At 70.5% G+C, this 54539-nt stretch carries 61 protein-coding genes and 2 pseudogenes; 21 read left to right on the top strand and 42 right to left on the bottom strand.

Annotated elements, in window-relative coordinates:
• Positions 1-294: 294 nt before the first annotated feature.
• Positions 295-789, top strand: a complete 495-nt coding sequence (locus tag AOM45_RS21610; RefSeq protein WP_030465209.1) for an FAD-dependent oxidoreductase — start codon at positions 295-297, stop codon at positions 787-789.
• Between the two features lie 41 nt (positions 790-830).
• Here AOM45_RS21610 and AOM45_RS21605 read toward each other — a convergent pair.
• Positions 831-1400: pseudogene (locus AOM45_RS21605) on the bottom strand (amino acid transporter); the annotation flags it as partial.
• A 302-nt stretch (positions 1401-1702) separates the two neighbouring features.
• Between AOM45_RS21605 and AOM45_RS21600 the strand changes: the two are divergent.
• A complete protein-coding gene (locus tag AOM45_RS21600; RefSeq protein WP_081901821.1) occupies positions 1703-3364 on the top strand; it encodes a PucR family transcriptional regulator in 1662 nt (553 codons plus the stop codon).
• On the opposite strand, the pseudogene AOM45_RS49695 reads toward AOM45_RS21600, so the two are convergent.
• A pseudogene (locus AOM45_RS49695) lies at positions 3345-4124 on the bottom strand (LysR family transcriptional regulator); the annotation flags it as partial. The gene AOM45_RS21600 and the pseudogene AOM45_RS49695 overlap by 20 nt on opposite strands.
• Positions 4125-4193: 69 nt before the next feature.
• On the opposite strand from AOM45_RS49695, the gene AOM45_RS21590 reads away from it, so the two are divergent.
• Positions 4194-4784 (top strand): short chain dehydrogenase, encoded by a 591-nt coding sequence (locus AOM45_RS21590; RefSeq protein ID WP_030465205.1) that lies wholly within the window; start codon positions 4194-4196, stop codon positions 4782-4784.
• Here the strand turns inward: AOM45_RS21590 and AOM45_RS21585 are convergent.
• The gene (locus tag AOM45_RS21585) at positions 4772-5347 is read right to left on the bottom strand and encodes a TetR/AcrR family transcriptional regulator (protein WP_030465204.1); all 576 of its coding nucleotides are present in this window, start codon (positions 5345-5347) and stop codon (positions 4772-4774) included. The genes AOM45_RS21590 and AOM45_RS21585 overlap by 13 nt on opposite strands.
• Before the next feature lie 72 nt (positions 5348-5419).
• On the opposite strand from AOM45_RS21585, the gene AOM45_RS21580 reads away from it, so the two are divergent.
• The gene (locus tag AOM45_RS21580; RefSeq protein ID WP_051782800.1) at positions 5420-6943 is read left to right on the top strand and encodes an MDR family MFS transporter; all 1524 of its coding nucleotides are present in this window, start codon (positions 5420-5422) and stop codon (positions 6941-6943) included.
• Between the two features lie 14 nt (positions 6944-6957).
• Positions 6958-7428: a universal stress protein gene (locus tag AOM45_RS21575; RefSeq protein WP_030465202.1), complete on the top strand. Its 471-nt coding sequence runs from the start codon at positions 6958-6960 to the stop codon at positions 7426-7428.
• Between the two features lie 63 nt (positions 7429-7491).
• On the opposite strand, the gene AOM45_RS21570 is transcribed toward AOM45_RS21575, so the two are convergent.
• Positions 7492-7851 carry a beta/gamma crystallin domain-containing protein gene (locus AOM45_RS21570; RefSeq protein ID WP_156093562.1) on the bottom strand — a complete coding sequence of 120 codons (360 nt, stop codon included), beginning with the start codon at positions 7849-7851 and terminating at the stop codon, positions 7492-7494.
• Positions 7852-8144: 293 nt separating this feature from the next.
• On the opposite strand from AOM45_RS21570, the gene AOM45_RS53515 reads away from it, so the two are divergent.
• Entirely contained in the window at positions 8145-8270 is a 126-nt protein-coding gene (locus AOM45_RS53515) for a hypothetical protein (RefSeq protein WP_269083654.1), read from the top strand.
• 94 nt (positions 8271-8364) lie between these two features.
• On the opposite strand, the gene AOM45_RS21565 is transcribed toward AOM45_RS53515, so the two are convergent.
• A complete protein-coding gene (locus AOM45_RS21565) occupies positions 8365-8859 on the bottom strand; it encodes a DUF2231 domain-containing protein (protein WP_030465200.1) in 495 nt (164 codons plus the stop codon).
• Between the two features lie 70 nt (positions 8860-8929).
• On the opposite strand from AOM45_RS21565, the gene AOM45_RS21560 reads away from it, so the two are divergent.
• Both AOM45_RS21560 and AOM45_RS51830 read left to right on the top strand, forming a co-directional pair.
• Positions 8930-9247: a hypothetical protein gene (locus AOM45_RS21560; RefSeq protein ID WP_030465199.1), complete on the top strand. Its 318-nt coding sequence runs from the start codon at positions 8930-8932 to the stop codon at positions 9245-9247.
• Positions 9244-9420 carry a hypothetical protein gene (locus tag AOM45_RS51830; protein ID WP_169774239.1) on the top strand — a complete coding sequence of 59 codons (177 nt, stop codon included), beginning with the start codon at positions 9244-9246 and terminating at the stop codon, positions 9418-9420. The genes AOM45_RS21560 and AOM45_RS51830 overlap by 4 nt, the downstream gene beginning before the upstream one ends.
• A 50-nt stretch (positions 9421-9470) precedes the next feature.
• On the opposite strand, the gene AOM45_RS21550 is transcribed toward AOM45_RS51830, so the two are convergent.
• The 5 genes from AOM45_RS21550 to AOM45_RS21530 form a co-directional block, all read right to left on the bottom strand.
• On the bottom strand, positions 9471-9746 hold the full coding sequence (locus tag AOM45_RS21550; protein WP_030465198.1) for a hypothetical protein: 276 nt from the start codon (positions 9744-9746) through the stop codon (positions 9471-9473).
• A 104-nt stretch (positions 9747-9850) separates the two neighbouring features.
• The gene (locus tag AOM45_RS21545; RefSeq protein ID WP_030465197.1) at positions 9851-10102 is read right to left on the bottom strand and encodes a hypothetical protein; all 252 of its coding nucleotides are present in this window, start codon (positions 10100-10102) and stop codon (positions 9851-9853) included.
• 186 nt (positions 10103-10288) lie between these two features.
• On the bottom strand, positions 10289-10921 hold the full coding sequence (locus AOM45_RS21540; protein ID WP_030465196.1) for a DUF3618 domain-containing protein: 633 nt from the start codon (positions 10919-10921) through the stop codon (positions 10289-10291).
• The gene (locus AOM45_RS21535) at positions 10897-11316 is read right to left on the bottom strand and encodes a phage holin family protein (RefSeq protein WP_030465195.1); all 420 of its coding nucleotides are present in this window, start codon (positions 11314-11316) and stop codon (positions 10897-10899) included. The genes AOM45_RS21540 and AOM45_RS21535 overlap by 25 nt, the downstream gene beginning before the upstream one ends.
• Positions 11303-12079: a hypothetical protein gene (locus AOM45_RS21530; protein WP_051782758.1), complete on the bottom strand. Its 777-nt coding sequence runs from the start codon at positions 12077-12079 to the stop codon at positions 11303-11305. The genes AOM45_RS21535 and AOM45_RS21530 overlap by 14 nt, the downstream gene beginning before the upstream one ends.
• 187 nt (positions 12080-12266) lie before the next feature.
• Here AOM45_RS21530 and AOM45_RS21525 point away from each other — a divergent pair, with 187 nt between their 5' ends.
• Positions 12267-13034: an esterase/lipase family protein gene (locus AOM45_RS21525; protein WP_030465193.1), complete on the top strand. Its 768-nt coding sequence runs from the start codon at positions 12267-12269 to the stop codon at positions 13032-13034.
• Between the two features lie 109 nt (positions 13035-13143).
• Here AOM45_RS21525 and AOM45_RS21520 read toward each other — a convergent pair whose 3' ends face one another.
• The 4 genes from AOM45_RS21520 to AOM45_RS21505 form a co-directional block, all read right to left on the bottom strand.
• Positions 13144-13566 (bottom strand): DUF6292 family protein, encoded by a 423-nt coding sequence (locus AOM45_RS21520; RefSeq protein WP_051782757.1) that lies wholly within the window; start codon positions 13564-13566, stop codon positions 13144-13146.
• A gap of 151 nt (positions 13567-13717) precedes the next feature.
• A complete protein-coding gene (locus AOM45_RS21515; RefSeq protein ID WP_030465191.1) occupies positions 13718-15085 on the bottom strand; it encodes a M14 family zinc carboxypeptidase in 1368 nt (455 codons plus the stop codon).
• A gap of 79 nt (positions 15086-15164) precedes the next feature.
• Positions 15165-15368, bottom strand: a complete 204-nt coding sequence (locus tag AOM45_RS21510; protein WP_201780037.1) for a hypothetical protein — start codon at positions 15366-15368, stop codon at positions 15165-15167.
• 34 nt (positions 15369-15402) lie between these two features.
• The gene (locus AOM45_RS21505) at positions 15403-16440 is read right to left on the bottom strand and encodes a TDT family transporter (RefSeq protein ID WP_030465189.1); all 1038 of its coding nucleotides are present in this window, start codon (positions 16438-16440) and stop codon (positions 15403-15405) included.
• Between the two features lie 70 nt (positions 16441-16510).
• On the opposite strand from AOM45_RS21505, the gene AOM45_RS21500 reads away from it, so the two are divergent.
• Both AOM45_RS21500 and AOM45_RS21495 read left to right on the top strand, forming a co-directional pair.
• Positions 16511-17440 carry a LysR family transcriptional regulator gene (locus AOM45_RS21500; protein WP_030465188.1) on the top strand — a complete coding sequence of 310 codons (930 nt, stop codon included), beginning with the start codon at positions 16511-16513 and terminating at the stop codon, positions 17438-17440.
• The gene (locus tag AOM45_RS21495) at positions 17424-17777 is read left to right on the top strand and encodes an HNH endonuclease (RefSeq protein ID WP_030465187.1); all 354 of its coding nucleotides are present in this window, start codon (positions 17424-17426) and stop codon (positions 17775-17777) included. Before AOM45_RS21500 ends, AOM45_RS21495 begins: the two co-directional genes overlap by 17 nt.
• On the opposite strand, the gene AOM45_RS21490 is transcribed toward AOM45_RS21495, so the two are convergent.
• The 3 genes from AOM45_RS21490 to AOM45_RS21480 are packed head-to-tail and all read right to left on the bottom strand — an operon-like array spanning position 17778 to position 19791.
• Positions 17778-18080, bottom strand: coding sequence for a hypothetical protein (locus AOM45_RS21490; RefSeq protein ID WP_156093561.1), 303 nt, complete (start codon positions 18078-18080; stop codon positions 17778-17780).
• 45 nt (positions 18081-18125) lie between these two features.
• The gene (locus tag AOM45_RS21485; protein ID WP_035908982.1) at positions 18126-19355 is read right to left on the bottom strand and encodes an MATE family efflux transporter; all 1230 of its coding nucleotides are present in this window, start codon (positions 19353-19355) and stop codon (positions 18126-18128) included.
• Positions 19345-19791 carry a hypothetical protein gene (locus AOM45_RS21480; RefSeq protein WP_030465184.1) on the bottom strand — a complete coding sequence of 149 codons (447 nt, stop codon included), beginning with the start codon at positions 19789-19791 and terminating at the stop codon, positions 19345-19347. The genes AOM45_RS21485 and AOM45_RS21480 overlap by 11 nt, the downstream gene beginning before the upstream one ends.
• A gap of 110 nt (positions 19792-19901) precedes the next feature.
• On the opposite strand from AOM45_RS21480, the gene AOM45_RS21475 reads away from it, so the two are divergent.
• Entirely contained in the window at positions 19902-21299 is a 1398-nt protein-coding gene (locus AOM45_RS21475) for a protein adenylyltransferase SelO (RefSeq protein ID WP_236703790.1), read from the top strand.
• On the top strand, positions 21299-21694 hold the full coding sequence (gene tsaA / locus AOM45_RS21470; RefSeq protein ID WP_030465182.1) for a tRNA (N6-threonylcarbamoyladenosine(37)-N6)-methyltransferase TrmO: 396 nt from the start codon (positions 21299-21301) through the stop codon (positions 21692-21694). Before AOM45_RS21475 ends, tsaA begins: the two co-directional genes overlap by 1 nt.
• Positions 21695-21952: 258 nt before the next feature.
• Here tsaA and AOM45_RS21465 read toward each other — a convergent pair whose 3' ends face one another.
• The 5 genes from AOM45_RS21465 to AOM45_RS21445 all read right to left on the bottom strand — a co-directional run bounded on the left by AOM45_RS21465 (position 21953) and on the right by AOM45_RS21445 (position 27737).
• Positions 21953-23782, bottom strand: coding sequence for a transketolase (locus AOM45_RS21465; protein ID WP_030465181.1), 1830 nt, complete (start codon positions 23780-23782; stop codon positions 21953-21955).
• 5 nt (positions 23783-23787) lie between these two features.
• Positions 23788-24864: a transaldolase gene (gene tal, locus AOM45_RS21460; RefSeq protein ID WP_030465180.1), complete on the bottom strand. Its 1077-nt coding sequence runs from the start codon at positions 24862-24864 to the stop codon at positions 23788-23790.
• 80 nt (positions 24865-24944) lie between these two features.
• Positions 24945-25712 (bottom strand): ABC transporter ATP-binding protein, encoded by a 768-nt coding sequence (locus AOM45_RS21455; RefSeq protein WP_035908979.1) that lies wholly within the window; start codon positions 25710-25712, stop codon positions 24945-24947.
• Complete coding sequence (locus tag AOM45_RS21450; RefSeq protein WP_051782755.1) at positions 25709-26767, bottom strand: FecCD family ABC transporter permease; 1059 nt, start codon at positions 26765-26767, stop codon at positions 25709-25711. The genes AOM45_RS21455 and AOM45_RS21450 overlap by 4 nt, the downstream gene beginning before the upstream one ends.
• Positions 26760-27737, bottom strand: a complete 978-nt coding sequence (locus AOM45_RS21445; protein ID WP_030465177.1) for an ABC transporter substrate-binding protein — start codon at positions 27735-27737, stop codon at positions 26760-26762. Before AOM45_RS21445 ends, AOM45_RS21450 begins: the two co-directional genes overlap by 8 nt.
• A gap of 87 nt (positions 27738-27824) precedes the next feature.
• Here AOM45_RS21445 and AOM45_RS21440 point away from each other — a divergent pair, with 87 nt between their 5' ends.
• The gene (locus tag AOM45_RS21440) at positions 27825-29030 is read left to right on the top strand and encodes an MFS transporter (RefSeq protein ID WP_236703789.1); all 1206 of its coding nucleotides are present in this window, start codon (positions 27825-27827) and stop codon (positions 29028-29030) included.
• A 28-nt stretch (positions 29031-29058) separates the two neighbouring features.
• Here AOM45_RS21440 and AOM45_RS21435 read toward each other — a convergent pair whose 3' ends face one another.
• Genes AOM45_RS21435 through AOM45_RS21425 form a run of 3 tightly spaced genes read right to left on the bottom strand, consistent with a single transcriptional unit; the run spans position 29059 to position 30608 of the window.
• Positions 29059-29613 carry a hemerythrin domain-containing protein gene (locus AOM45_RS21435; RefSeq protein WP_156093560.1) on the bottom strand — a complete coding sequence of 185 codons (555 nt, stop codon included), beginning with the start codon at positions 29611-29613 and terminating at the stop codon, positions 29059-29061.
• Positions 29614-29623: 10 nt separating this feature from the next.
• Entirely contained in the window at positions 29624-30280 is a 657-nt protein-coding gene (locus AOM45_RS21430; RefSeq protein ID WP_051782753.1) for a hypothetical protein, read from the bottom strand.
• A 1-nt stretch (position 30281) separates the two neighbouring features.
• A complete protein-coding gene (locus AOM45_RS21425; protein ID WP_030465173.1) occupies positions 30282-30608 on the bottom strand; it encodes a hypothetical protein in 327 nt (108 codons plus the stop codon).
• Between the two features lie 82 nt (positions 30609-30690).
• Between AOM45_RS21425 and AOM45_RS21420 the strand changes: the two genes are divergently transcribed.
• Genes AOM45_RS21420 through AOM45_RS21410 form a run of 3 tightly spaced genes read left to right on the top strand, consistent with a single transcriptional unit; the run spans position 30691 to position 33256 of the window.
• A complete protein-coding gene (locus AOM45_RS21420) occupies positions 30691-31875 on the top strand; it encodes a cytochrome P450 (RefSeq protein WP_030465172.1) in 1185 nt (394 codons plus the stop codon).
• On the top strand, positions 31872-32660 hold the full coding sequence (locus tag AOM45_RS21415; protein WP_030465171.1) for an SDR family oxidoreductase: 789 nt from the start codon (positions 31872-31874) through the stop codon (positions 32658-32660). The genes AOM45_RS21420 and AOM45_RS21415 overlap by 4 nt, the downstream gene beginning before the upstream one ends.
• Positions 32645-33256 carry a flavodoxin family protein gene (locus tag AOM45_RS21410; RefSeq protein WP_236703788.1) on the top strand — a complete coding sequence of 204 codons (612 nt, stop codon included), beginning with the start codon at positions 32645-32647 and terminating at the stop codon, positions 33254-33256. Before AOM45_RS21415 ends, AOM45_RS21410 begins: the two co-directional genes overlap by 16 nt.
• Here AOM45_RS21410 and AOM45_RS21405 read toward each other — a convergent pair.
• The 10 genes from AOM45_RS21405 to AOM45_RS21360 are packed head-to-tail and all read right to left on the bottom strand — an operon-like array spanning position 33166 to position 41301.
• Complete coding sequence (locus AOM45_RS21405) at positions 33166-33753, bottom strand: phosphatase PAP2 family protein (protein WP_063756958.1); 588 nt, start codon at positions 33751-33753, stop codon at positions 33166-33168. The two genes, AOM45_RS21410 and AOM45_RS21405, sit on opposite strands and share 91 nt — an antisense overlap.
• Positions 33754-33789: 36 nt before the next feature.
• The gene (locus AOM45_RS21400) at positions 33790-34461 is read right to left on the bottom strand and encodes an SDR family oxidoreductase (RefSeq protein WP_030465168.1); all 672 of its coding nucleotides are present in this window, start codon (positions 34459-34461) and stop codon (positions 33790-33792) included.
• A complete protein-coding gene (gene rfaE2 / locus AOM45_RS21395; protein ID WP_030465167.1) occupies positions 34461-35738 on the bottom strand; it encodes a D-glycero-beta-D-manno-heptose 1-phosphate adenylyltransferase in 1278 nt (425 codons plus the stop codon). Before rfaE2 ends, AOM45_RS21400 begins: the two co-directional genes overlap by 1 nt.
• Positions 35735-36310, bottom strand: coding sequence for a D-sedoheptulose-7-phosphate isomerase (locus tag AOM45_RS21390; RefSeq protein ID WP_030465166.1), 576 nt, complete (start codon positions 36308-36310; stop codon positions 35735-35737). The genes rfaE2 and AOM45_RS21390 overlap by 4 nt, the downstream gene beginning before the upstream one ends.
• Complete coding sequence (locus AOM45_RS21385; protein ID WP_030465165.1) at positions 36307-37506, bottom strand: glycosyltransferase; 1200 nt, start codon at positions 37504-37506, stop codon at positions 36307-36309. The genes AOM45_RS21390 and AOM45_RS21385 overlap by 4 nt, the downstream gene beginning before the upstream one ends.
• The gene (locus AOM45_RS21380) at positions 37503-38372 is read right to left on the bottom strand and encodes a glycosyltransferase (RefSeq protein WP_030465164.1); all 870 of its coding nucleotides are present in this window, start codon (positions 38370-38372) and stop codon (positions 37503-37505) included. Before AOM45_RS21380 ends, AOM45_RS21385 begins: the two co-directional genes overlap by 4 nt.
• Entirely contained in the window at positions 38369-39352 is a 984-nt protein-coding gene (locus AOM45_RS21375; RefSeq protein ID WP_030465163.1) for a glycosyltransferase family 9 protein, read from the bottom strand. Before AOM45_RS21375 ends, AOM45_RS21380 begins: the two co-directional genes overlap by 4 nt.
• On the bottom strand, positions 39349-39864 hold the full coding sequence (locus AOM45_RS21370) for a D-glycero-alpha-D-manno-heptose-1,7-bisphosphate 7-phosphatase (RefSeq protein WP_030465162.1): 516 nt from the start codon (positions 39862-39864) through the stop codon (positions 39349-39351). The genes AOM45_RS21375 and AOM45_RS21370 overlap by 4 nt, the downstream gene beginning before the upstream one ends.
• Before the next feature lie 52 nt (positions 39865-39916).
• On the bottom strand, positions 39917-40909 hold the full coding sequence (locus tag AOM45_RS21365; protein WP_030465161.1) for an NAD-dependent epimerase/dehydratase family protein: 993 nt from the start codon (positions 40907-40909) through the stop codon (positions 39917-39919).
• Positions 40906-41301 (bottom strand): ChaB family protein, encoded by a 396-nt coding sequence (locus AOM45_RS21360; RefSeq protein WP_030465160.1) that lies wholly within the window; start codon positions 41299-41301, stop codon positions 40906-40908. The genes AOM45_RS21365 and AOM45_RS21360 overlap by 4 nt, the downstream gene beginning before the upstream one ends.
• A gap of 45 nt (positions 41302-41346) precedes the next feature.
• Between AOM45_RS21360 and AOM45_RS21355 the strand changes: the two genes are divergently transcribed.
• Complete coding sequence (locus AOM45_RS21355) at positions 41347-42699, top strand: aldehyde dehydrogenase family protein (protein ID WP_030465159.1); 1353 nt, start codon at positions 41347-41349, stop codon at positions 42697-42699.
• On the opposite strand, the gene AOM45_RS21350 is transcribed toward AOM45_RS21355, so the two are convergent.
• From AOM45_RS21350 to AOM45_RS21325, 6 genes are read right to left on the bottom strand one after another with little or no spacing between them, the layout of a single operon-like run.
• Complete coding sequence (locus AOM45_RS21350; protein WP_030465158.1) at positions 42683-43906, bottom strand: UDP-glucose dehydrogenase family protein; 1224 nt, start codon at positions 43904-43906, stop codon at positions 42683-42685. The genes AOM45_RS21355 and AOM45_RS21350 overlap by 17 nt on opposite strands.
• On the bottom strand, positions 43858-44772 hold the full coding sequence (locus AOM45_RS51020) for a glycosyltransferase family 9 protein (RefSeq protein WP_201780036.1): 915 nt from the start codon (positions 44770-44772) through the stop codon (positions 43858-43860). The genes AOM45_RS21350 and AOM45_RS51020 overlap by 49 nt, the downstream gene beginning before the upstream one ends.
• A complete protein-coding gene (locus tag AOM45_RS21340) occupies positions 44769-45668 on the bottom strand; it encodes a glycosyltransferase family 2 protein (protein WP_030465156.1) in 900 nt (299 codons plus the stop codon). Before AOM45_RS21340 ends, AOM45_RS51020 begins: the two co-directional genes overlap by 4 nt.
• Positions 45665-47260 carry a carbamoyltransferase family protein gene (locus AOM45_RS21335; RefSeq protein WP_030465155.1) on the bottom strand — a complete coding sequence of 532 codons (1596 nt, stop codon included), beginning with the start codon at positions 47258-47260 and terminating at the stop codon, positions 45665-45667. The genes AOM45_RS21340 and AOM45_RS21335 overlap by 4 nt, the downstream gene beginning before the upstream one ends.
• Before the next feature lie 9 nt (positions 47261-47269).
• On the bottom strand, positions 47270-48187 hold the full coding sequence (locus AOM45_RS21330; protein ID WP_030465154.1) for an NAD-dependent epimerase/dehydratase family protein: 918 nt from the start codon (positions 48185-48187) through the stop codon (positions 47270-47272).
• Positions 48177-49310 carry a zinc-dependent alcohol dehydrogenase gene (locus AOM45_RS21325; RefSeq protein WP_030465153.1) on the bottom strand — a complete coding sequence of 378 codons (1134 nt, stop codon included), beginning with the start codon at positions 49308-49310 and terminating at the stop codon, positions 48177-48179. Before AOM45_RS21325 ends, AOM45_RS21330 begins: the two co-directional genes overlap by 11 nt.
• A 134-nt stretch (positions 49311-49444) precedes the next feature.
• Between AOM45_RS21325 and AOM45_RS21320 the strand changes: the two genes are divergently transcribed.
• From AOM45_RS21320 to AOM45_RS21310, 3 genes are read left to right on the top strand one after another with little or no spacing between them, the layout of a single operon-like run.
• A complete protein-coding gene (locus AOM45_RS21320) occupies positions 49445-51703 on the top strand; it encodes a molybdopterin oxidoreductase family protein (RefSeq protein ID WP_030465152.1) in 2259 nt (752 codons plus the stop codon).
• A 1-nt stretch (position 51704) separates the two neighbouring features.
• Positions 51705-52166 carry a hypothetical protein gene (locus tag AOM45_RS21315; RefSeq protein WP_030465151.1) on the top strand — a complete coding sequence of 154 codons (462 nt, stop codon included), beginning with the start codon at positions 51705-51707 and terminating at the stop codon, positions 52164-52166.
• Positions 52167-52169: 3 nt separating this feature from the next.
• Positions 52170-53657 (top strand): MFS transporter, encoded by a 1488-nt coding sequence (locus AOM45_RS21310; RefSeq protein ID WP_030465150.1) that lies wholly within the window; start codon positions 52170-52172, stop codon positions 53655-53657.
• 647 nt (positions 53658-54304) lie between these two features.
• On the opposite strand, the gene AOM45_RS51825 is transcribed toward AOM45_RS21310, so the two are convergent.
• Positions 54305-54539: hypothetical protein (locus AOM45_RS51825; RefSeq protein ID WP_201780035.1), on the bottom strand; the 235-nt coding region annotated here is incomplete at its 5' end.

The raw sequence follows: 54539 nt of genomic DNA, 5'->3' as shown, positions 1-54539 counted from the left end.
TGAATGTGATCTGACAGACCATCAAAGTGTCATTCGGGCCGGTTGTTCCACCTGATTCGGGCGCACGCAACGAGCTCGTGGCGGCATGTGGTCGAGGCTGCTCTGCCCAGCCGTTACGACGAATGGTTCACCGACAACGCCCGCTCGGCCGCTCGCCGAGCCACGGCGGCGGGTCGTGACCCGATGACGGCCGGAACAGCCTTCCGCCCGAATCCGGCACGGCCTACTCTTTACGGACTGGTGTGCCGGGAAGTCTGGTCGGCGTGACGTATCCCCGTTGGGAAGGGACCGGTCATGGCCACCAGAAGAGCACTCGTCATCGGCACGGGCATCGCCGGTCTGGCCACCGCGTATCGCTTGCTCCGCAGCGATTGGGACGTCGTTCTGTTGGGTGGCTCGGCCCAGTGCTCCTTCACCTGCAGCGCTGCCGGTCTCGACGCTGCACGCCGGCTCGGGCTGTGCCTCGACCCCGATCTCGCGGACGTGCTGCGCCACGGCCTTGGTGACTCGGTCTTCTACCGCAGCGACGAGGTACGGGATCTGTGCGCCGACGACTGTGGTGTCACGGTGACCTTCTCCGATGGAGACGACGACTGGTTCGACTTCGTCATCGAACCCTCCCCCGACTTCGACGCCTCGCTCGCGCTCGTCGCCGCGGAGATGCTCGGCGACGCACTGGACATCTTCTCCGACACGGACGAGGCGTTGCGCTGGTGGGAAGAGAACCTGCTGCCGTTCAAAGGAGAGCTGGTGGAGAGCCGTGCTGGTCACGCACGGCACACGTGGTGACGTTCAGCCTCATGCGAGACACCTGGGAGGGCCGCTGCGGGTCAGTCGCCGACGTGAACGCCGGGACGCCGAGCCGCGTCCGGCTCGCTGGCGCGGATGATCTCCCGCACGACCGGCGCGGTGTCACCGCGGCCGAGCAGCAGGTAGCGGAACAGGTGGCCCAACGGGTTGCCTTCACTCCAGGCGAAGTGACAGTGCGGCCGAACACCGGTGGCGTCGCGCAGGGCGAGCAGGATGGCGGCGATGGCGTTGGGTGCGGCGGGACTGTCGGCCCTCAGGATCCGGTGCCCGTCGACCTCGACCCCGCGCACCTGCAGCACTTCGCTGAAGTCGGAGGGGTCGACCACGTCGATCTCCAGAAAGATCACGTCGGCGGTTCCCGGCACTGGATTCGTTCCGCGTTGTTCAGCTTCTTTCTCCGCGTATTCGGCTGCGTCACCCGCCTGGCGCCGGTTGGCGATCAGGGTCACGGCACCGTCGTGGGCGAGCGTGTCGGTGACGAAGCGGCGGGCGGCCTCGTCGAACTCGATGTGCTCCACCCGCAGCTCGGTGATGCGGGTGACGCGGGAGACCAGCGAGATCGCGATGATGCCCAGGATGAAGAAGATCGAGCGATACTCGCACGTGACCGAAGCCATGATCAGTCGAATGCTCGAACAACTACAGCGCCGCTGGGAAATGGACGGCGGGTGGTCCTGGACCATGAACGGACCGGACGAAACCTGGTGACCACCTGGGCATCGCGAACGTGTTCATCACCCGTGCTCCCACACTGCTCCCAATTTGCGCGAACGCTTGAGCACCTGGAGCCACTGAAGGACAGCTGACCAGCCAGAACACGCTGGTGCGTCAGTAGACTCCGATCGTTGAACACTTGGTGGATTCCTCTGTAGACGGTTGGCAGGGTGGTGGCATGAGTCCGCGAACTGGTCTCGCCCGCGTGCTGGACGACCTCGGCACCACGCTCATCGACCTGGTGCGTGGTGATCCGAGCCGGTCCGCGGACATCGGCGGGGTCGTCATTCACGACCCTGACGACGACCAGGTGCTGCCGCCGTCCGCGTTGGTCCTCGGCGTCGGTGTGCGGAACCCGGCGGAGATCCTCGACCTGCTGGGTGCCTCCGGGGCCGCCGCCCTCGTCGTGCGCGGCCCGGTCGTGGTCACCCCCGAGATCGCCGAGGCCGTGGACCGGTCCGGGGTGGCGTTGCTGGGCCTGGCGCCGGGCGCGTCGTGGACTCAGCTGGCCGCGATGCTCCGGTCGCTGCTGGCCGAGGGTGAGGTCGATCCGTCCGAAACGCTCGGCGGGGTGCCGGCCGGGGACCTGTTCGCGCTGGCCAACGCGGTGGCGTCGTTGATCGGCGCGCCGGTGACGATCGAGGACCGCAGCTCGCGCGTCCTCGCGTTCTCGGGGCGCCAGCACGAGGCCGACTCGTCGCGCGTGGAGACGATCCTCGGCAGGCAGGTGCCCGCGCGGTACTCGCAGATGCTGGAGGAGCGCGGGGTGTTCCAGCAGCTCTACCGCAGCCACGAGCCCGTCTACATCGAGGAGCTGCCCGCGGACGGCGGGGGCTGGTGCCTGCCGCGGGTCGCCGTGGCGGTCAGGGCGGGTGACGAGTTCCTCGGCTCGATCTGGGCGGCGGTGCGCGGGCCGTTGCCCGAGGACCGGTCGCAGGCGTTCAGCGACGCGGCCAAGCTGGTGGCGTTGCACATGATGCGCCAACGGGCGGGCGCGGACGTCGAACGCAGGCTGCGCGCCGACCTCGTGTCGACCGCGGTCGAGGGCGGGCCGGGCGCGGCGGAGGCGGTGCGGCGACTCGGTCTGGCCGACCAGGCGTGCGTGGTGCTGGCGTTGGCGCCGGCCCACTCGCACGGCGAGGATCCCGCCGAACACGCCCGGCTGCTGGCCGAACGCCAGCAGATCGCCGACGCGTTCGCCATGCACCTGACGGCCGTCCACCCGCGCGCGGCGGCCGCGTTGATCAGCGACGTGGCCTACGCGATCCTGCCGGTGGAGTCCGAGGACCGGGCGCTGCGGATCGCGACGGACTTCCGCAACCGCATCGGCAACCAGGTCCTCGTCGGAGTCGGCCAGGTCGCCGACGGTCTCACGCTGTCGCGCTCCCGTGCCGGAGCCGACCTGGTGCTGCGGGTGTTGCGCGCCGGCCGCGCCCCCTGCCCGGTCGCGCGAGTGTCCGATGTGCACAGTGAAGGGTTGCTGCTGGAGCTGTCGGACCTGATCGCCGAACGCGGCGACACGCTCACCGGGCCCGTCGCCCGGCTGATCGCCTACGACCGCAAGCACAGCGCGTGCCTGGTCGAGACGCTCAGCGCGTGGCTCGACGCCTTCGGTGACGTGGCAGCGGCGTCGGCGGCCGTTTTCGTGCACCCCAACACCTTCCGCTACCGGCTGCGGCGGCTGGCGGAGGTCGGGGAGATCGATCTCAGCGATCCGAACGCGCGGTTCGCGGCGATGCTGCAGCTGCGGTTGTGGCGGCCAGGTGCCGCTGAGCCAGCGCCACGAACGCCTGAGTCGACGGATGCGCCGCCCCTGACGGCCAGGCCAGGTGCACGGTGACCGGCTCGGCGTCGGTCAGCGGCAGGTAGGTGACGCCGGGGTGCGGGTTGTGGTGGCTCGACCCGGCGGCCGTGACACCGACCGTCGTCCCGGTCGCGATCGACGTGAGCCACTCGACCACGCCCGGCACGTCCACCGTGCGCGGCCGTGATCCGGACGGCCACAGGTCGGCGCTGGTCGTCGCCGCCGTCTCGCACACCGCGACGCATTCGCCCACCAGGTCGCCCAGCGTGAGAGCGTCGCGGGCCGCCAGCGGGTGGTCGTCCGCGACCGCCGCCACCCGTGGTTCCTCGATCAACGCCACGTGCTCGACGCCGGTCAGCGCCGGGCTGGTGCGCAGGACCGCCACGTCCGCGTCGCCGCGCCGCAGGGCCGCCTCGGGGTCGTCGGACCGGCGGATGCGCACCAGGACGTCCGGGTGCTCGGCGCGCCACTGACGCAGGAAGGGGATGGTGAACCGGCCGAGCGCGGCCCAGGCGAACGTCAGCCGCAGCGGCTGCGGCGCGACGGCCTCGGCCAGGGCCGAGTCGAGGGAGGTGAGGATGCGGTGGCTGTGCTCCCAGAGCCGTTGCCCGGTGTCGGTCAGCGCGACGTGCCGGGTCGTGCGGTCGACGAGCCGAACGCCCAGCCGCCGTTCGAACTGCTCCAACGTCCGCGACAGCGCGGGCTGCGTGACGTGCAGCGCCTGCGCGGCCGCGGTGATCGACCGGTGGTCGCCGATCGCGGCGAGTGCCCGCAGGTGACGCAGCTCGACATTCATGACTGCCGATCATAAGTGCTGCACGAACGGCATTTCACACCTGCCGATCGGATGCCTACCGTCGAGGGCATGAGGATTCTGCTCGTTGGAGCGACCGGCAAGCTGGGCACGGCCGTGCACCAGGAACTCGTCGAACGCAAGCACGACGTCGTGACCGTCTCCCGCACCGGAGGCGACCTGCAGTACGACGTGACCGATCCGGCGCAGGTGGCCGAGCTGTACCAGACCGTGGGCCAGGTGGACGCCGTCGCGTCGGCCGCGGGAAGCGTGCCGTGGCGGCCGCTGGCGGAGCTGACCGTCGAGGACTACCAGGCCGCGGTCACCGGCAAGGTCCTGTCGCAGGTCGCACTGGTCAAGGAAGGCCTCTCGTTCGTCACGGGGTCGTTCACGCTGATCACCGGCGTGCTCGCGCGGGAACCGGTCGTCACCGGCGCCGCCGCCGCGCTGGCCAACGGCGCCGTGGAGGCGTTCGTGCGCGCGGCCGCCATCGAGATCGCGCCGCTGCGGATCAACGCCGTCAGCCCGACGGTGTTCACCGAGGCGCTCGACGACTACGGCGACTTCTTCCCCGGCATGAAGCCCGTGCCGCTGGCCGACGTGGCGCAGGCGTACGTCCGGTCGATCGAGGGACGGCAGACCGGGCAGGTCTACGAACTCTGAACCCGCACGCGGCCGAGCAGGCGATCGATCAACTCGGGCAGCTGCTGCTCCCCCGCGCTCTCCAGCCAGAGCGCGATCCCGGTTCTGATGGCAGCGAGGAAAGTGGCTGCCATCAGCCGCGCCGGTTCGTGGTCCGTCCCGCGGGTCACCAGCACGGCGGCCAGGTCTCGTTCGAGCGCGACCTGGTCCCCTGCCTGGCGGGCCAGCAGAGACGGGTGCCGGCGCAGCAGCCGCAGCTGGGCCATCCACTCGACGTCCGGGACGGGCCGGGTGCGGTACAGCTCGGCCGTGGCGGCGCGCAGGGCCTGCCACCGTTCCTCGGCAGCAGGCCTCGACGCGACCAGGGCGACCAGCGCCCGGAACCGCTCTCGGTCGGCGTCGAGGACGGCGTCTTCCTTGCTGGCGAAGTAGTTGGAGAACGTGCGCCGCGAGACGCCGGCCTCGTCCGCGATGTCCTCGACCGTCACCCCGTCGAGGCCGCGTTCCATCGCGAGCCGCAGCGCCGCCCCGGCCAGCGAACGCCTGGTCACCGCCTTCTTGTGCTCCCGGAGCGTGGTCTCCACGCCCTCAGCCTAGCCCGTTGCTCATTGAGCAAATTTGCACGACGTGCAAGAATTAGGTCCGTGAAGAACGAGATGGGGCACCGGCAGGTGCTGGAGTCGCTGTCCGGACTGCTGCTCGCGCTGTTCGTGGCCATGGTCAGCTCGACGGTGGTGTCGACCGCGCTGCCGCGGATCATCGGCTCGCTGAACGGCACCCAGACGCAGTACACGTGGGTGGTCACCGCCACCCTGCTCACGGCGACGGCCACCACCCCGATCTGGGGCAAGCTCGCCGACCTGTTCAACAAGAAGACACTGGTGCAGGCGGCGATCGTGATCTTCGTGATCGGCTCGCTGCTCAGCGGTTTCGCCCAGGACACGGGCCAGCTGATCGCCGCCCGCGCGTTCCAGGGCCTCGGCGTCGGCGGCCTCCAGGCGCTCGTGCAGGTCGTGATCGCCGCGATCATCCCGCCGCGCGAACGCGGCCGCTACAACGGCTACCTCGGTGCGGTCATGGCCGTGGCCACGGTTGGCGGCCCGCTGCTCGGCGGTCTGATCGTCGACGTGTCGTGGCTCGGCTGGCGCTGGTGCTTCTGGGTCGCCGTGCCGATCGCGGCCATCGCGTTCGTCGTGCTGCAGGCGACCCTGAAGCTGGAGACCGTGCGCCGGGAGAACGTGCGCATCGACTACGTCGGGGCAGAACTGATCGCGGCCGGCGTCAGCGTGTTGCTCATCTGGGTCTCGTTCGTGGGCAACTCGTTCGACTGGCTGTCGTGGCAGACCGCGGCCATGGTCGGCGGCGGTCTGGCGCTGCTGGGCGCCGCCGTCGCCGTCGAGCTCAAGGTCGACGAACCCGTTGTGCCGCTGCACATCGTGGTCCAGCGCACGCCCGCGCTGGCGATCATCGCGTCGCTCGCGGTCGGCATGGCCATGTTCGGTGGCGCGGTGTTCCTCGGCCAGTACTTCCAGATCGGCCGCGGCTACACCCCTACGGAGGCGGGCCTGCTCACCATCCCGTTGATGGCGGGCGTGCTGGTGTCGTCCACGATCTCCGGCCGCCTGATCAGCCGGACGGGCCGCATCAAGCCGTACATCGTCACGGGCACGATCACCCTGGTGATCGGCTTCCTCGGCCTGGGCTTCGTCGATCACGCCACGGCCCTGTGGCTCGTCGGCGTCGCGATGGCCGTGGTCGGCATCGGCGTGGGCATGACCATGCAGAACCTCGTGCTGGCCGTGCAGAACAGCGTTGCACTGAGCGAGCTCGGCGCCGCCAGCGCGTCGGTCACGTTCTTCCGGTCGCTGGGCGGCACGATCGGCGTGTCCGTGCTCGGCGCGGTGCTCGCCAACCGCGTCACGACCGACCTGTCCGCCGCGCTGCACGTGCCGGCGGGCCAGTCGACCGGCGACACCAGCGCGCTGAACCTCGCGGCGCTGCCTCCCCAAGTGCAGACGATCGTGCACACCGTGTACGGCGACGCCACCGCGCACGTCTTCCTGATCTCGGCGGCCGTGGGCGTGGTCGGCGTCGTCGCGGCACTGCTCCTCAAGCCGATCACGTTGCGCACAACGATCGATCTCGAGAAGAAGGAAGCAGACTCAGCCGTCGCGCGATGACCGAGGGGGCCGGCATGAACGCATTTGAGTCCACAGTGGACTCCTTCGGCCCCGGTGCCCCGCCGTCGGCGCGGACCGTCCTGGTCGGCACCGACGGCTCCGACACCGCGATGCGCGCGGTGTCGGCGGCGTTCGGCCTCGCGCGACGCCAGGGAGCACGCCTGGTCGTCACGTTCGTGGCGCACCACTCGGCACTGACCGCATTGAGCCCGGCGGTGGCGTCGGTGTTCGAGCACGAGGCGGCGGCCAGGCTGCACGCCGAGCTGTCCGCCCAGGTCAGGTCGTTCGCGGAGGAGCTGGACGTGCCGGTGACGTTCGTGAAGACGTTCGGCGACCCGTACACGGTGCTGCGGGACTCGGCCGACCGGTGCCGGGCCGACGTGGTCGTGGTGGGGGCGTCGCAGCAGGCGGGGCACCGGTTCGCGGGGTCGGTGGCGACGCGGCTGATCCGGTCGGGGCACTGGCCGGTGCTCGTGGTGCCCTGATCCGCGAACCCGCCACGCGCGGACTCGATTCGCGGAACAATGATCGTCATGCCGTCGGATCGCTCAGTAGATGTGAAGTTCGTAGATCGTTCCGTAGTACTTGTTGCGCACTTCGTTCTTGGCGAATGAGTGGCGGTACTCGTAGCCATCACCCGGGTTGTAGATGAACCAGCCGGCGTTGTTGCCGCTGCTGAACCCGTTGACGTACTTCTGATAGATGTTGATTTCGCCGGCGTTGGCAAAGCACCGCCTGACCCCGAGTGTTGCCCCCGGCTCCCGGATGCCCACCACGAAATATCCACCCTCGAAGATGCAGGTGGCGAAGTTCACCTCATTGGTCGCATGGGCCGGAGTGGCGCCGACGATTCCGATGGCCAGCGCAGCTGAGGCGGCGGCAACAAGGCGACGTTTCACGGCATCCATTTCATGCTTCTCTTCTTTTGTCGAACCGGTATCGCCATCCGGACGATCCGGAGTCTCGCCAAGGTTCGCTGACGACTTGCCAAAAACCGACGGAGACCACGTGTATCACCGACAAAATCGTAGCAACTGATGTGGTTGGGAAACCATGTGTGGTTCTACAGCGTCAGTCGACGTCAAGTTGGAGATTCGTACAACTTCGGCTCATCGAACTTGATGCCGAGCTGCTCGTAGTCACCGGGCGCCGCTGCCCTGACCGCGGGCATGAGGCCGTGTCGCGCGGGTATCCGGGCGGCATGACCGATCCGCGCAACCCGGAAGCACCGCACTCCCCCGGCACGCCCAGCCTGGACGACCTCGAGACCGAGGAACCGCAGGTGCCGGAGGAACCACCAGAGGACGCGAGCGAGCCGCCGGACTGAGCAGACCACTCCGGTGATCACCGCCGGCGCGGCTGCCGAAGCCCGCGCCGGCGGTCTCGCCGCGTCTGCCGCTCAGGCTGTCGGCGCACCTCGACTACCGTCCCGACGCCGCCACACCCCTCAGCGAGCTGGGCGCGTCCGGGCCGGCGTCGGAGTCCACGCTGATCCCGAGCCGTTCGACGAGCTCACCACCCAGCCAGCCGCCCAGCCCGGCCGCGAGCACGCCCAGCCACGCCGCGACCAGCGCGGGCCACGAGGGAATCCAGTCAGGCACGGCCAGCCGCAGCGTCCAGCTCACCGCGAACAGCACGAGCACGACGGCGTTCACCAGCCCGTGCAGCAACCCGATCCGGCGCGCCCGCGAGCCCTGCGGCGTCACGAGGAACCAGTCCAGCCAGCCGGTGGCGGCGGTGACCACGCCCATCAGCACGCCCGCGAAGACGAGGTGCGCGGCGGTGAAGGCGAAGCTCGTGCGCGAGGTGATCAGGTACAGGACGTCGAAGCCCACCGCGGTGGTCAGCAGGCCCAGGGGGAACACGATCAGGATCGGGTGGACGGCGTGCCCCGCGGCACGAACACGGCTGCGCATGAGGTGCTCCTCTCCCAGCAGCGGTGGATGCCAGAGGCGTACCCGGCGCCGCAGCGGATACCCCTCTGTCATGAACACCGACGAACTGCGTCGCTTCGTGCTCGACCAGCTCGACGCGGACGAGCAACGCCTGGCCGAGGAGAAGCTGCCGCTGCTCGACGAGGCCGAGGGGCGCGGCAGGCTGCGCATCATCCGTTCCGACGACGGGAGCGGGCTGCTGCTGTTGCCGGGCCCGATCCAGGCGGCGGAGGAACGGGTGCCCGTGCCGTTCCCGGAGAAGTTCGCGTTGCTGCGGAACGAGGTCGAGCAGACCCGCGACGAGGCGTTGCTGCGGCTGCTGGCCGGCGCCTACGACACCCACCACGACTGGCAGGAGGAGTGGCGATGACGAGGCCAGAGCCCGACGCCGCGACCGCCGAGAGCGAACTGCAGGACGCCGACATCGGCGACGAGCACACGCGGCCCACGTTCGCCGACGAGAACCCCGGCGGTCCCCACCGCGGGCCCGACGAGTCCGAGCCCGACGACGAGGGCGGCTTCACTCCTCGACCCGTTGGGTGACGAACCGGCCGAGCACCGCCTTGAGCGACGGCACCATCAGCGCGACCGGCTCATGCGCGGGCGGCGACGACGGCCCTGCGTCCTGGCAGAAGATCACGCGCCGCCGTCAGCAGCGTGCGCGCTTCCATCAGCTCGCCGTACTCGAGGTGCTCGTCCGCGGCCGCCACGAGGGCCAGCGCCTGCCGAGGCGCGTCCGGGGCCTCCGCCACCGCCTTCGTCAGGCACTTGCGCGCCTGCTCGGCCTGGAGGGCGAGATCCGCGCCCCCGGTCACGCGGATGAGGACGAGAGCGTCGCAGATGGCCTGGTCGAGAGAGTTGTGCCGCACGGGGATCGCCGCCTTCGGGACAGTCGGGGATGTACAGCGCCGACTGCTTGACGCCGGTTCCGGCTACCCATGCCCACGGCGGTCCAAACGAGCCGTTCTCCCCGTCAGCCTCCGAGGTTGTCCACGGCCGAGCTGAGCGTCGCGGCGGCCTCGTCCAGGTCCTTGTCGGTCACGGGCCACCCGCCCACGCGCTCCAGCAGTTCTTCCCTCGTCACCACCGGCAGCGCGCCGCGCAGGGCCTTCGTGGCGAGCTCGGCGCTGCCCGCCACCACGTAGCTGCCCGCGACGAGCACCAGCTTCGCCTCGGGCCTCGTCGACTGCAGCAGCAGCTTCAGATCGTCAACGGGAACAGGCATGATCGTGCTCGGGTTCGGTCACAGCGCTCTCCTCGTCCTGACTGGAGTTCTGGCTGAGGAATACCCGGCCGTGCGCACCACCGAACCGTCGGATCGGGAGCGTGGAAGTGGGGTCGAGCCGCGCGACTCGACCCCACCCGTGAACCGTCCTCTGTGGAGGAAGGTCAGCAGCCCTGCCCGGTCACGTCACGGACCGGTGGCCTCGTTCGAGACCCGCTGGCCGGACTCGCGGGCATGACCTCCGACGTCCTGCGCCGCTTCCTTCGTGTGCTCGACCGTCGTCTGCGCGGCGTCGGAGGCCACCTGCTTGGCCTCACCTGCCGCGTCGCTCACCGAGGACTTCACGTCCTCCCTGAGGTGCTGCGCCGACTCGCTCAGGGCTTCCTTCGCGGGTTCGACGACGTCGCTGAAGCTGTCGGAGAGCTGCTGCACCGCCTGCTGTTCGGCGTCGGTGCGGGGCAGCACGGCCGCCAGCAGCAGACCTCCGCCGAACGCGATCAGGCCGGCCGCGAGCGGGCTGCCCTGCGTCTGCCTGGCGACCTGCCGCGGCGCGTCCTGCACCGCCTGCACGGCGTGCTCGGCTCGTTCGGCGACGGCGTGCCCGGTGTCCTGTCCTTGCTCCCGCACGGCCGTGGTGGCCTGCGTGGCGGTGCCCATCACTCGCTCCTTCATCGCGACGAGTCCTCGCCGCACGCCGTGGACGCGCCGCTGGGCGATCCTGCGCGGACTCGTGTGGTCCACGAGCCGGTTGGCGTCGGCCCGCAGCTCGGCGCGGGTCACTTCGATCTCACGCCTTATCTGGTCGGGTGTTTCGCCCATTCCGCGTCCTCCTTCAGAGTTTCGACGGTGCGTTCTGGCTTCGGGTTGACGGTGCGCAGCTTCGCCCGGCCGCTGGTGTAGAGGACCGCGCCCGCGATGCCCCACAGCGCCGCGACGATCAACGCGGCCCAGCCCAGCGGCATGATCGCGCCGAGTGCGAACACCAGCGCGAGGCTGAGCAGCACGGTGGTCAGGTAGCCGGCGAACCCGGCGGCCGCGAGCATGCCGGTCGCCTTGCCCGCCTTGGTGGCCTCCTGCCGGATCTCCGCCTTGGCGAGCTCGAGCTCCTGCCGCATCAGCTTGGACAGGTCACCGGTGAGCTCGCTGACGAGATCGCCCAGCGACTCCCCCGTGGCGGTGTCCACTCGCGACGGTGGCATCTCAGGGCTCGACATGCGGCACCCCCGCCGAGGGGTTGGGAGGCGTCGTGCTCGGCGTCAGCGGTGCGCTCTGCGGCGGCGTCTGCGGCTGGCCGTACCCCGGCGTGGTCCGGCCGTACTCAGGATCCGAGGTCTGGCCGTACCCCGACGTCGTGGTCTGGCCGTAGCCCGGTGACGCGGTCTCGCTGTACTCCGTCGTCGACGTGCCGTACGCGGGTGTCGCCGACGTCCCGTACTCCGGTGCCACGCCGGCGCGTTCGGACGCCACCGGCACCACTCCGCCCTGCCGCTGCCCCTGGCTCTGGCCACCGGTCGCGCTCTTGGCCACGCGGCCGACCAGGAACCCCGCCACGGCGGCGCCCAGCAGGAACGTGCCCGGCTTGCGCCGCGCGTAGTCCCGCGCCGAGTCGAGCAGGCCCTGCGCGCCCCGTTCGTCGAGGAACCGGGCGGCCTGCCTGCTCGTGTCGGCGGCGCTGCGGATCGCACCCGCCGTCATCGAACCCGGCGACGCGGTACCCGCCATCTCGCCCAGCTCGTCGGCGATGCGGCCGAGCTGCTTCGACACCCGGGTCGCCTGGTCCTCCGCTTCCGCCGCAACGCGTTCCCGCACGTCGCTGACGACGTTGCGGGCCTGGTGCGCGGTCTCCCGCCGCACCTGCGCCGCCTGGTCCGCGACGGTGTTGCCGACCTGGCTCGCGGCTTGCTTGGCGTGCTGCGCGACCTCGGAGCCCTCGTCCCGGGCCGCCGTGCGCACTCCACCCATCTGGTTTTCGGTCACGGCTGACTCCTCAGCTCGTAGTCGTGTCCTGGCCAACGAGCTACCCGGCGCCGAACGCCGCAAACAGGGCGTTTGCCCGCTACCCGCTGCGGGTTGCTCGAAACTCGCAAACGTGACGGTGCTTGCTGTTTGCTCTCGCCTTTCCGGGCTATTCCTCGGCACCTGACGAACTGAGCGGAGACCGACGATGATCCCTGCCGGACAGCTGCGAGCGCTCGCGCGTGAGCACGTCGCCGTCGCGGCGTGCACCATTCCCCGCCTGCTGCGTCACCGGGTGTGGCGCGACGCGGACCCGCACGAGGGCGCGGGCCTCGGCGTGGTGCTGGTGCCGGGCTTCGGCGCGAGCGACTTCAGCCTCACGTTCGCCACGACCTGGTTGCGCGACAGGGGGTACGTGCCGGCCGGTGCGGGCGTCGGGTTCAACGTGGGGTGCACGTCGGAGCTCGTCGACCGGATCGAACGGCGGGTGGAGGAGCACGCGGAGGCCACCGGCGGACCGGTCGTGCTGCTGGGCCAGAGCCGCGGCGGCGGTCTCGCCCGCCTGGCCGCTGTCCGCCGTCCGGACCTGGTGGCAGGACTGGTGATGCTGGGCAGCCCCGTCCTCGACCCGGCGGGCGCTCACCCGCACGTGATGCTCGCGGCCAAGGCCCTGGCGCGACTGTCCTCGCTCGGCGTGCCCGGTCTCATGAACGCCGACTGCCTCGACGGCACCTGCTTCGACGACAACGTCAGGGCCGTCACGTCCCCGCTGCCCGCTGACCTCCCGGCGGTGTCGATGTACTCCAGGTCGGACGGCATCGTGCCGTGGGAGCTGTGCCTCGACCCGTCGGCGGAGTGCGTCGAGGTGCACAGCACGCACACCGGCATGGGCATCGACCCCGACGTCTACCTGGCCCTGCGCCCCCGCCTGGCGTCTTGGGCCGCGCGGCGGTACGACCTGCGACCCACCGGATGACCACTGTCTTCGGCTGGACCGAGCAGCTGCTGACGATGCGGCGCCTCTCGACGACGTCGGCTACAAGACGCTCTCGCTCGCCGCGGACGGCGGCACCGGAATGGTTGGCTCAGGAGAGAACGTCGCGCGGTGCCGGCACGAACGCCGCGAAGTCCCGGTTCGGCTGCTCGTGCGCACGTTCCCCGCGCAACAGGCCCTGCACCCACCGGACCACCGCGACGGGTGAGGGCCGCGGCCCGGCGCCCATCCGCGCCACCTCCACGAGCTCTCCGCGACGGTCCTCGACCGCCGCCGACCACCCGGCCAGCTCGTCCCACAGCAGCGCCACGTAGTGGTCGGGGAAGTCGAGCAGATGCCCGTCCAGCGCCACGTACGCGCCGGCCCGCGGGTCCGTCTCGACGAAGGAGCTGTCACCCCGCAGCCCGAGTCCCGTGACGACCTCGCGGACGTACCTGTGTGCCTGGCGAGCCACCGAGTCGTCGAAGTCGAGGTCGAAGTCGATGTCCAGATCGCTGGGCAGTTCGCGGTCCATGCCTGTCGTGCCTCCGTCGGCTGAGCACCCTCCTCGTGCACCGCACGAATACCCCGCCGGGGTGTCGCCAAACTCGGTCAGGAGGGGTCGAACCGCGAGGTCGGGCCCGTGACCGCGGCACGGAGAACACCGCGGTCACGGGTGCGCGCGGTCAGCCCCCGTACGGGTTCGCGGCCTTGCGCGCGGAGTACGTCAGCATCGGCTTGACCTTCGCCCAGTGCCCGTCCTGGCACGAGTAGGCGGGCAGGAAGCCGGCGCAGTCGCCCTCCCAGTTGCCGATCTCCCACGTGTAGTGCGGCACGCCGAGCTCGCCGTAGATCCAGTCGTCGATCGAGCCGCCCGCGGTGTAGAGCAGCTCACCGGGCTGGCCGTACTCCCAGCCGCCCGCGAGCTGGGCCATGTCCTTGGCCATCGCCCGCAACGGGCCGTCGTTCGGCGACGGCGTGGTGGTGTAGCCCCACGGCAGCAGCACGACGTTCAGCGCGGAGTGCATGGTGATGACCATGCCGCGGGTCCTGGGGTCCGCCGGGTCGTTCACGCCGGGACCGCGGGTGTCCCGGAACAGCGACCGGAACAGCTTCTCCATCGCCCTGGTCTCCACCTCGGAGTCCGCCTTCGGGCCGCGGTAGACCTGGCTGCACGGGTCGGACGACGTGCCGTTGTCGCCCCACTCGACGGTGAAGTTCCGGTTGACGTCGATGCCGATCTGGGCGTTCGGGTCCTGGGTGGTCGGGCACACCCTGGGACCGTTGGTGTAGTTCGCGTTCTTGCGCTGCAGCTTCGGCGAGTCGCCGCCCGACTGCACGATCTGCACGCCGTCGGGGTTCGCGATCGGCACGACCCACACCTCTGTCGTGTCGAGCAGCGAGGTGACCTCGGCGTCCTTGCCGTAGCCCTGGGTCAGGTGGTCGATCCAGCGCCACGCCATGTCGCCGGTCGTGATCTCGCGGGCGTGGATCTGGGCCGACACGAACAGGCGCGGCTTGCGGACGTCCGGGGTCTGCCTGCAGTCGCCGGGCGCCCTCCTGGTGATGCAGACGGCCTTGAGGTCGTAGCCGCCGGCGCCCTGGGTCTTGCGCCAGGAGTCGCCGTAGTCGACGACCGTCGCGAGCCGCGGGTACCGGGCGGCGACCTGGTCGAGGTGCGCGTAATGCGCCTTGATCGTGCGGTAGCCGCCGTAGTAGGTCTCCCTGACGCCGGAGCCCTGGATCTTCAGCCCGGACGCCGGCGGTGCCATCACCGACTCGACGGTGCCGGTGAACCCGGCCTCGGCGAGCTGGGTGTGCACCTGCTGCGAGCCGAGCACGAACAGGTCGTCGCCGTCACGCTGCTCCAGCACGTCGAACCCGCGCGCGAGCAGGTCGGACGACTTCTGCCCGAGCGGGGCGGGAACGCGGTAGACGTAGGTGGGGCCGTTCTGCACGGGCGCCGGCGGCGGTGGCGCGGCCACCGACGTGCCGACGAGGAAGGCCGCGCTGGCCGCCCCCGCCAGCGCAAGACTCAGTCGTCGTTGTTTCATGGTCGAGATTCCCCCTCACGAGTTGTGCCGTGCTCGAACTTAGCGAGATCGGCGGGCGGGGAAACCCTTCCAAAGGCGGTCAGACCGTCCAGCGGTAGATCTGGCCGTCGCGCAGCTCGTAGGAGTCCGGCGGGCCCTGCGGAGCGGCGTTCTCGAGATGCGCCAGCACCTTCGTGCGGCCGCGGATCGTCACCCCGCCCTCCGACCAGTGGAGGTACGGGTGCAACAGCAGCTTGAGCACGCCCCAGTCGCGGCGCTCGAGGGCCGCCACCGCATCACTCACCACCTGGTCCACCGGACCAGTACACCACCAGGGTTCACCGAAAGCTGGTACGCGAAGTACCAAGCGTCCGCACGGCCACGATGACCCACGCGGCCACCAACCCGCCGTAGAGCACCACGGCCACACCGCTGAACATCGCCGACGGCACGCGTGCCGCGAGCGCGCTCGACCCGGTCACCAGGGTGCCGAGCGGGAACACGAAGCTCCACCACGTCAACGCGAACGGCAGTCCGCGCCGGGCCGTGCGCACGGTGACCGTCGCCGCGATCACCATCCACAGCAAGGCGAATCCCCACGTGACCGTGCCGTACAGCACGCCGAACGCGGTCTCGCCCGGCAGCACGGGAACGCCGGAGAGCAGGTTCGCCGCGGTGATCGACTGTCCCAGCGGCCCGAGCACGATCCACAGCGTCGGCACGGTGGACGCCGCGCCCAGGCCGTGCTGGACGAGGCGCTGCCAGATCTGCGGCACGATCACCACCGTCGCGAAGAGGCTGATGCCGAACAGCGCGTAGCAGCCGAGCACCACCGTCTGCCGGAACGAACCCTCCGGCAGGTGCCCGGCGAGCACGGCACCGGACGCGGCCGAGACCATCGGGGGCACGACGGGCATCAGCCAGCCGCCGAACGCGCGTTCGCCGCTGCCGATCATCCGCAACGGCACCAGCACGGAGGTGGCCAGGCCCAGCAGCGTGCCGAGTGTCCACAGTGTCCAGTCGAGGGCGAGTGCGGCGGGCATCCCGATCCAGTCGGAGCCTAGCAGCACCGCACCGGTGCCGACGGTCATCAACGCCATCGGTGGCGCGCCCCAGAACTGGGCCATCACGGGATCCGCGAGCTGTTCCCGGACCGTCGCCCACGTCCAGCGCCGCAGTGCCGCGACCACGAGGAACACGAGCAGCGCGGCGTCCAGCGCCCACACGAAGCCGGCCGCCGTGCGCAGGCCGGGCATCGAGGCACCGGCGGTGGCGACGATCCCGGTGCCCATCACGGAGGCGAACACGTTCGGGCCGAAGGGCGCCGCTCGTCGCACCTCGGGGGCACGGTGTGGTTGAGGTGCGAGAGCGGTCACGACACAACGATCCTCGGGCCGCACCTGCCTCGGTAGGCACCAATCCCCGATGAACACATAGGCTGTCCCTATGCCTCTGCCGTCCAGGGTCACCGACCTCGCGAGCTTCGACCTGCTGCTGAGCGTGGCCGAGCTCGGCAGCATCGGCCGGGCCGCCCGGGCGCACGGCATGTCCCAGCCCAGCGCCAGCGAACGCCTCAGGACCCTCGAAGTCCGCGTCGGCGTGGCGCTGCTCGACCGCACCCCGCGCGGCGCCCGCCTCACCACCGCCGGTCAGCTGGTGGCGGGGTGGGCGGCGCCGGTCCTCGCGCGGGCCGCGGATCTCGACGCCGGTCTCACGAGCCTGCGCGCGGACCGGCAGAGCCAGCTCAGGATCGCCGCGAGCCTCACCGTGGCCGAGTACCTGCTGCCGGCGTGGCTGATCGCGTTGCGGACCGTCAGCCCGGACACCGCCACCGTGCTGACCGCGGGCAACTCCGTGCACGTCGCCGAGCAGGTGCTGGCGCAGAAGGCCGACCTGGGGTTCATCGAGAGCACCGACGTGCCGTCCGGCCTGGCCAGCCGCGTCGTCGCTGAGGACGAGCTCGTGCTGGTCGTCGCGCCCGGCCACCCCTGGGCCAGGCGCCGCCGGGTGACGGCGTCCAGGGCCGCCGCCACTCCGCTGGTCAGCAGGGAGCCGGGTTCGGGCACGCGTCAGGCCTGGGAGCACGCACTGGAGGTGGCGGGTGTCGCCGAGTCCGCCGGGCCGTTGCTGGAGATGTCGTCGACGACGGCGATCAAGGCCGCCGCGATCGGGGGCATCGGGCCCGCCGTGCTCAGCCTCCACACGGTGGCCACCGACATCGCGACCCGCACCCTCGTCCGGGTCGAGGTCGGCGATCTGGACCTGCGCCGGGCGTTGCGCGCGGTGTGGCCGTCGGGCAGGACACCCCGAGGCCCCGCCTCCGACCTGTTGACCATCGCGACGCGTAGTCTCACGAACCGTGCCGACCGGAGGTAGCAAACAGGTTCGCGCCGCGCGCAAGCGCAAGAAGCGGATGGCGCGCGTCCTGCACGACCTCACCGACGCGCAGTGGGACGCGTTGAAGACGTCCTGGGGCGGCTGCGCGTACTGCGGTGCGGACGGCTCGCTGCAGAAGGACTGCGTGCAGGCCATCTCACGCGGCGGCCGGTACACGCTCGGCAACGTCGTGCCCGCGTGCGGGTCGTGCAACGCGAGCAAGTGCAACGCCGAGGTGACCGGCTGGCTGCGGCGCAAGAAGCTGGACGAACGCGGGTTCCTCGTGCGCCACTACGAGATCTCGGCCGAGCTCACCGCCCGGTTCGCCGCGCTCTGACTACGAACGCAACCGGCGCGAGTAGATCCGCGCCTTCTCGACGGTGGTCGCCTTCGGCACTTTGCCGTCGTGAGCGCGCCGAGGCAGCCGGCACGCCCTCTTCCACGCGGAACGGCATTTCCAGGTGACGCACTTCCTGCTGTGCCCCCGCTTCGTCCGGCACGGCCGCCCGTCCGTCTGCGTCCCGGGCCCGTCGGCGGACGGTCGCGCGGCCACGACCTCCGCGCCGGCGAACGCGACCTCAGGCCCGGCGCTGGAGGCCGCGGCGACCACCAGCAACGCGAGCACGACAGCTCTTCGCATGTTTCCCCAATGTCCGATCCCGTGCTGAAGACGGCACGGACCGCCTCAAAGGTTGCTCGCCCTCCGGAACGCGAGTCCCTGACCGACTGCCACGGCCAAGTTCGCGAGGGCAAGAGCGGCCCACAGTACTGTCAGGTTCGGGGCGGCGAAGGCGAAAACCGCCAGAAGGCCGTAGCAGGACGCGAACACCAGGAAGCTCGGCGTGGTGCGCTTCAGCCCGGCCAGGCCGAACCCGAGCACCGCCTGGAGGCCGTCGGCGAGCACCACCGGCACCAGCACCGGCAGCAGGCCCGTGACCAGACCCGCGACCTCGTGATCGCCGGTGAACAGCGGCACGACGTCTCCGGACACGATGAGCACGCAGACCGCGGCCAGCGCCACCGTGGTGATCACGAGGCCGGCGGTCACCACCCGCCGCACGCCGGCGCGGTCGGTCCGGCCGCTCACCTCCGGCACGACGGCCTGACCGATCGCCACCGCCGCGGTGAAGGTGAGGTTGACGAGCGCGGTGGCGATGTTGTGCGCGGCGGCGGCCGTCGCGGTCATCCGGGCGGCGGCCACGGCCAGCACACCGAGGACCGCGAACTTCACGAGCACGGTGCCCGCCATCGGGATGCCGACCTTCGCCAGCTCCAGCACGTGTCCACAGTGGACTCGCCAACCGGGGCGGCCGGTGAGTCGCCGCCGCAGGCCGAGGACCGTCGTGATCGCGCTGACCAGGTTCGCGACGCACAGGGCGATCCCGGCACCGTCGAGCCCGAGCCGGCCGACCAGCACCGGCGAGAGCACCGCCGTGCAGGCCGCACCGGCGAGGCCCGCGAGCATCACGACCTCGCCGTGCCCGAGCCCCACCAGGCCGGAGGAGGCCATCGCGCCGAACCCGGAGATCAGCACGCTCACGGCCATCAGCAGCGGGAGCGCCCCCAGCTGCCCGACGATCTCCCGCTCGACCCCGCTCACCCGCGCGATCACCGGAACGCAGGCGACGGCCACCGCGCCCAGCAGCCCGACGGCCACCGCGAGCCACGCGCCGTCCCGCACCACGCGAGCCGGATCGCCGGTCCGCATGAACGGCATCACGCCGCGCACCGCACCGGAAACCGCTGCCACAGCGGGGAAGTAGACAGCCGCCGTCACCGTGAAGCCTGCCAGCGCACCAGTTCCGTGCCGGCCGAGCGCCGCCGTCGTGACGAGCGCGCCGACCGACACCGCCACCATCGACAGGTACAGCGGCAGTGCGACGCGTCCGATCCGTCTGGCGTCGCTAAGCAGCATTGCGCACGGCGTTGTAGCCCTTGAAGAGCGCGTTCCAGGCCTCGTCGCACCGGGCGTTCAGCGCCGCGTCGGCACTGGTCCCGCCCGCCGCGAACCACGGCTCGCAGGGCGCGATGGCGGTGAGCTGCCTGCGCACCTCGGCGACGCCGGCCTGGGCGGAGGGCGGCAGCTTGGACGACTGCTTCTCGACCTCGTCCATCACCCCTGTCACGTCGGGCAGGACGTGGACGCAGTTGTCCGCGGGGTCGACGGGCTCACCGCGCAGGCGCGTGATGCAGTCCGTGAGGAGCGTCCCGATCGCGTCGAGCCGGGGTTGCAGGTCCGGCAGCGGCGAGGACGACGACGAGGCGGGGGCTGGAGCGATCTTGGGGAGGGACGTGGTCGAGGTACCGCATCCGACGAGCAGGAAAGCCAGCGCAAGGGCGGAGTAGCGCACGTTCCGACACCCTAGCCCCCACTTCGTCACCGGCGGAGGTGACGTCCCGGCGGTCTGACCTGATCAGGTGACACGGCGGGCGACTTGGCGTCCCCAGGTAGCGTTGGATCGTGGACATCAGCCTGAGCAGCGACTTCGCGACCGCCGTGCCGGAGATGGCCGTCTCCTGGGAGGCCGCGCCGGTCGAGAACCCGGTCCTGCTCGCCCTCAACGAGCCGCTGGCGAAGGAGCTCGGACTCGACCCCGCGTGGCTGCGGTCCGACGGCCTGCCCTTCCTCGTGGGCGGCCGGGGAGTCGCCCAGGCCTACGCGGGGCACCAGTTCGGCGGCTACTCCCCCGGGCTCGGCGACGGCCGCGCGCTGCTGCTGGGTGAGCTGACCCACGCCGACGGCCGCCTGCGCGACCTGCACCTCAAGGGATCCGGCCGCACCCCGTTCGCCCGCGGCGGTGACGGGCTGGCCGCGGTCGGTCCGATGCTGCGCGAGTACGTCGTCAGCGAGGCGATGCACGCCCTCGGCATCCCGACGACCCGGTCGCTCGCCGTCGTCGCCACCGGCGCCGTCGTGCACCGCGAGGAACCGCTGCCGGGCGCGGCTCTGGCGAGGGTCGCGGCCAGTCACCTGCGGGTCGGCAGCTTCCAGTACGCCCGCAACACCGGCGATCCCGACCTCCTGCGCCGCCTCGCCGACCACGCGATCGCGCGTCATCACCCCGGCAGCACGTACCTGGAGATGTTCAGTCAGGTCGTCGCGGCGCAGGCTTCGCTCATCGCCCAGTGGATGCTCGTCGGGTTCATCCACGGTGTGATGAACACGGACAACATGACGATCTCCGGCGAGACGATCGACTACGGCCCGTGCGCGTTCATGGAGGCCTACGACCCGTCGACGAAGTACAGCTCGATCGACCACCGCGGCCGTTATGCCTACGGCAACCAGCCGATGATCGCCCAGTGGAACCTCGCCCGTCTCGCCGAAGCGATGCTGCCGTTGTTCTCCGACGACGAGGACAAGGCCGTCGCGCTGGCGCTCGAAGTGCTCGGCACGTTCGAGGAGCACTTCGAACGGGCGTGGATCGGTGGCGTGCAGGCGAAGCTGGGCGTGCGGGGCGACGTGAAGCCTCTCCTCACCGACCTGCTCACGTTGATGCACGAGAACCACGTCGACTTCACCTCGTTGTTCCACCGCCTCGGCAAGGCCGCCCGCGGCGACACCGAGCCCGCGCGCGAGCTCTTCCTCGACCTCGCCGGCATCGACGCGTGGATCGCGCGCTGGCGTGAGCTCGGGCCGGACGCCGACGCGATGGACCGGGTCAATCCCGTGTACATCCCGCGCAACCACCTCGTCGAGGAGGCGTTGTCGGCCGGATCGGCCGGTGACCTGGGCCCGTTGGAACGGTTGCTGGACGCGGTGACCTCCCCGTACGGCGAACGCCCCGGCCTGGAATACTTCTCGGCTCCTGCGCCGCAGGACTTCAGCGCCACCTACCGGACCTTCTGCGGGACTTGATGAAGCTGCTGCCGATCGGCCACGTCGAATCACCCCTCACCGACCGCGCCTCGGCGCCCAAGCAGGGCGACGAGGGCACGCCGGAGTCCTGGCTCGTGTTCGCGCCGGAGTACGCGCGGGCGATGCGCGAACTCGGTGCGGGACAAGACATCCTGCTCTTCACCTGGCTCGACCGCGCGGACCGTTCCGTGCTGGCCGTCCACCCGCGCAGCGACCTGGACCGCCCGGAGACCGGGGTGTTCTCGACGCGCTCACCCGACCGCCCGAACCCGATCGGCCTGCACCGCGTGCGGATCCTCGCCGTGGACGGGCTGAAGGTGCGCGTCGGCGACCTGGAGGCGCTCGACGGGACGCCGATCGTGGACGTGAAACCGGTGCTGGGCACCGAACGCTGACCGCGCAACGGCAGGGTGAGCCGGCTCGGTGAGCGGGTACCCGGCGAGCATGAGCCAGCCAGTACCCCCACCGAGTCCCGTGCCGAACACGCCGGGACCGGACCAGCCGCAACCCACCGGCCCCGACCAGCCCCAGCCTCCTGGTCCGAACCAGCCGCAGCCCGGCCCGGACCAGCCCCGGCCACCGGGCCCTGACGCGGATCCCCTGCGGCCTCCCGGCCCGGACCCCGACCCGATCCCACCGATGCCGGAACCCACTTAAGCCAGCAGCTGCCGAGCGGCCTCCACCACGGCCTCCGCGTCGATGTGCGCGGCGTGCATCAGCTCGTCCGGCTTGCCCGACACCGGCATGCCACCGACTGCCAGCTTCCGCACCGGCGGCCGCGCCGGACTCTGCGCCAACGCGTCCAGCACCGCGTCCCCGAGCCCGCCTTCCGGCCAGTGGTCCTCGACCGTCAGCACCGCACGCGTTTCGGCAGCGGCGGCCAGCAGCGTGTCGCCGTCAATCGGCTTGAGCGAGTAACAGTCGATCACGCGCGCCCGGATGCCAGAAGACTCCAGCACGTCGGCCGCCTTCTCCGCCTCGGACACCGTGATTCCGCACGCGACGATCGTCAGCACGTCGTCAGGGCTCGACCGCAGCACCCGGCTCCCGCCGACGCGGATGTTCTCGTCGGGTGACGTGCGCACGGGTGTCTTGCCGCGCAATGTCCGCAGGTACGAGATGCCCGGCAAGGTCGCCATCTCCGCCACCAGCGCGGCCGTCTGGTTGGCGTCGGACGGGTGCAGCACGGTGCTGCCGTGGACGGCGCGGAACAGCGCGATGTCCTCCAGCGCCATCTGCGACGGGCCGTCCTCGCCGATCGACACGCCGGCGTGCGAGCCGCACAAACGCAGATCGGCGCGGGAGACGGCGGCCATGCGGACGAAGTCGTGGGCGCGAGTCAGGAAAGCGCCGAACGTCGAGGCGAACGCGACCCAGTTGCGGGCCTGCATGCCCACCGCGGCGGCGATCATCTGCTGCTCGGCGATGAACATCTCGAAGTAGCGGTCGGGGTGGGCCTTGGCGAAGAGCTCGGACATCGTCGAGTTCGACACCTCGCCGTCGAGCACGACCACGTCGCCGCGCAGACCGCCCAGCTCGGCGAGCGTCTGCCCGTACGCCTGGCGCGTCGCCACCTCCTCGCCGACCTCCCACCGGGGCAGAGCGCCGCCGTTGGTGCTGAAGCGACAAGGCGAACCGGGCCGGGGAGTCTGCACCGTCACCGAAAGCGAACGGACGCCGCCCAGCTCCTCGATCGCCTCCGAGGGTTCCTCCAACGGCTTGCCGTGCTTGCCCGGCTGGTCGTCGACGGCCTTCACGCCGTGTCCCTTGTGCGTGCGGGCGAAGATCACGGACGGGCGGTCGGTGGTGGACGTGGCCTGCGCGAGTGCCGCGTCGATCGCCTGGACGTCGTGGCCGTCGATCGCGATCGCCTTCCACCCGAACGCTTCCGCGCGGGCGACGTAGCCGTCGAGGTCCCAGCCGAGCATGGTCTCGCGGGTCTGGCCGAGGCGGTTCACGTCGACGATCACCGTCAGGTTGTCGAGGCCCGCCCAGCCCGCGTGCTGGAAGGCCTCCCAGATCGAGCCCTCGGCCATCTCCGAGTCACCGCACAGCACCCACACGCGGTACGGCAACTGGTCGAGGCGTTTTCCGGTCAGTGCCAGGCCCACTCCGACGGGCAGGCCGTAGCCGAGTGAACCGGTCGCGACGTCCGTCGGCGGGATGCGCGGAGTCGGGTGGCCTTCCAGCCTGCTGCCGAACGAGCGGAAGCTCAGCAGTTCCTCGTCGGTGATCGCGCCGGCCGCCTTGAGCATCGCGTAGTACAGCGGTGAGGCGTGCCCCTTGGAGAAGATCAGGTGGTCGTTGGCGGGGTTGCCGGGATCGCGGTAGTCGAGCCTGAGGTAGCCGTCGAGCAGCACGGCCATCAGGTCGGCCGCGGACATCGACGACGTCGGGTGCCCCGAGCCGCCCGCGTCGCTGGCGCGGACCGAGTCGACGCGCAGCTGCTGGGCGAGTTCGTGGCGAAAGTCGTGGTCGGGCAAGGGGTTCACCTCGCAGGTTGGGCGGTGAGGCTGTCGAACAGCCGTTGGTAGGAGTCGGCGAACTTCCGCACGCCGTCACGTTCGAGCTTCGCGGTGATGTCGCGGTAGCTCACGCGGATCTCGCCGAACCGGTCGAGCACGCTGCGGGCCGCGTCGACGCCGCGGGTCAGCGTGTCGGCGACCCGGCCGTGGTCGAGGAACGCCTCGATCGTCTTGCGCGGCATGGTGGTCACCGTTTCCGGGCCGATCAGCTCCTCGACGTAACGCGTGTCGCGGTAGGCCGGGTTCTTCGTCGACGTGGACGCCCACAGGCACCACTGCGGGGTGGCGCCCGCTTTCGCCAGGTCCTCCCAGGCCTTGCCGGAGAAGATCTCCAGGTACTGCTGGTAGGCGAGTTTGGCGTTGGCGATCGCGAGCCGGCCCTTGAGCACCTCGTGGCCGCGCATAGCGTCGAGCCGCGCGTCGGCCTCGGTGTCCACTCTGGACACGAAGTACGACGCCACCGAAGCGACCTTCGACAGGTCACCACCAGTGGCGCGCAACCGCTGAAGGCCGCGCACGTACGCCTCGGCCGCCTCGCGGTGTCGGTCGAGCGAGAACAGCAGCGTCACGTTGACCGGGATGCCGTTCGCGATCGACTCCTCGATCGCGGGCATGCTCTCCGAGGTGCCGGGGATCTTCACGAACAGGTTAGGCCGGTCGACCATCTCGTGCAGCCGCCGCGCCTCGTCGATCGTCGCCTGCGTGTCGTGCGCGAAGTTCGGGTCGACCTCCATCGACACCCAGCCGTCACGCGGCGAGGTGCCCTTGCCCGCCAGCAGGTCGCAGGCGTTGCGGACGTCCTCGGTGGCGAGGGCGAGGAAGAGCTCCTTGCGTTCCAGCCCGTGCAGGTCGCGCTTCTGGGCGTCGTAGGCGTTGCCGCTGCTCATGGCCTCCTGGAAGATCGTCGGGTTCGACGTCACCCCGAGCACGCCCGACTCGACGAGCGCGGCGAGGTCTCCTCCGCGCAGCAGGTCTCTGGACAGCTGATCCATCCACGGGCTCTGGCCCCGTTCGGCCAGGCCGTGGAGTGCGGTGCGCATGAGGAGTTCCTCCCGTCGATCGGGTCCTCTCGACGAGTACCCGTGACGGGTTGTCCAACACACCGCACTCCACGGGCAGGTCAGCGTGCCGGTTCGCGGTACCCCACGGCCAGGTGCCCCAGGCTGTCGCGGCCGATCTCGGCCTCCACGTCGAACACGTCGCGCAGCCACGACGAGGTCAGCACGTCGGCGCCGGCCCCCTCGGCCACGACCGCGCCGCGGTGCATCAGGACCAGCCGGTCGCAGTAGCGGGCGGCCAGCGCGAGGTCGTGCAGGGCGACGACGACCGTCTGGCTCGTGCCGTGGACCAGTTCCATCAGCTCCAGCTGGTGCCGCACGTCCAGGTGGTTGAGGGGTTCGTCCAGCAACAACGCCTGCGTGTCCTGGGCCAACGCGCGAGCCAGGTGCGCGCGCTGCCGTTCACCGCCCGACAGCTGCTTCCACGGCCGGTCCGCCAGCCCTCGCAGGTCGAGCCGGTCCAGCGCCGCCGCGACCTGCGCGTGGTCGGAGGCGTCCGGGCCGCGCCACAGCGACCGGTGGGCGGTGCGGCCGAGCATGGCCACCTCGGCGACCCGCAGATCGCTGTCGGTGTCCGCGGTCTGCTCGACGAACGCCATCTTGAGCGCCCTCTGCCGGGCTGGCCACCCCGCGATGTCCTCGCCGTCGTACAGGACCGAACCGGCATCCGGCGTGCGCAGACCGGCGATGCAGCGCAGCAGGGACGACTTGCCGGAACCGTTCGGCCCGATCAGCCCGACCGTCTCGCCGCTGGACACCGTCAGCGTCACGTCCCGCACGATCGTCTTGCCCGGCACGCCCCAGCTCAGGTTCCTCGTCTCGATCCTCACAGCTCACCCCGCTTGCGCAGCACCAGGAGGAACAGCGGCACACCGAGCAGCGCGGTGAACACGCCCACCGGCACCTCCAGCGGTGTGAAGAGCACGCGCGTGAGCGCGTCCGTCCACACCAGGAACACCGCGCCCACGACCGCCGACAACGGCAACAGCCTGCGGTGCAACGGCCCCACCATGAACCGCACGCCGTGCGGCACGATCAGCCCGACGAACCCGACCGCACCGACAGCGGCCACAGCCACAGCGGTCAGCACGGACGTCGTCACCAACAACACGGTCCGAGTCGCGCGCACGTCGATCCCGAGAGAGGACGCGGTGTCCGTGCCGAACGCGAACCCGTCCAGCGCGGAAGAACACAACCACACCACCAGCAACCCAACGGCCAGAACGACTGCGCACACCACCACGGACGGCCAACGCGCGGACGCGAGCGAACCCAGCAACCAGTTCGTGACGGCACGAATGCTGTCGGAGTCGCCGGACGCCAGCAGGATCAACGACGTGAGGGCCGCGAACAGCTGGCCGACGACGACACCGGTGAGCACGATCCGCACGGAGTCGAGCCCGGTTCGCTTCAGCAGCAGCATCAGCAACCCGAACGCCACCAACGCACCCACGAGCGCACCGCCGGTCACACCGACCTGGGACCCGGCGAACCCGAGCACCACGACGATCACCGCACCGGTCGACGCACCGCTGGACACACCCAGCAGGTACGGGTCGGCGAGCGAGTTGCGCGTGATGCTCTGCAACACCGCGCCGCACACCGCCAGCGCGGCACCGACCAGCGCGGCCAGCAGCACCCGCGGCACGCGCAGGTCCCAGATCAACGAGTCGAGCAGCCGCGGCAACGGGATGACGGGCAGCCCGACGTGCCCGCCCACGGACCTGCCGATCTCCGCCCAGGTCGTGCTGACCCCGACGCGGACGCCGAGTACGAGCGACACCGCGAGGACGACGAGGCTCAGCACGACGACGAGCGTGTTCTTCTTGCGTTGAACCGGTTCCGGGGTGCCGACGACCGGTTCGAGAACAGTGGCCTCAGCCACGGCCGGCGATCTTGTCGAGGCCGGCGGCGAACCCGCGCAGGACGTCGACCGAGCGGACCGACGGGTCCATCCCGGTGCCGTTCAGCTCGATGATCCTGTTCTCCTTCACGGCCTTCAGCTGCGAGACGGCCGGGTGTTCGCGCATCATCGCGAGCTTCTCGCTCGCCTTGTCACCGAGGTTGCCGCGCTCGGTCAGGTCGCCGATCACGATGACGTCGGGGTCGCGGCGCGCGATCTCCTCCCAGGAGGTCTCCGGCCACTCGTGGTCGAGGTCGTCGAACATGTTGGTGGCACCGGCGATCGTGCTCATCTGGTTCGGCATTCCGCCCTTGCCGGCGACGTACGGGACGCCCTTGAAGACCGAGTAGACCCACACGACCTTCACCGGTTCCCGTTTGACCGCCTGGACTTCGGCGACGATCGCGCGCTGGTCGTTCGTGAGCTCGGCGGCCTTCTCGGAGACGCCGAAGATCTTGCCGAGGTTCTCGTAGTCGCGGAACAGCCGCTCGAACGCCGGCGTCGTGCCGTCCGGGCAGTCCACCGCGCTCACGAACGTGGGCACGCCGAGGGATTCCAGCTCGTCACGCGTTCCGGCGCGGTCAGCGGTGAACAGGTCCTGGAACCCCGACACCACGACGTCCGGGTTGGCCGCGCGCAACGGCTCGGCCGTGAGGATCTTCGGCGAGAGCACCGGGACCTTCGCGTAGGCGTCGGCGTACTTGGGCAGCACCTTGGTCTTGACGTTCGCCGTGCCGGCCATCCGGTCCTGCAGTCCCAGCTCCAGCAACGTCTCCGTGGACGACTGGTCCAGGGCCACCGCCCGCTGCGGCGTGCTGGTGAACGTGAGCTGCTTGCCGCAGCTGCCCACCACCACCGACTGAGCCGTTGGCGCCTGGGCGCCTCCCGGTGTGGCGCAGCCCGCGGCGAGCACCGCGACCAGCGCCAGGCCGAGCCGGGCGGGGTGTGACATCGAATCCTCCAACAGGTGCCTAGATCGATCTCGGCTACTGTAACGACAATCGTTTTCACAGAAAACCTCTCGAAAGGCACAAAACTCGTGGTCCCGGACACAGTGCGCGGCACGTCGGTGCTGCGCAGCGCCCAGTTCCTCCGCCTCTGGACGGCGACCACCGCGTCGGGCATCGCGACCTGGGCCCTGCCGTTCGTCCTGGGCCTCGCCGTGCTGTCGCGTTCGCTGACCGCGGTGGAACTGGGCGTGCTGCTCGCGGCGCGCACCGCGGGCTTCCTCGCCGCCGTCCCGATCAGCGGTGTCCTGGCCGACCGCTACGCCCGCCGCCGCGTGGTCCTGTGGTCCGGGTTGATCTCCGCTGCCGCCGCACCCGTCCTGGCCGCGTCAGTGGGCGAGTCGCTGGTCCTGTCGGCCTTCGCGGTCGCGGTGATGGGAGCGGGCCAGGGCGCGTGCCGTCCCGCGTTCCAGGCGCTGACGGCCGAGGTGGTGGAAGGCGACCAGCGGCAGCAGGCCAACGCCGCGATGACGTTGTCCGTGCGCGTGACGACGTTGGTGGCACCAGGCTTGACCGCGTTGCTGGCGTTGGTGGTGAACACGCAGGTGCTGTTGCTCGGCATCGGCGCGCTGTGGCTCGTGGCCGCGCTGGTGCCACCAGCCGGCACCGGCCAGGTGAGCAGGAGTGGCACGGGATTCGCAGCGGAGTTCCTCGACGGGGTGCGCGAGGCCCGGCGGCACCCGTGGTTCCTGGCCGGGCTCGGCGCGCTGACCGCGGTGATCGCCACCGGGTACTCCGCGACCGGCGTGGTGCTCCCCCTGGTCAGCCGCGACCGCTACGGCACGGAGGCCGTGCTCGCGGGCGCGTTGACCGCCTACACGCTGGGCGCTCTGGCCGGTGCGCTGCTGATCTCACGCTGGCGGCCGCGCGCTGCCGGGTGGACCGCGCTCGCCGGTCTCGCGCTGTACGGGTTCGCGCCGCTGAGCCTGCTGCTGCCGGTGCACCCGTTCGTCGTGCTCGCCGCCTACGCGGTGGCAGGACTGGGCATCGAGCTGTTCAACGTGCCGTGGTTCACCGCGACGCAACGCGAGGTCGACCCCGGCAAGCTCGCTCGTGTGTCCTCTTTGGACTTCCTGCTGTCGTACGGCCTGGCGCCGGTCGGGCTCGCCCTGATCGCCCCGGCCATCTCGGCGTTCGGTGCCACCGCGGTGCTGGTCGCGTGCACGGCGATCTGTTTCGCCGCACCGGCACTGGCCGCGCTGACACCGTCCTCACGCGACTTCGGGCCGCGCCGGTGACCGGCGCGGCCCGAAGTCACGTGAAGGCTTACTTGCCGGCCTTCTGCAGCTCGCGCTTCAACTGCTCCTTGCTCATCCCCGCGGCTCCTTCGACACCCAGGTTGCGCGCCTGGACGAGGAGCTCCTCCTTGGTGGCCTCACCGGGCATCTCGCCCAGGTGGTCGGCCCTGCTGCGGGCGAACCGCTCACCGAGCTGGTAGCGGCGTTCCGCACTGAGCCCCTTGCGCATGCCGGGGAGGACGGTCTTCTCCTCTTCCTCGACGTGGTGCGTGACCGCCTCGACGACCTTCTGCAGCTTCTGGTCGTACTGCGGCGAGTCGTACTCGCAGTCGAGCAGCTCGGCCAGCAGCCGCTCCGCCTGGGCGTGCTCCTCCTGGCTGTGCTCGACCTCGTCGGTCTCCCCTGCCTCGTCCTTGGCGACCGGGTAGACCTCGGACTCCTCGGCGCGGCTGTGGGCGACGAGCAGCCCGCACAGCACCGGCGTGAGCAGTGGTCGTTTCTCCGGGTGGTTCTTCAGCTCGTCGAACAGGCGCTCCACCTCGCGGTGGTCCTGCATGATCAGGTCGACGACGTCGTACTGCACGGCGGTCCTCCTACTGGTTGTTGCGGGGATAGCGGGTGCTGATCGGCGCGACACCTCGTCGTGCGATCCGGCCGAGCGCCACGCCGAACGCGGCGATCACGGCGACGGCCACGAGGAGACCGATGACGATCGACCACGTGAGACCGGCGCCCAGAAGTCCGGCCGCCGCACCGGTGATGACGCCCGCCACGAGGCCGTTGACGAGGTTCACGAAACCGGCGACGCCGAGCGCGGTGCCGATCAGCCGCGGTCGCCGTGCCTTGCGCCAGCCGGTCTGGCCGGCGTCGACCTCGACGCCCACCGTGTCGTCGTGCACCTGCCGGACGAAGGCTTCCCTCGTTGACGGTTCGAGATCGCCGTAGATGTGCCGGATGCGGTTGATCCCCAGACCCGCCTGCACGTCCTCGATCGTCAGCTCGACCGTCCGGAACAACGTGGCGAGCCCGATCAGGAACAGGCCGGCGAAGATCACCAGCATCAGCGTCAGCAGCACCTTCAGCGGCACGACCTGGGCCACGAAACCCAGGGCGATCATCGACGCGGAGATCGTGGTGAGCAGATGTCCTGCCCTGCCGGTCGCGTCGGTGATCGTCGCGGTGCGCACCATCTGCAGCGTGTAGTGCTCAGTGGTGAGGATGGTCAGCGCCGAGGCCTTGTCCTCCGGCACGTCAGCGTCCGAGGGCGTCGGCGAGCTCCTTCTTCGTCATCGTGGAGCGGCCCTTGATGTTCTTCTTCTTGGCCTCGTTGTAGAGCTGCTCCTTGGTCAGGCCCTTCGGCCTGTTCGTGCCCGACCGCTGCCCGCCGCGCTTCTGCGGCGACGTGTCGTTCGTGGACGACTTGCTCGCGGTCTTGGACTCGCCGGACTGGGCGCGGTTCTTGTTCACCGTGCGCGCGGCGATCTCCTTCGCCCGCTTGGACGAGGCACCGCGGCTGCGGGCGGAGTCCTTGATGTGCTCGTAATGGCGTTCACGTTTCGCGTTCGATCCCGCTGGCATCACGACCTCCTGGTTCGAGCTGAGCCGCGAATACCCCCGGTCAGGGCGGTTCACACCAGGGTGACGCCGGGTAGCCACCCCTATGGCGATCTCAACCCGATTCGACACCGCCCGCGTGCTGGCCACGGTCCTGCTGCCCACCCTCGCCAAGGGCGTCATCGTCCGCAGGCCCGGCGTCATGGCGGTCGCTGAGAAGGTCCAGTCCGACACCAGGGCCATCGACACGATGAGGAAGCTGCGCGACCGCTACGGACCGGAACCGGTGCGGTTGCGCATCACCGGCCGCAGCGTGGCCGTGCTCGTGGACCCGACCGACGTCGGAAGGCTGCTCAAGGGCTCACCCGAGCCGTTCGCACTGGCGACCAAGGAGAAAAAGGCCGCGCTCAACCACTTCCAGCCGCACGGCGTGCTCATCTCGGAGGGACAGGAGCGGGAACGGCTGCGCGCGCTCAACGAGCGTGTGCTGCGGCCGGAGCACGTGCCCGTCGACGCGATCGTGCGCGACGAGGCCGACCTGCTCACCCGGCACGCGATGAGCACCGGCGAGCTGACCTGGCACTCCTTCAGCCAGGCGTGGTGGCGGATCGTGCGCAGGATCGTCCTCGGTGACGGCGCCCGTTCCGACGACCAGCTCACCGACGACCTCAAGGCACTGCGGGAGAACGCGAACTGGGCGTTCCTGCGCCCGAAGCAGCGTGGCCTGCGCGAACGGTTCCAGAGCAGGCTCGACGAGCACCTCGCACGGCGTGAGGAAGGCAGTCTGGCCGCCCAGCCGGGTGATCTCGCGGGTCAGGCCCCGCACTGGCTGTTCGCGTTCGACGCGGCCGGAATCGTCACGATGCGGGCCCTGGCCATCGGCGCACGCGGCAGGAACGGCATCCTCGAGTCGGCGCGGCTGTGGCCGACCACGCCGGTGATCCTGCGGGAGAGCACCAAGCCCACGCGCTGGCACGGCACGTGGCTCCCGGCGAACACCGAGTTCGTCGTGTTCACGCCGTTCTTCCACCGCGACCCGGACCGGCTGCCGTACGCCGACCGGTACGCGCCGGAGATCTGGGACGGCCCGCGCGACCCCGCGATCGTGCCGTTCAGCGGCGGCCCCGGCGTGTGCCCCGGCCGCGACCTCGTGCTGGCCACCGGCAGCGCGATGCTGGACGCGCTGAGCGAGCACCTCTCGTTCCCGAAGCTGAGCACACCGCTGCCCGGAACGCTGAACCACTTCGCTCTCCGCATGCCCGCGACCCCGCTGGGTACTCGCGTGTCATGAACCTGCGCGCCATCGTGACCGGATCGGACTCGGGCATCGGCAAGGCCGTCGCCGTCGCACTCGCGGGTGGCGGCGTCGACGTGGGCATCACGTACCACGAGGACGCCGACGGAGCCGCGAGCACCGCCGAGCAGGTGCGGGAGGCAGGTGCCCGCTGTGCCGTGCGGCAGCTCGACCTCACCGACCTGCCGGACGCGGCCTCGGTCGTGGACGAGCTGGCCGAGGAGCTGGGTGGTGTCGACGTCCTGGTGAACTGCGCGGGCACCGGCAGCAGCCAGAAGGCCGTCGACATGCCGTTCGACCTCTGGCGCTCGGTGCTCTCGGTCGACCTCGACGGCGCCTTCCTGTGCTCGCAACGCGCGGCCAGGCGCATGATCGACGCCGGTCGTGGCGGCCGGATCATCAACATCACCTCGGTCCACGAGCACCTGCCGCGCGTGGGTGCCGCGCCGTACTGCGCCGCGAAGGCCGGGCTCGGCGCGCTCACCGAGGTGCTCGCGCTCGAACTGTCCGAGCACGGCATCACCGTCAACTCCGTGGCGCCCGGCGAGATCTCGACGCCGATGACCGGTCAGGAGGACGTCGACCCGCACACCCAGCCGCGTCCGGGCGTGCCGCTCGGACGGCCCGGTCACGCGGCGGAGGTCGCGGCCGTGGTGGCGTTCCTGGCCACGCCCGCCGCGAGCTACGTGACCGGAGCGTCGTTCGTCGTGGACGGCGGAATGTCCCTGATGGGACCGCAGGCGAGCGGAATGCTCACCGACGAGAAGTGGAGGCAGCCCTGATGCGCGCCGTGGTGCTGAACTGCACCCTGAAGAAGTCCCCCGACCAGTCCAACACGGACCTGCTGGCCCAGGTGGTGATCGACGAGCTGGCCAAGAAGGACGTCGACGTCACGACGTTCCGGCTCGCCGACCACGCCATCCCGCCGGGTGTCTCGACCGACGTCGGCGACGGCGACGAGTGGCCGCGCATCCACGCGGCGTTGCTCGACGCGGAGATCCTGGTGTTCGCGACGCCCACGTGGGTCGGGCACCCGTCCTCGCTCGCGCAACGGGCGCTGGAGCGGATGGACGCGATGATCTCCGAGACCGACGACGAGGACCGTCCGGTGGCCTACAACCGGGTCGCGGGCGTCGTCGTGACGGGCAACGAGGACGGCGCGCACCACGTGATCAGCGAGATCGCCGGCGGACTCGGCGACATCGGCTACACGATCCCGGGCCAGGCGTGGACGTACTGGAACCGCGGTCCAGGCCCCGGACCGAGCTTCTCCGAGACCGCGGAGGGTCACGAGTGGTCGGAGAACACCGGCCGCACGATGGCGGCCAACCTGCACGCCGTCGCCCTCGCCTTGGCGGAGCGCCCGATCCCGGCCTGAGCGAGCGCGACCACCGCGCCGATCAGCAGGCCGCCCAGGACGTCCGTGGGCCAGTGCACACGGGTCCTGAGGCGGCTGTAGGCGACCAGCAACACCAGTGGCGTCACGAACACGGCGGCCTCTCCATCCTCCAGTGCGGCGGCCGTGCCGAACGCGGCGGCCGTCACCGCGTGCTTGGAGGGGAACGACGACGAGTCGGGGTGCTCCGGCAACGCCTGTCGCGCGGGCATGGTCGCAGCCTCGGGCCTGCGACGGTGCACGACCACGCTGATGAGATGACCGATCGGCATGGCGACGGCCGCGGCGGTGAGCGCCCGCTTGGCCGTCTTCCTCTTGCCGGCCAGCGCGAGCAGTCCGGCCACCGGTAACCAGAGCAGGCCGCCGCGTGCCGTGACGCTGGCGGCGATGATCACCGGGTGCGGGCGTCTGGTGGGCAGCGCCTCGCTGTTGTGCAGAGAATCCTCGTCGAGCTCTTCCAGCTCGTCCTCGCCGTTCATGCAGGTCTACGTACCCAGAACCGGCGGTTCCGGAAACTACGGCCAGGACGGTTCTTCGCTGTGCGCGATCACCAGTTCCCGGATCTCGCAGTCCTTCGGCTGGGTCAGCGCGAACACGATCGCCGCCGCCACCCGGTCCGGCGGGTTCAGCTTCTCCAGGTCCGTCGGCCGGTACTGCTCGGTCCGGTCGTCGAAGAAGTGCGTCCGCATCCCACCGGGCACCACGAGCGTGACCCCGACATCGCCCGCGGTCTCCGCCGCCAACGCGCGCGTGAACCCGACCACGCCGAACTTCGAGGCGCAGTAGGCAGTGGCGTCGCTGACCGCACGCAGCCCGAGCGTCGACGCGACCGTCACCACGCGCCCGTTCTCCAGGTGCGGCAACGCGGCCCTGATGACCGCCGCGGTGCCGAACAGGTTGACGCGCACGACGTTCTCCCACTCCTCGGCCGGGACGTCGGCCAGCGTCCCGCACCGATCGATGCCCGCCGCGGTGACCACTCCGGTGAACCCGCCGTGCTTCTCGGCCAACGCGTGCACCGCGGCTTCCGCGGCCCGGCCGTCCGCCAGGTCCACGAGCTCGAACTCGGCGTTGACCGGCGCCGACTTGTCCAGCACGAGCGGTGTTCCGCCGGCCTCGCGCACCGCGTCGGCCACGGCCGCGCCCAGCCCGGCCGCGCCTCCGGTCACCACCACGTTCCCCAGCATCAAGCCCTCCTCGACAGGATCTCGGTCGTCGAATGTCCCCTGTGGTACGGCACCACGACCGTCCGGCCGCCCCAGCGCCGCACCACGGCGGTCTCCGGCAGCAGTTCGGCGGTGTAGTCGCCGCCCTTCACCCAGATGTCCGGGCGCAACCGGCCCAGGACGTGCTCCGGTGTGTCCTCGCCGAACACGACCACGTCGTCCACGGACTCCAGCGCGCGCAGCACCTCGACGCGTTCGTCCTGGCCGTTGACCGGGCGTCCCTCGCCCTTCAGCCGCCGCACGGACAGGTCGGAGTTCAGGCACACCACCAGGCAGTCGCCCAACGCCCGTGCGGCGGCCAGCATCCGCACGTGTCCGGGGTGCAGCACGTCGAAGCACCCTCCCGTGGCGACGACGGTTCCGCCACGCCGGCGCACCGAGTCCACAGTGGACGAGAGAGGTGCACGCATACCGGAAACGCCACCACGGGCCAGGAATTCCGCCGCAGCTCCAACGGCATCGGCCACCGCGTCGTCGGGCGCGGCACCACCAGCGAGCCGGACAGCAGCCGCCACGGCGAACCGGTCCCCCGCACCACACGGGTCGGCGACCGGAACAGCGGGCGCGGGCACCGCGACCGGCGTCCCTCCACAGTGGAGCAGCGCACCCTTCGACCCCATCGTCACCACGACTGCCCGTGCGCCCCACCGGGACAGCAGCTCGCTCGCCGCCGCGTCCGGATCGGCCGTGCCGCTGAACGCCGTCGCCTCCGGCAGGTTGGGAGTCGCCAGCCGCACGCCCGGTACCGGCGCCGGACCGCGTGGATGCGGGTCCCAGACCACCGGAACGCGGGTCAGCACCGACCGCAGTCGTTCGTCCCGCAACAGCCCGCGCCCGTAGTCCGACGCCAGCACGAAGTCCGCGGACAGCACGACGTCGAGCATGTCGTCAGTGACCCGAGGAGCACCAGCGGCACCACCACGGTCCACACGCGCCAAAGACGTTCCACCGCACCGCAACCGGGTCTTCACCGGGATGGAATCCGCACGCCCGAACACAAGAGGAACGTCGATCAGCGACCGCACGCGCTCCCCCACCGAGTCCTCGGACAGCGCACTGACCAGCATCACGTCCACACCGTCCCGCGCGGCCATCGTCGCCGCCAGCGCCGCACCACCCGCGCGGGCGTGCTCGCCGACCACGTCCAGCACGGGCGCCGGAGCGTCGGGGCAGAGCCGTTCGACGGTGCCCTCCACGTCGACGTCCAGCAACGCGTCACCGACCACGACCAGCTTCACGACGCCCTCCGGAAGGCCGAGGGCAGCGCCGCCTCGAACGCCTCGCACAACGCGTGCACGACGACGAGCTGCGCCTCCTGCACGTGGCACGGGTCGCCGGGCAGCGAGAGGGTGTCGTCGGCCAGCGACGCCAACGGGTTCGGCACCGGTCCGGTCAGCGCCCACGTGGTCGCCCCGGCCAGCCGGGCCGCGTGCGCCGCCTCCAGCAGGTTCGGGCTGCGGCCGCTGGTGGACAGCAGGACCACGACGTCGCCCGGCCGTGCGTGTGCCGTGACCTGGCGGGCGAAGACCTGGTCGTAGCCGTAGTCGTTGGCGATCGCGGTGACGCTGGAGGTCTCGGCGCACAACGCCAGCGCGGAGAACGGCGCGCGGTCGTGGCGGTAGCGGCCGACGAGCTCGGCGGTGAGGTGCTGTGCCTCTGCGGCGGATCCGCCGTTGCCCGCCGCCAGCACCCTGCCGCCGTCCACCAGCAGCCGGGCGAGCGAGGCACCCCAGCGGTGGATGCGCGAGGACTGGGTGCGGACGCCGGCCAGCGTGTCGGCGAGTCCGGCGAGGTGGCTTTCGACGGTCACCGTGCCACCGCCAGGTCGTCGGCTGCGGCCACGCGCTGGTAGACGAGCTCCGTGCGGGCGGCGATCTCGTCCCACGTGTACCGGGCGTCGACGCGGTCCTGCCCCGCCATCCCGTACGCCTCACGACGTGAGGAGTCCGCGATCAGCTTGCGCAGAGCGCGTCCCAGGGCTCTCGGGTCACGCGGCGGTGTCAGCACGCCGGTGACGCCGTTGACCACGGTGTCGATCAGGCCGCCGACAGCCGACGCCACAACGGGAACACCGCACGCCATGGCCTCCAACGGCACGATGCCGAACGGTTCGTACCAAGGCACGCACGCCACGACGTCCGCCGAGCGCAGCAGAGCGGGCATGTCCGTGCGCGCCACCTGTCCGATCAGGTGCACGCGGTCGGAGACACCGTGCGTGTCGGCGCAGGCGAGCAGCCGTTGCGCCTCGGGATCGGACTTCAGCACGGGCGGTCCTCCCGCGATCACCAGTTCGGTGTCCGGCACCAGCGGCAGCGCGGCGATCAGGTCCGCGAAACCCTTGCGCGGCACCAGCCTGCCGACCGAGACGATGCGGTGCGGTGCGGTCCGGCGCGCCACCGGGCCGATCTGGGCGAACAGCTTCGTGTCGACACCGCAGGGCACGACCGAGATCTTGTCGCGCCTCAGTCCCATGGCGATCAGCTCGTCGACCTCGTCGTCACAGGTCGCGGCGATCGCTCTCACCTCGTGGCCGACCAGCCGTTCCACGGCGATCCGCTCCGAAGGGCTGGTGTCCTGCGAGCCCTGGTGGCGGCGCTTCACCGTGCCGAGGGCGTGGTAGGTGTGCACGACCGGGATGCCCTCACGGCGCGCGGCCAGCACCGACGCGAGGCCGGACATCCAGAAGTGGCTGTGCACCACGTCCGGTCGTTGGTCCTGCCAGTCGTGCATCAGGAAGCGGGAGAAGTCGGTCATGTGCGGCAGCAGGTCGTCCTTGGGCACCTGCTTCGCGGGACCCGCCGGCACGTGGACGACCTCGTAGCCGTCCGCGGTGGCGACCCGGCGAGGCAACCCGCGGGCGTCGCGCCGCGTGTAGACCGCGACCTCGTGACCCCGCCGTACCAACGCCGCCGCGAGAGCCGCCACGTGCACGTTCTGCCCACCCGCGTCGGCACCACCCAGAGCCGCGAGCGGGCTGGCGTGCTCCGACACCATCGCGATCCTCATCCGATCACCTCCTTCATCAGCACGTCCCAGTTGCGCAGGAACGCCTCGAGCCCGTAGCGGGCCAGCGCGAACTCGCGGGCCCGTTCTCCTTTCTCGTGCGCGAGCGCGGGATCCGCGATCAGCTCGCGGACAGCGCTCACCAGCTCCTCCACGTCGGTCGAAATCGCACCCACGTCATCTGGCACGGCACGGACTGCCTCCGTGCACGCCAGGGCGACCACCGGCATGCCGATGTGCATGGCTTCCAGCAGGGACAGCCCCAGCGACGTCCAGCGCGCCGGGTGGACGTAAACGCGGCGGCGGGCCAGTTCGCGGTGCAGCGCTTCGAGTTCATGGTCTCCCTCGCCACCGATCTCCTCGGTCCCGATGCCGAACACGTCGATCGGGTCGAACCGCGGCAGCAGGTCGGCACCCACGATCCGGCCGCGCCGGACGGGTTCGTTGATCACCGCCGCCGCGTGCGGGAGCTCGCCGGTGTACAGCGGGCCCGGATCGACGACGCCGTGCTCGATCACGACGGTCCTGGTGGTGCCGCAGTCCCACATCAGGTCGTTGAAGTGCGTGACGTGGACGATCGTCCCGTCCCAGCCGGCCAGTGGGTGTTCCTGCGCCGGAGCCGCAGGAGTGTTGTGCTCCAGGTACACCACCGGCACACCGACGGGGACCTTCGACAGCTCCTCGACCCGTTGCACGACGGCGATGTCGGCTCCTGCGGCGTCCACTTCGGACAGACTGACCTCGCTCGCCCGCCACGGCCGTCCGGCGAGGCCGATGCCGTCCGGCGGACCGGGGATCAGGTACTCGTGCCCGCCCTGGACGAACCCGTGCGTCCACGAACCGTGGACGTGCCACAGCAGGATCCTCACGCCGTCACCTCCGCGACCGCCGCCACGACGTCCGCCGGATCGACCAGGTCGAGGCAGGGATGGCCGGGCACCGGGCACTCGCGGGCCCTGGTGCCGCGGCACGGCGCGTTCTGGTCGCCGAGCAGCACGTGCTTGCCGTGCGGCGCCCACCTGACCGCCGGGACCACGGGCGCGAACAACGACACGACAGGCGTGCCGACCGCGGCCGCGAGGTGCGCGGGGCCGGTGTTGCCGACGACGACCGCGTCGGCACCGGCGAGAATCCCCGCCAGCTCGCGGAAGCTGGTGCGCCCGCCCAGATCGGTTCCGCACGCGCCCGCGACGTGCTCGGTCAGCCCGGCCTCGGCCGGACCTCCGGTCACGACGACGCGGGACCCGGCCGCGGTCAGCGCGACCACGGCTTTCGCCCACCGGTCAGGCGACCAGGTGCGGGCGGGCGCCGACGCACCGGGGTGCACAACCACGTACGGATGGCTCAGATCGGTCCTCGGTGGATCGACGACGGCGAGCCGGCCGTCATCTCCGTCCGGCAGCGCGAACCCGGCGGCGTGCGCGACCTCCAGCGCCCGTTGCGCCTCCGGGACGTCCGGGTCACCGGTCACGCGCACGTCGAGCAGCGACCCCGGGTAGTCGGTCGACCGCGCGACGATCTTCGGCACACCGGCGAGCCGCAGGATCAGGGCCAGCGGCAACGGACTCTGGTGGAACGACGTGAGGATCAATGCCACGTCGGCGCGAATGCCGTGCAGCAACGCGGTGACGGCCTCGACGTCGAACGGGCGGACCTCCGGCGCCGGGTTGGCGATCCACGGGCACTCCCACTCGACGATCCTCGTCACGCCGGGCAGCAGTTCCGCCGCGTGCACTCCGCCGGGACCGCACAGGAACACGACCTCGCCGGCCGCCGCGGCCGCGCGGACCGCGGGTCCGGCGAGCAGCACGTCACCGTCGCTGTCGAGTCGTGCCACGAGCGTCCTCACCGGATCATCTCCAGCACGGCGTGCAGATCTCCGGCGGTGCGAGGGGCGTGGTCGACCTCTTCGCGCCTGGTCACCTCGGTGGGCACCAGCAACGGCACCGCGCCCGCGGCCTGCGCCGCCAGCACGTCCGCACCGATGTCCCCCACCACCACCGTGCGTTCCGGCCGGACACCGAGCGCCTCACACGCCGAAAGCACCAGGCCGGGGGCGGGTTTGCGGCACGCGCAGCCCTCGTCCGGGTGGTGCGGGCAGATCTGCCACGTGCCGAACCGTCCCAGCAGCTCCTCGACCCGCGCGTTCACGGCCGCGACCTGGGTCTCGGTGAGCAGGCCGCGTCCGATGCCGGACTGGTTGCTCACCACGCCGGTGCGCAGCCCGTGGGTGCGCAGTTCGCGCAGCACCTCACGAGCTCCCGGCATCGGCGCGACGCGGAAGGGATCGCCGTTGTACGGAACGTCCTTGATGAGCGTGCCGTCACGGTCGAAGAGCACCGCGTCGAAAGGCTGGTCCATAGAGGAGATTTAGCCGAGACAGACGCCTTGAAACGCTACTCGGCGAAGCGATTCACAGCACCGGGCTGGCCGGAACCTGCTCACCGGACCCGATTCCCCGTACGAGTGCGTGAAGTGCTTCCTCCGCGTCGAACCTCGGCTCCCAGCCGAGCTCTGCCCGTGCGCGGGTCACGTCGAGCAGCGGCGACTTCAGGGCCAGGTCGACCCATCCCGGTGGAGTGGGTTGCAGGCGCAGTCGCCAGCTCACGTTCGCCAGTAGACGCAACAGGTGTGGCGAAAGGGGGACGTGCCTGCCGCCCAGCACCTCGGCCAGTGCACGGGGAGTGACGACGGGCTCGGCCGCGAGGTTCACGGCGCCGTGCGGTCGTTGCCTCAGAATCCGGGCCAGCGCGTCGGCGACGTCGTCGGAGTGGACGAACTGCAGCACCAGGTCGCGCGGCAGCGGCAGGATCGGAATCCGGTGCCGGAACAGGACTTTCGGCACCAGCCTGCCGAGGAAGTAGTCGCGGATCTCGGCTCCCGCGTCGGCTTGGAGGATCAGGCCGGGCCGCGGCCGGGTGATCAGCACGCGCGACTCGAACTGGTTGAGCAGGTGCTCCACCGCGGCCTTGTGCCTGCTGTAGAACGACGACGGCACGCCGTTGACCGGCCACGACTCGTCCACGCGGCGGTCCTTCGACCCCGGTGAGTACGCGCCGACCGACGACATGTGCACGAGGTGCGGCACGCCCGCGTCCGCCGCCGCGCTGAAGACCTGGGCCGATCCGGCCACGTTCGTCCGGTACATCAGCCGTTCGTCGCGGGCGGGCTGGATCAGCCAGGCGAGGTGCACGACGGCGTCGGCGTTCTCGAACGCGACGGTCAGGGGTTCCTCCGCTCCCGCCCGGCCGAGCTCGATCGGTGTCCACTTCACGCCGCGGTACGGCGGTGCGTCGCCTGGCGGGCGGCGGGAGATGCCGTGCACCTCGATGTCGGGTTCGTCGGCGAGCCTGCGCAACAGAGCGGTGCCGACGTTGCCGGTCGCGCCGGTGATGACGACCTTCACGATCGCGCTCGCGCGGTCTCGCGGTTGTTGGCCTTCTGGATGGCGTCGACGAGCTCGTCCTTGGTCATCTGCGACCGGCCCTCGATCTTCAGGCGCTTCGCGATGTCGTAGAGGTGCTGCTTGCTGGCGTTCGCGTCGACACCTCCCGCCGTGTCGCCTTCTCGCGGTGTGCTCCGCTCGGCCTGCTCGTCCGACGGCCCCTTCTCCCTCTTCGGCTCCCAGTGGTCGCCGACCTTCTCGAAGCTGTGCTTGAGCGCGGAGAAAGCGGTGCGGTGGGCACGTTCTCCTTCGCCGTAGGTCTCGACGGCCGAGTCGTGCGCCTTGATCCACGTCCGCTGCGCCTTCTTCGGCGAACGGGCCACCGTGCTGGGCAGTTCCTGGCGTCCGGGCATGGCTCCTCCAAGGTTTCGACCTGCGCTGACGGGTACCCGCGTGCCATGAGCGCCATGCACGCCATCGACGTCCACAGCCCCCTCGACTCACAGCTGATCGGCTGGCTTCCCACGGCGACCCCGTCCGACGTCTCCGCCGCGCTGGCCGCCGCCCGCACGGCCGCGCCGGCGTGGGCTGCCGTTCCCGCCGCCGAACGCGGTGCGGCGGTCCGGGAGGCCGCCGGCGCGTTGCGGGAACGGGCCGGCGACCTCGCGACGATCGTGGAAACCGAGACGGGACGGCCGTTCGCGTCCGCGCGGGAAGGCGTGCTGGCGGGCGCGGCGACGCTGGAGCAGTACGCCGAGCTGGGCCCAGTCCATCGTGGACGGTCGCTGCTCGGGTCCGCGGTCGACTTCATGGTGCCCGAACCGCGCGGTGTCGTGGTGGCGCTGACCCCGTGGAACGACCCGGTCGCCGTGGCGTGCGGACTGCTGGGCGCGGCACTGGTGACGGGGAACGTCGTGGTGCACAAGCCGAGCGAACGCTGCCCGCACACCGGGCTGTTGCTGGCCACGGTGTTCCGGCCGTGCTTCCCGGACGGGGTGCTGCAGACGCTGGTCGGGGACGGCTCAGTCGGCGCCGCGCTGGTGAGCTCGTCCGACGTCGACCTCGTCGCCCACGTCGGCAGCACCGCCACGGGACGCGCGATCGCGCTGTCGTCGTCCGCGAAGCTGTTGCTGGAGAACGGTGGCAACGACCCGTTGCTGATCGACGACGACGTCGATCCCGAGTGGGCGGCCTCGCAGGCCGCGCTCGGCGCGTTCACCAACGCGGGCCAGCTGTGCACGTCGGTCGAGCGGATCTACCTGCACAAGGCGATCGCGGCCCCGTTCCTGGACGCGTTGTGCGCCAAGGCACGTGAGTGGAACACCGATCCGCAGCCGCTGGTCGACACGCGGCACCGCGACCTCGTGCACGACCAGGTCGCCGCGGCGGTCGCGGCGGGGGCACGGGCGCTGGTCGGCGGCGAGGTCCCCGAGGGCCGCGGCGCCTACTACCCGGCCACGGTGCTCACCGACTGCACGCCCGCGATGCGGATCATGTGCGAGGAGACGTTCGGCCCGGTCGCGCCCGTGCAGCTGGTGTCGTCGTTCGACGAGGGCCTGGCCGAGGCCTGCTCCGGCGACTACGGCCTGGCCGCCACGGTGCTGACCAGCTCGATGGACCACGCGCAACGGGCGTGGCGGGCGCTGCCGGTCGGCACGGTGAAGATCAACGCGGTGTTCGGCGGCGCGCCCGGTGGTGCCGCACAGCCCCGTGGCGCGTCCGGCACCGGATTCGGGTACGGGCCCGAGCTGCTCGACGAGATGACCACGACCAAGGTGGTCCACCTCGGCGTTCCTACCGGCCGGTCCTGATCAGCCGGAAGCCCGCCTCGGTGACCTTGTCGCGCGGCAGGACGTTGCGGGTGTCGAAGATCAGCGGGTGGTTCACCTCGTCCGCCAGCTCCGGCCAGTCCAGTTCGGCGAACTCGGGCCACTCCGTCAGCACGACCAGGACGTCGGCACCTGCCGCGGCCTCCGCTGCCGTGCTCTCCACGGTGACGCCGGGCCGGTCCGCGCTGACGCACGGGTCGTAGGCGCGCAGCTCGGCGCCTTCCTGGGCGAGCAGCCGCGCCACGACGAGCGCCGGTGAGTCGCGCAGGTCGTTGGTGCCCGCCTTGAACGTGAGGCCGAGCAGCCCGATCCGCTTGCCGGACAACGAGCCGAGCTCCGCGCGGATCCGGTCGACGACCCGGTGCGGCTGGTGCCGGTTGGTGGTGATCGCGGCTTCGAGGGTGACGAAGTCGACGCCCGCCGCCCTGGCCGTCGCGAGCAGGGCGAGGGTGTCCTTGGGCAGGCACGACCCTCCCCAGCCCGGCCCCGGTTGCAGGCACGACGCCCCGATCCGGTCGTCGAGCCGCATGCCCTCGGTGACGCCGTCGACGTCGGCGTCGAGGCTCTCGCACAGCTCCGCCACGGTGTTGACGTAGGAGAGCTTCAGCGCCAGGAAGCCGTTGCTCGCGTACTTCACCAGCTCGGCGCTCGTGTTGTCGGTGAGCACGGTGGGTGCGTTCGTCGGCGCGTACAGCTCGGCGACCTCGCGGGCCTGCCGTTCGTCCTGGGCGCCGACCACGACCCGTTGGGGCCGCAGGAAGTCCTCGACGGCGTGGCCTTCGCGCAGGAACTCCGGGTTCGACACGACACCGGGGTACCGCGCGCCCGTGCCGACCGGCACCGTCGACTTCAGCACCACGCCGCGCGTCGCCTTGCCCAGCACCTCCTCGACGGCGGACAGGTCGGCCGATCCGTCGGCTCCGGCCGGTGTCGGCACGCAGACGAACGTGAAGTCCACATCGGACAGTTCACTACCCACGACGAACTTCAGCCTCTGTCGGTCCAGTCCCTCGACGACGAGCTCGCGCAGACCTGGTTCGTGCAGCGGGATCTCCCCCGCGTTCAGGGCGTCCACCCTGGCCTCGTCCACGTCCGCGCAGACCACGTCGTGGCCGAGGTGCGCGAAGCACGCGGCCGTGGTCAGACCGACGTAACCCGCGCCGATGACTCCGATTCGCCTGGGCCGCACAGCACACCTCCCGCCGCGTCGAGAACTTCTTCCGTCGTGATCTTCAGCAGTCCCGGGTCCGGTTCGTCGGCGAACGTGTCCCCGGTGCCGCCGTGCCAGAGCACCTGGTGAGGTCCGTGCCGCGGTCCCCAGAGGTGCGGGGACACCGGACCGAACAACAGCACCGACGGCGTCCGGTAAGCCGTGGCGACGTGCGCGATGCCGGTGTCGCCGCAGATGACGAGCCTGGCAGTCGCGACGAGGTCCATGAGCTCGGAAAGCGTTCCGGTGAAGGGGTTCGGGGTGATCTGCCGGGCGAGGTCGTGCTCCCCCGGACCGGCGGTGACCACCACGTCGTCTCCGAGTGCTCTGGCGACGGCCGCGAACCTCCCCGCCGGCCATCTCCTGGCGCCGGTGCTGGCGCCGGGGTGGATCACGATCCGGCCGGTTCGGTCGCCGACCGGGCGCAGCCGGAAGTCGTCGGGGTCGCAGCGGATGCCGGTGCGTTGCAGGAGGTCGCACCAGCGGAGGACCTCGTGGCGGTCTTCTGGCCATTCGACGGCGAGCAGCCGCACCTCCGGCGCCCGGTCCGGCCCCCCGTACGTGATCAACGCCCGCGGCCCCGTCTCCAGCAGCCGCTCCACGCTCTGCGGCCCCCGTCCGTGCAGGTTGACCGCGAGGTCCGGCTTCTCGAAACCGATGGGCGCCAACGCCTCCGTCGGCAGCAGCCGGTCCACCGCCTCGATCCGCTCTACCGCGTCCGCGAGCCACCCCGGCGCCGCCAGCGTGATCTCCGCCTGCGGAAACGCGGCCCGCAACCCGCGCAACGCGGGCACCGCCGTCAGCAGGTCGCCCAGCCCCAAGGCTCGAAGCACGAGAATCCTCACGACCGCACCCGCCGGTACCGCACCTCTCCCCGCAACCGGTGCCAACAGGCGACAGGCGGGATCAGCGCGCTGGTCACCAGCATCCGCACGATCTCCCCCGGCGTGCGAGGCCCCGGCGCAATCCTCGCCACCGCGAACCACACCGTGCGACCGGCCCACACCGCACCGAACGTTCCCGCCGCACGCCGCAGCCCCAAAGCTCCACAGAGGACGGACAACACACCGGCCGCCGTGGTCACCGCGTGGGACTGGAGCCTCCCCCGCCGTCCGCCGATGCGGGACCGCCAGCCCGGCCCCACCAGCCGGCGCATCAACGCGTCGTCGGCGTTGCCGCGCTGGTCGCGCACGCTCGTCAGGAACGTCGCGGGCTTGACCGGGTGCGTGGTGACCCGGCTGCCGCGCACGATCCGGTACCCGAGGTCCTGCACCCGCAGCGCCAGTTCGGCGTCCTCGCGGTAGGCGCGCGGGAACCGTTCGTCGAAACCCCCGGCGCGGGCCAGCGCCTCCCGCCGGTACGCCATGTCCGCGGTGATCCAGTGGGCGGTGGCGAGGCCCGCCGTGCCGCGTTCGGCGTCGGTCGGCTTCCGCGACTCCGGCAGCGGCACCTCGATCCGCGCCTGGCTCGCGCCCACGTCGTCGGGCAGGTCTTCGAGGTCGGCGGCCAGCCGGGCTTTCCAGTCCGGAGCCAGCACGACGTCGTCGTCGAGGAAAGCCACCCAGTCGCCGCGCGCCTCCCGCCACCCGGTGTTGCGCGCCGCCGCCGGTCCCAGGCCGGTGTCGCGGTCGTCCACGACGATGATCTCGCACAGGTTGGGGCCTTCGCCTCCGACGAGCGCGTCCAGCAGCTTGTCGAGGTTCGGACGGCCGACGGTGGGGATCACGACGGAGTAGCTCATCGGCGCACCACGTACGGGCCGATGGCGAGCAGGTCGACCGGCGACGAGCCGAAGCACTCCAACGCGTCGCGCGGGGTGTCGACCATCGGACGGCCTGCGGTGTTGAGGCTCGTGTTCACGACGACCGGCACGCCGGTCCTGCCCTCGAACTCGCGCAGCATCCGTTCCAGCAGAGGATCGTCGGCCACGGTCTGCGCACGGGCGGTGCCGTCGACGTGCACCACGGCCGGAATGCGATCGGTCCACTCCGGACGGACGTTGTGCACGAACAGCATGTACGGGCTGGGAATCGGGCCGCGGGTGAAGACGTCCCCGGCCCGGTCGGCCAGCACCATCGGCGCCACCGGGCGGAACTGTTCGCGCCCCTTCACGTCGTTCAGCCGGGTCAAGTTCTCGGCGTAGCAGGGATTAGCGAGCAACGAGCGCCGGCCGAGCGCGCGCGGGCCGTACTCGCTGCGGCCCTGGAACCACGCCACGATCTTGTTCGCGGCCAGCGCCTCGGCCACCTCCACGGCGACGTCCGCGGGCTTCTCGTACGCCACGGCGGCGGTCCGCAGCACCGACTCGATCTCGTCGTCGGAGAAACCCCTGCCGAGATCGGCGCCCGGCATCGCCGACACGACGTCTGTGCTCGCGTGCAGGGCCGCCCCAAGTGCCGTGCCCGCGTCACCCGCGGCGGGCTGCACCCACACCTCGTCGAACGGTCCCTCGGCGAAGATCCGCGTGTTCGCGACGCAGTTCAGCGCCACACCACCGGCCATCGTCAGCCGGGTCTCGCCGGTGCGGTCGTGCAACCAGCGCACCAGTTCCAGCAACACCTCTTCGAGCCGCACCTGCACGCTCGCGGCCAGCTCGGCGTGTTCCCGGTCCAGCTCCTCGCCCGCTTTCCGCTGCTTGGCGAGGGTGTTCCAGTCCAGCGGCCTGATCTCGAACCCGCCGTCGCGCACCAGCACGTGCTCACGCATCAGTTCGAGGTGCACCGGCTTCGCGTGCGAGGCCAGCGCCATGACCTTGTACTCGTCGCTGGAACGCAGAAAACCCAGGTGCTCGGTCAGTTCCTCGTACATCAGGCCGAGCGAGTGCGGCAGCCGTTGCGACGCGAAGGTCGTCAGCTCCTGGTCGACGTACCGCCCGGCGAGGTGCGAGCCGCACTCGCCGCGGCCGTCCGCCACCAGCACCGCGCAGTTCCCGCCGAACGGTGCGGCGAGCCCGGTCGACGCGGCGTGCGCGACGTGGTGCGGCACGAACCGGACGATCTCGGGATCGAGGCCCGGCAACGACGTCGCGAGGAACTGCGGGGCCTTGCGGGCGTACGTCGTCCGCAGGTCCTCCCAGGGCGCGTACTCGGCGTCCACCAGGCTCGGGTCGTACGAGTAGGCCACGGCGTCGAGGTCCGCGGCGGTCAGCCCGGCCTTCTCCAGGCACCAGCGCGCGGACAGCTCCGGTTGTTCCCAGGCCGAGAACGGCACTGGCCGTTTGCCGTGCTTGCGGCGGGAGAACCGTTCCTCCTCGGCCGCCGCCACGACCTCGCCGTCGACCACCAGTGCGGCGGCCGGGTCGTGGAACACCGCGTTGATCCCGAGAACTCGCATGAAGTGCGGCTACCCGGCGAACTGCCGGGCAAACGACCGCAGCCCCTCTTCGAGCGGGACCTGCGGCTGCCAGCTCAGAACCTCCTCGGCTAGACTGATGTCCGGCCGGCGGCGGCGCGGGTCGTCCGTCATGGACTCGACGTGCCGGATGTCCGACGAGCTGCCGGTGACCTCGATCGTCTTGCGGGCGACGTCGAGCACCGTGACCTCGGCCGGATTGCCGAGGTTGATCGGTCCGGGGTGGTCGCTGCGCGCCATCGCGAGCAACCCGCGAACGAGGTCGTCCACATAGCACAGCGAACGGGTCTGGAGCCCGTCGCCGTGCACCGTCAACGGTTCGCCCGCCAGCGCCTGCCGCAGGAACGTGGGGATCATCCGGCCGTCGTGCGCGCGCATCCGCGGCCCGTAGGTGTTGAAGATCCGCACGATGCCGGCGTCCACACCGTGTTCCGCCCGGAACGCCACGGTCATCGCTTCCCCGAACCGCTTCGCCTCGTCGTAGACGCTGCGCGGCCCGATCGGGTTCACGTGACCCCAGTAGGACTCCCGCTGCGGATGCTCCTCCGGGTCTCCGTACACCTCGCTGGTGGACGCGACGACGACGCGCGCTCCCTTGCGGCGGGCCAGTTCCAGCACGTGGTACGTGCCGAAACCGCCCGCTCGCAGCGTGTCCACGGGCATGCGCAGGTAGTCGGCGGGTGAGGCGGGACAGGCGAGGTGGAGGATCAGATCCACCGGCCCGAGCAGGTCCAGCGGGCGGGACACGTCTGCGGCGACGACCCCTGCCCCGGACGGCAGGTTCTCGCGCGAGCCCGTGCGGAACGAGTCCACGCACACGACCTGCGCGCCGTCCCGCAACAGCGCCTCGCAGACGTGCGAGCCGAGGAAGCCCGCCCCGCCCGTCACGACCACCCGCTCAGGCGACATCGAGAACCGTCTTCAGCCAGCCGTCCTCGCGCAGGTCGAACGACTTGTACGCGTCGATCGCGGAGGTCGTCTTCTCGTGCTGGGTGATGAACGTGAGCGGGTCCACCGCTCCGGTCAGCACCAGGTCGAGCAGGCGCGGCAGGTAGCGGCGGTGGTTGCAGTTGCCCATCCGCAGCGTCAGGTTCTTGTTCATCGCGGCGCCGATCGGGAAGTCGTCGAAACCCGGCGGGTAGACGCCGATGATCCCGATGGAACCGGCCTTCGCGACCAGTTCGACCGCCCAGTCCAGCGCCTGCCGCGGTGCGTCGCCGGGCTTCCACTGCTCGTCCGTGCGCGAGCCGGGCTTCTCCGCGTCGACACCGACCGCCTCGATCACCCGGTCCGGGCCGATCCCGCCGGTCAGCTCCCGCACGACCTCGACGGGATCCTCGTCGTTGAAGTTCACCGTCTCGGCGTTCTGTGCGCGGGCCTTGTCCAGCCTGGAGGAGATGCCGTCGACGACGATCACCCGTCCGGCGCCCTGGCGCTTCGCCGACGCGATGGCGAACTGGCCGACCACCCCGGCGCCCAGCACGAGAACGGTGTCGCCGGAGCCGACCTCGGCGAGCCGGGCACCGAACCACGCCGTCGGGAAGATGTCGGACAGCAGGATCGCCTGGTCGTCGCTGACGGAGTCTGGCACCCGCACCAGCGTCGTCATCGCGTGCGGGATGCGCGCGTACTCGGCCTGAAGGCCGTTGATCGGGCCCGTCGACTTCGGGCCGCCGAAGAAGCACGTGCCGGCGGCGGGACCGTTCGGGTTGGCGGTGTCGCACTGCGCGAAGTACCCGGCCCGGCAGTACGAACAGGTGCCGCAGCCGATCGTCGAGGTCACCACCACGCGCTCGCCGGGCGTGAACCCGCGGACCGCGTCGCCGACCTCCTCGACCACCCCGACCGCTTCGTGCCCGAGGACGGTGCCCTCGGCCATGTCCGGCATCGTGCCGCGCACCATGTGCAGGTCGGTGCCGCAGATCGCGCTGCGGGTGATGCGGATGAGCGCGTCCGTCGGTTCCTGGATCCGGGGGTCGTCCACGTCGTCGAGCCTGATGTCGCCCGTGCCGTGCCACACGACAGCCTTCACGTCTCTTCTCCTCAACCGTTTGTCGCGTGGTTCCCCGAGGAGATCGGCGCAAACACGCCGACGTTCCGACAATGCGCACAGAAACGGACAAATTTCACCCCGAGTTTCATTCGGAGGACGCCGGGTATTGCCATTTGGTGGATCGCATCGCCGATGTGTGGGGACCACGCACTCCGCACGAACGTGAGACGAACTGGCCGGTCAGGGTCGACCAGCAGCTCGCGGACGGCCTCGGGGAGTCCGATGTGGACCGCTGGGTCCAGTCGGCGTGCGTGTTGTGCAGCAACGGGTGCGGCTGCGACATCGCGGTCAAGGACGGCAGGATCGTCGGTGTTCGCGGACGTGCGGATGATCTCGTCAACCGCGGCAGGCTCGGTCCCAAAGGCCTTTACGGCTCGTGGCAGGCGCATCGGAAAGACCGCCTCATCAGGCCGTTGATCCGGCGCAGCGGCGAACTCGTGGAAACCGACTGGGACACCGCGATGAGAGAGGTGGTCCACCGCTCCCAGCAGCTGCTGGCCGAGGCCGGGCCGCTCTCGCACGGCTTCTACACCAGCGGGCAGCTGTTCCTGGAGGAGTACTACACGCTCGGCGTGATCGGCAAAGCCGGCATCGGCACGCCCCACATGGACGGCAACACCAGGCTCTGCACCGCGACCGCCGCCGCGTCCCTCAAGGAGACGTTCGGCGCGGACGGCCAGCCCGCGTGCCACGCCGACATCGACCTGTGCGACGCGTTGTTCCTGTTCGGGCACAACATGGCGGCCACCCAGACGGTGATGTGGGCGCGCGTGCTCGACCGGATCGCGGGCCCCGACCGGCCTCAGGTCGTCGTGGTGGACCCGCGGAGCACGCCGACCGCCGAGGCCGCGGACGTGCACCTCGCACCGTTGCCCGGCACGAACCTGGCGTTGATGAACGGCCTGGTCCGCGCGCTGATCGAGCGCGGCTGGATCGACGAGGAGTACATCTCCGCGCACACGCTCGGTTTCGAGAAGCTCAAGACGGCCGTCGAGCCGTACACGCCGGAGCACGTCGCCTCGATCTGCCGCATCTCCCCCACCGACCTGCTGCGTGCCGCGGAGATCTTCGGCACCTCGCAGCGGGTGCTCTCGACGGTGTTGCAGGGCTTCTACCAGTCGCACCAGGCGACCGCGGCGTCGTGCCAGGTCAACAACCTGCACCTGCTGCGCGGCCTGATCGGCAAGCCGGGCAGCGGCGTGCTGCAGATGAACGGCCAGCCGACCGCGCAGAACACCCGCGAGACCGGCGCGGACGGGGACCTGCCCGGCTTCCGCAACTGGGACAACCCCGAGCACGTCGAGCAGCTCGCCCGGCTGTGGAACGTGGATCCGCTGACCATCCCGCACTGGGCGCCGCCGACGCACGCGATGCAGATCTGGCGCTACGCCGAGCAGGGCACGATCAAGTTCCTGTGGATCTCCGCCACGAACCCCGCGGTCTCGTTGCCGGAGCTGTCGCGCATCCGCGAAATTCTCCGCAAGGAAGACCTGTTCGTGGTCGCGCAGGACGCGTTCAGCACCGAGACCACCGAACTGGCCGACGTGGTGCTGCCCGCCGCGCTGTGGGGCGAGAAGCAGGGCACGTTCACGAACCTCTCGCGCGTCGTGCACCTCTCCGAGCAGGCCGTCGAACCGCCCGGTGAGGCCCGCAGCGACCTCGACATCTTCCTGGACTACGCGTACCGCATGGGTTTCCAGAACCGCGACGGTGATCCGCTGATCACGTGGAAGGACGCCGAGGGTGCGTTCGACGCGTGGCGCGAGTGCAGCCGCGGCCGCCCTTGCGACTACAGCGACATCACCTACGAGAGGTTGCGCGCCGGCAGCGGCATCCCGTGGGGTGGCGAGCGGCTTTATGTTGACGGCGTTTTCCCCACCACGGCCGACTACTGCGAGGACTACGGCCACGACCTGCTGACCGGCGCCCAGACCACGCCGACCGACTACAAGGCCGAGCGCCCCGACGGCCGGGCGTTCCTCAAGGCCGCCGAGTACACACCGGCTTCGGAACAGCCGAGCGACGAGTACCCGTTCCTCGGCACGACCGGACGCACGGTCTACCACTTCCACACCCGCACCAAGACCAAGCGCGCGCCAGAACTGCAGAAGGCGGCGCCCGAGCCGTGGGTCGAGATGTCCGCCGCCGACGCGGCCAGGCTCGCGCTGGCGGACGGTGACGTGGTCAGGGTCGAGTCCGAACGCGGCGGCGTCGAAGTTCCTGTCCGAATTGGACGGTGCCGTGACGGCGTGGTGTTCCTGCCGTTCCACTACGGCTTCCAGGCCGCGAACGAGCTGACCCCCACCGAGTGGGACCCGGTGTCGAAGCAGCCGTTGTTCAAGATCAGCGCCGTGCGGATCAGGAAGGTGTGACATGCACCTGGCCACCTACCTGGGACTCCTGCACACGTCACTGCGAACGCTGGCCGAGGCGTTCCGCGAGGTCGCCAAGGGCCACGGCGAGGAGCCGGACGTCCAACGCACCTGCGAGGTCCTCGCCGCGCGCATCGACGGACAGGTCTCGAAACTCGCCCCGATCGTCGAACGCTACGGCGAACACCGCGAGCCTGAGCCAGAACGCCTGCACACGGCGGAGTTCGACCAGACCCGCAGCGGCGGCGTCGGCCTGCTGCGCGACCTCCAGGACCTGTACGCGCTGTCGTCGTTCACCGACATCACCTGGACCGTCGTGGGCCAGGCCGCGCAAGGCCTGCGCGACAAGGAACTCATGGACGTCGTGAGCTCGTGCGAACAGGACACCGCACGGCAGCTCGCGTGGTTGAAGACGAGGATCAAGCAGAGCGCGCCGCAAGCGCTCATCGCCGCGAGGGGCTGAGAGATGGACTCTGGGGTACGCACGCTGATTCCGGCAAGAATCGACAGGCTTCCCTGGTCACCGTTCCACACGCGCATGGTCGTGGCCCTCGGCGTGGCATGGGTCCTGGACGGCCTGGAGATCACGGTGGCCAGCGCGATCGCGGACACGCTGACCAAGCCGGAGACCCTGCACCTGTCGTCCACCGCAGTGGGCCTGCTGGCCACGGTCTACCTGATCGGCGAGGTGGTGGGCGCCCTGTTCTTCGGTCACCTCTCCGACAAACTGGGCCGCCGCAACCTGTTCATGCTGACCCTGGCGGTCTACCTGGTCGGCTCGGGCCTGACCGCGTTCACCCTCGGCAACGGCGCGGGCTGGCTCATCTTCCTGTACCTGACCAGGTTCATCGCCGGCATGGGCATCGGCGGCGAGTACGCGGCCATCAACTCCGCGATCGACGAGCTCATCCCCGCGCGCTACCGCGGCCGCGTGGACATCGCCGTCAACGGCACCTACTGGGCGGGCGCCGTGCTGGGCACGCTCGGCTCGTTCATCCTGCTGAACCAGGTGGACCTCTCACTGGGCTGGCGCCTCGGCTTCCTGATCGGCCCGGTCCTGGGCCTGGTGATCCTGGTCGTCCGCAGGCACCTGCCGGAAAGCCCGCGCTGGCAGATCATGCACGGCCGCACCGAAGCCGCCGAGACTTCCATCGCCCAGATCGAGCACGAGGTCGAGGCATCCGGCAAGAAGCTGCCGCCGGTAGACGAGTCCAAGGCGATCGAGGTAAAACCAGCCGAGCAGATCGGCTACCTGGCGCTGGCCCGCGTGCTGTTCCGCGAGTACCCGAGCCGCTCGGTGCTCGGCGCCACCCTGATGATCACGCAGTCGTTCCTGTACAACGCGATCTTCTTCACGTACACGCTGGTCCTGGGCAAGTTCTACGGCGTCCCGTCCGAGATGACACCGCTGTACCTGATCGCGTTCGCCGTGGGCAACCTGGTGGGCCCGTTCACGATCGGCCACCTGTTCGACACGATCGGCCGCCGCCGCATGCTGTTCAGCACCTACGTGATCTCCGGTGCTCTGCTGGGCGTGACGGCGGTGCTGTTCTACGCGGGGGCGTTGAACGCGATCACGCAGACGATCGCTTGGTGCGTCATCTTCTTCTTCGCCTCGGCAGGCGCTTCGGCCGCCTACCTGACCGTCAGCGAGATCTTTCCGTTGGAGGTGCGAGCCAAGGCAATCGGGGTGTTCTTCGCCATCGCGCAGTGTTTCGGGGCGCTCGGGCCGGTGATCTACGGCGCGTTGATCGGCACCGGTTCGCATCCGGTGCGGTTGTTCGTCGGGTACCTGATCGGTGCCGGCGTGATGATCGTGGGCGGGTTGGTTGCGCGGTTCCTGGCGGTGGATGCGGAGAACAAGTCGCTGGAGGAGATCGCGATGCCGTTGTCGGCTACGGCTCGGCGGGGGCGGACTCGGGCGGAGGGAGCGGCTTCGCCGTTCTCCACGTAAGGGGCGTGCGCGGGTCGGTTTTCGTGGTTCGGCGCGGGTTCCAGCGGGGTGGTCGCCTTTGTTGGCCTGGTCGCCTTGTGTTGGTGGTCGCTTTGGGTTGTATGACGAGCCGGGTCATTCCATCGCCGCTTCGCGACGATTGCGATTGGGGCTTGACTTCGGGGCCCTTGCGAGGCGCTGTGTCGGGCGGAAAAGGTCGGATGCTCCGCACCCGCCCGATCCGGGGACGGTAGCACCTCGCACCCAAAGTCATCTATGAAGGAGCGGGGCCGGTCAAGTGCCTTGCTAAGGCTGGTTTTCGGGGTTTTCGGCTGTGTGTGGGCAGGCGTGTCCGGCGGGCGGGGTCAAGATCGGCCGTAGGCCGCCCCCGGAGGGGGCCGGAGGGTCTTGACGCCGTCGCTGGACGCGTCACGCTATTCGAGCCGGAAATTGCCGGAGGGCTCTTTGTGTGGGGTCGCGTTCACCGTGCCGGGGTCTGTTCCCGGTGGCAGACCAGTTGCCTGGTTGCCGGTCATCTATTCGCAGGTGTGTGCGTGGTAGGGTGCGACCGTGACCGGGCGGGGTCAATCAAGACCACGACCACGCCACCAGAGGGTGGGGGTCAGACTTCGGGCGATCCGCGCCCCGGTCACGACCAGGCCCGCGGCTCATGCCGCGGCGTCCGGTGATGTGGTGTCCGGTGAACCAGTGGTGGTGGTCTGGGGGTCCAGGGCACGGATGTGCCCGTCGCGCAGGCCGAAGTAGACCAGGGTGCACAGCCGGCGGGCGACCGCCACGGTGGCGATGCCCTTGCCGCGGCGGTCCCGGATACCGTCGCGGGTGGCGACCGGCCAGCCCGCACTGGCAGGGATCTTCTGGGCGGCCTCGACCAGCGCCCACCGC

This window comes from Lentzea aerocolonigenes, assembly GCF_000974445.1.
Classification (GTDB): Bacteria; Actinomycetota; Actinomycetes; order Mycobacteriales; family Pseudonocardiaceae; genus Lentzea; species Lentzea aerocolonigenes.
Note: the sequence above shows the minus strand (reverse complement) of the source record. Positions and strands in the feature narration are given on the sequence as shown.

Bases quoted from the DNA above. Each gene is read 5' to 3' on its own strand.
- AOM45_RS21535 (WP_030465195.1), bottom strand. From the start codon at position 11,316: ATGTCGAGCCCTGAGATGCCACCGTCGCGAGTGGACACCGCCACGGGG.
- AOM45_RS53515 (WP_269083654.1), top strand. From the start codon at position 8,145: ATGACCGATCCGCGCAACCCGGAAGCACCGCACTCCCCCGGCACGCCC.
- AOM45_RS21335 (WP_030465155.1), bottom strand. From the start codon at position 47,260: ATGCGAGTTCTCGGGATCAACGCGGTGTTCCACGACCCGGCCGCCGCA.
- AOM45_RS21385 (WP_030465165.1), bottom strand. From the start codon at position 37,506: ATGAGGATCGCGATGGTGTCGGAGCACGCCAGCCCGCTCGCGGCTCTG.
- AOM45_RS21445 (WP_030465177.1), bottom strand. From the start codon at position 27,737: ATGTCACACCCCGCCCGGCTCGGCCTGGCGCTGGTCGCGGTGCTCGCC.
- AOM45_RS21500 (WP_030465188.1), top strand. From the start codon at position 16,511: ATGCCTCTGCCGTCCAGGGTCACCGACCTCGCGAGCTTCGACCTGCTG.
- AOM45_RS21545 (WP_030465197.1), bottom strand. From the start codon at position 10,102: ATGCCTGTTCCCGTTGACGATCTGAAGCTGCTGCTGCAGTCGACGAGG.
- AOM45_RS21420 (WP_030465172.1), top strand. From the start codon at position 30,691: ATGGCGATCTCAACCCGATTCGACACCGCCCGCGTGCTGGCCACGGTC.
- AOM45_RS21575 (WP_030465202.1), top strand. From the start codon at position 6,958: ATGAACGCATTTGAGTCCACAGTGGACTCCTTCGGCCCCGGTGCCCCG.
- AOM45_RS21520 (WP_051782757.1), bottom strand. From the start codon at position 13,566: ATGGACCGCGAACTGCCCAGCGATCTGGACATCGACTTCGACCTCGAC.
- AOM45_RS21590 (WP_030465205.1), top strand. From the start codon at position 4,194: ATGAGGATTCTGCTCGTTGGAGCGACCGGCAAGCTGGGCACGGCCGTG.
- AOM45_RS21315 (WP_030465151.1), top strand. From the start codon at position 51,705: ATGCACCTGGCCACCTACCTGGGACTCCTGCACACGTCACTGCGAACG.
- tal (WP_030465180.1), bottom strand. From the start codon at position 24,864: ATGCGCACCGCACTCCACGGCCTGGCCGAACGGGGCCAGAGCCCGTGG.
- AOM45_RS21330 (WP_030465154.1), bottom strand. From the start codon at position 48,187: ATGTCGCCTGAGCGGGTGGTCGTGACGGGCGGGGCGGGCTTCCTCGGC.
- tsaA (WP_030465182.1), top strand. From the start codon at position 21,299: ATGAAGCTGCTGCCGATCGGCCACGTCGAATCACCCCTCACCGACCGC.
- AOM45_RS21340 (WP_030465156.1), bottom strand. From the start codon at position 45,668: ATGAGCTACTCCGTCGTGATCCCCACCGTCGGCCGTCCGAACCTCGAC.
- AOM45_RS21405 (WP_063756958.1), bottom strand. From the start codon at position 33,753: ATGAACGGCGAGGACGAGCTGGAAGAGCTCGACGAGGATTCTCTGCAC.
- AOM45_RS21565 (WP_030465200.1), bottom strand. From the start codon at position 8,859: ATGCGCAGCCGTGTTCGTGCCGCGGGGCACGCCGTCCACCCGATCCTG.
- AOM45_RS21310 (WP_030465150.1), top strand. From the start codon at position 52,170: ATGGACTCTGGGGTACGCACGCTGATTCCGGCAAGAATCGACAGGCTT.
- AOM45_RS21425 (WP_030465173.1), bottom strand. From the start codon at position 30,608: ATGCCAGCGGGATCGAACGCGAAACGTGAACGCCATTACGAGCACATC.
- AOM45_RS21525 (WP_030465193.1), top strand. From the start codon at position 12,267: ATGATCCCTGCCGGACAGCTGCGAGCGCTCGCGCGTGAGCACGTCGCC.
- AOM45_RS21600 (WP_081901821.1), top strand. From the start codon at position 1,703: ATGAGTCCGCGAACTGGTCTCGCCCGCGTGCTGGACGACCTCGGCACC.
- AOM45_RS21355 (WP_030465159.1), top strand. From the start codon at position 41,347: ATGAGCGCCATGCACGCCATCGACGTCCACAGCCCCCTCGACTCACAG.
- AOM45_RS51830 (WP_169774239.1), top strand. From the start codon at position 9,244: ATGACGAGGCCAGAGCCCGACGCCGCGACCGCCGAGAGCGAACTGCAG.
- AOM45_RS21540 (WP_030465196.1), bottom strand. From the start codon at position 10,921: ATGGGCGAAACACCCGACCAGATAAGGCGTGAGATCGAAGTGACCCGC.
- AOM45_RS21400 (WP_030465168.1), bottom strand. From the start codon at position 34,461: ATGCTGGGGAACGTGGTGGTGACCGGAGGCGCGGCCGGGCTGGGCGCG.
- AOM45_RS21415 (WP_030465171.1), top strand. From the start codon at position 31,872: ATGAACCTGCGCGCCATCGTGACCGGATCGGACTCGGGCATCGGCAAG.
- AOM45_RS21490 (WP_156093561.1), bottom strand. From the start codon at position 18,080: ATGCGAAGAGCTGTCGTGCTCGCGTTGCTGGTGGTCGCCGCGGCCTCC.
- AOM45_RS21580 (WP_051782800.1), top strand. From the start codon at position 5,420: ATGGGGCACCGGCAGGTGCTGGAGTCGCTGTCCGGACTGCTGCTCGCG.
- AOM45_RS21560 (WP_030465199.1), top strand. From the start codon at position 8,930: ATGAACACCGACGAACTGCGTCGCTTCGTGCTCGACCAGCTCGACGCG.
- AOM45_RS21370 (WP_030465162.1), bottom strand. From the start codon at position 39,864: ATGGACCAGCCTTTCGACGCGGTGCTCTTCGACCGTGACGGCACGCTC.
- AOM45_RS21610 (WP_030465209.1), top strand. From the start codon at position 295: ATGGCCACCAGAAGAGCACTCGTCATCGGCACGGGCATCGCCGGTCTG.
- AOM45_RS21360 (WP_030465160.1), bottom strand. From the start codon at position 41,301: ATGCCCGGACGCCAGGAACTGCCCAGCACGGTGGCCCGTTCGCCGAAG.
- AOM45_RS21485 (WP_035908982.1), bottom strand. From the start codon at position 19,355: ATGCTGCTTAGCGACGCCAGACGGATCGGACGCGTCGCACTGCCGCTG.
- AOM45_RS21515 (WP_030465191.1), bottom strand. From the start codon at position 15,085: ATGAAACAACGACGACTGAGTCTTGCGCTGGCGGGGGCGGCCAGCGCG.
- AOM45_RS21570 (WP_156093562.1), bottom strand. From the start codon at position 7,851: ATGGATGCCGTGAAACGTCGCCTTGTTGCCGCCGCCTCAGCTGCGCTG.